Genomic DNA, 57,671 nt, shown 5'->3' on the forward strand with positions numbered 1-57,671 from the left:
GATCACACGCCCAAGGATACAATACCCAAAATTCGAGTAGGCATAGGCGGTACCCGGCCTGTTCTTCAATGGTTGACTGTTGAGTGTGTGCGAGATCAGCTGATCGGCAGTAAGGTCTTTATTATGGAACATGGGATCATCACCGTTGTTCTGCCAGCCGCCACTGATATGAGATAATAACTGACGGATGGTGATGGATGAAATGCCTTCGGGATAAGGCTGCCTTCCATAGGCAGTTCCCAGTACGCCGCCTTCCCCGAACACTTTATCGTCAAGTGTAAATTTTCCCTGTTCAGCCAGTTTCAGAATGGCAACAGCCGTGATGGGCTTGGATAAACTGGCAATGCGGAACTGGCTTTGTGTGTTCACTTTTTTACCGGCAGCGGAATCCGCAATACCGAATCCACGGGCATAAACTATTTTACCATCTTTTCCCACCGCAATGGAAAGTCCTGGTACTTTGTATTTGTCCATGAACTGTTTGATGGCAGTTTCTGCGGCTGCAGCTGAGAATTTATGACTGCTATCTCTGGTAACAGGAGCGGCACTGAGCCGTTGAATATTTGCAATGATTAGAAAAACAGCCGCTAAGTAACTGGCGTAGATCGATTTTTTCATACCCGAATTGATTAAGCAGGGTTTAGCATTAAGTTGATCAAGGGATGGAAAGGAGCCGCGCTTATCCGAAACTGACATCATTGAATTCGAATTGCTGGTCTTCCTCCGTTTTGAATTTGTCCAGATAAGGTGAATAGGTCTGTACAGAAATTTTCTTCTTGCGTGGATTCACTGTTACGATGCGCAGGTAGCCATTTCCGCCATTCACCGTTCCAATCACTCCTTCCTGGTAATTGGCCAGCATCTGGTACACATCGTTCCCATGGATGCCTTTACTCACCAGTTTACCTGTACCATCAAACAATACATGTCCGCTGAATACCATCTTCATATTGGCATGTTTGCTGACCAGTTTTTCCCAGATCTGATCACCATCATTCACCGCTTCATCGCCCTGGTCTTTTCCGATGCCGTATGCCTGTGGCCTCCATTTATCTCCCACCCCGATCCTGGTATCATCGGCATACATGTATGCATGCGTAAGCAGGATCACCTGGTGATTGGGATGCTGCGCCACCACTTCGTTTGCCCAGGCAATGACTTTATTCCGCGGGCCGAACTCCAGCGAAAGGACCATCCAGTTCTTACCTGCTGCACGAAATGTGAACCAGGTATTATCCATCCTCCCCTTTTCATAGGCGCCGCCAAACTCAGGCTGGGCGCTGTATTTATCATAGGGAAAGAAACGGTTGAAGAGATCCGAGTTCCGGACATCACAGGAAAGTTTTGGCTTGCTTCCGATATCATGATTGCCCGGCACGATGCTTACAGGGACTTTTCCATCCAGCATGCTCATGGCATCCACAGCTACTTTCCATTGTTCTTCGCTGTTGTGATCGGTGATATCGCCGGCGTGCAAAACGAATGCGATATCCTTGGCATGCTTAGCGATCCAGGAAGTTTGCGCTTTGAAAATTTCCGGGTAGCGCTTCGAATAGGTTTGTGTATCTGGCAGGATCACCAACCTGAAAGACCTGCTGAAAAATGATGAAGAAATAAAACCAGGACCCGTGATCACGCCACCTGCCAATACACCGATCCGGTACAAAGCATCTCTGCGATTCATGATTATTTCAATTGATTTGATTTAGGTACCAGGGCCGGGAATGGCTATCGACTGACTGCAGGTCAAAGATAGATTCCGCATCTGCTCCGGGTATTTACCACATTACCTCATTTTAGCACTATCTTATCCTTTCTATCCTTTTCCCAGTAAGGTTTTCCACAGTATTCCATGTTAACGGAATATGAAGTAGAGAACTGCCATCAGCAATAACAGGAAGAGTGAAATGATCCTGGCATCACCAATACCCGTGAGCTTACCATACAGAAAACTCAAAGGAGAAGCAAGCGTATAATTCTGCACTTTTTCAGGAGGCGGTGGTGGCGTGAGTTTGCTTACGATCACAAATACCAGGCAACATAAAACGAATAACCACCAGCACTGCATCATATAGGGAATACCCATCACATCCGTGATCAGCTTTTGATTCCCGATGATGGGGAAATCCAGCAGGAATACAAGAACTCCCGCAACTATACCCGCCACCATGGCACTTACCGCTCCCTGGTGATTGCCCCTTTTCCAGCAAACACCTAAAACAAAAACTGCTGCGATCGGGGGCGAGAGTACCGCCAGTATCTGGTTGATAGCATCGAAAATGCTGATGAACCGCTCGATCATCGGGCACCAGGCAATAGACAGTGCCATCACCACCACTGCCGTGATCTTTCCAATCATTACCTGCCGCTGATCACTCATGGTCGGGTTCCGTCGCTTGCAGATATCGATCGAAACCAGTGTTGCAGCACTGTTCAGGGCAGAGGCGATGGTACTCATGAGCGCAGCCAGCAAAGAAGCGCTGAACAATCCTACCAGTCCTACTGGTAATAATCGTGTGATCATAACCGGTAGTGCCTGGTTGGGATCATTGATCTCATTCCTGAAAAGAACATAAGCCATCACGCCAGGAATTACCATCAGGAATACCGGCAGCGTTTTCAGGAAGCCGGCAAAGAGCGGACCCTTGCGTGCATCTTCCAGTGATTTTGCTCCCAGCACCCTTTGCACGATGGTCTGGTCTGCACACCAGTACCAGATCCCGATCACGGGATACCCCAATAGGATAGAATACCAGGGTAGTTTAGGGTTCTGTTCGGCAGTCTGTAACAAACTAAGTTGATTAGGTTTGGTTGCCTGTTGAAAATCAGCCCAGGTATGGATCCCGTTCTCATGCAGGGCATGCAGGCCATAACCAACCAGGAAGGCAGCACCCACCAGGAGGATCACCGTTTGGATCGTTTCCGTGATCACCACACTTTTCAAACCGCCATACACTGTGTAAATAGCTGTAACGATCGATATGATAATGATGGAAGTCCATTTATCGATCCCGAAAAAATTCTGGAACACTACAGCCCCCGCATAGAGGCTGATACCAATATGCATGAAGAGGGCGCCGATGATGCCAAATACGGCAAGCAGCGTACGGGCAGTTCCGTTGTATCTTTTTTCCAGGAACTCCGGTAATGTGGAGATCTTGTTCCTGAAATAGAAAGGCGCAAAAACAAGACCGAGTAAGATTAGTATGAATGATGCCATCCATTCAAAATTTCCCTGCACGATACCATCGGAGAAACCGGCCGAAGCCAGTCCTACCATATGGATCGTTGAAATATTAGAGGCAAAGAGCGCGCAACCGATGAGCACCCAGTTCAGGGAACGCCCTGCCAGGAAATAATTGTTGCTGTTCATCTTGTCTTTCCGGATAGAAAGAATCCCTACTACCAGGATGAGTACGAGATAGGCAAGGATGATCATCAGATCGATCCATGATATTTTCAATTGGTCGAACATAAGCAGTTGAAGGGTTAAGATCATTTACGCATATATAGCACCGTAAGTACTGCATGCACGGTAATCAGCAGATTCGGCATCCATACCGAAAGCGCTCCAGGCGGAAGGACGGAAGATCCTTTCATCTGGTACATTGTGCATGCAGACCGGGATTCTCAGCATCGCAGCCAGCGTGATCAGCTCATCACCAATATGGCCATAACTGATGGAGCCATGATTGGAGCCCCAGTTGGCCATCACGGTATACACATCGCGGAAATTCCCCTGACCGGTGATGTGCGGAACAAACCAGGTGGTGGGCCAGGTTTTGTCTGTCCGGTCATCCAGAACGGAATGTACATGCGCCGGTAAGCTGATGGTTGTTCCTTCCGCGATCTGCAATACAGGGCCAATGCCTCTTACCAGGTTGAGCCGGCACATCGTCACCGGCATACCGCCTTTGGTTACGAACTTGGAAGAATAACCGCCTCCGCGGAAATAGCCACGGTTGGCGGGATGCCAGGAAGTGGCAGCGAGACAATCAGTCGCTTCTTTTTCGCTGATCTCCCAGAAAGGTTTCATGCAGGGTTGTCCATCTTCTTCCTGTTGTCCGCTTCCATCGAGTGTGGCGGAACCGGAATTGATGAGGTGAATGAAACCTGAAGCGGCAGGGCCTTCCGGTTTCCAGCCGGACACACGTTGCACCGCATCAGGGCTCCAGTAAGTGCGCACATCGGCGAAGATCTGTGCACGGTTGGTCAGCAAATAACCGAAGAGCATAGACACTCCATTCAGCGCATCATTTTCTGTGGCAACCATAAAGGGAGCGCGGATGCCATTCCAGTCGAATGATGAATTGAGAATGGCTTCTGAGAAATCACCATTCGGTAAGAAATCGGTCCATTGCCTTTGTCCCTGGAATCCCGATACGATGGCATGATGTCCTTGTGCTTCTTCGGGAAATCCTTTCTCTTTCAATACCGGATTACCTTTCATGAGATCGCGGATGATGATGGTCATCTTCACTACAAAAGCCCATTGCTCATCTTTTTCTTTCCTGGAAAATTGTTTGGTAGTGGCATTGGTATCCTCTCCTTCCAGGCAATGTTCTTTTGTCCAGGCCAGCGCACGTTCAAATTCTTTTTCGTCGTAGATCTTTTGTTCGATACGTCGGAGGATCTCGGATGAATCTACATATTCATTGCGCATGCCGAAGTATTCACGGAAGAGATCCGGCACTACAATAGAACCTGCAATGCCCATCGATACAGATCCGATAGCGAGATAGGAAGTACCACGCATCATCGCCACTGCAAGACCAGCGCGCGCGAAAGAGATCAGTTTTGCCTGCACATCCTCAGGGATCGATGCATCATGCAGGTCCTGTACATCGTGGCCATAGATGCCAAAAGCGGGAAGTCCCATCTGGTTATGGGCAGCCAGTGTAGCAGCCAGGTAAACGGCGCCGGGCCTTTCAGTTCCGTTGAAACCCCAGATGGCTTTGGGCCAGGTGGGATGCATGTCCATGGTCTCACTGCCGTAGCACCAACAAGGGGTAACCGACAACGTTAGTCCAACATTTTGCTGTTCAAATTTCCTGGCAGCAGCAGCAGCTTCAGATACACCACCAATACAGGTATCAGCGATCACGCATCGGACAGCGCTGCCATCGGGATAGTGAAGATTGTTTTCAAAAAGATGCGCTGCTGCGCGGGCCATATCCATTGTGGTTTGTTCGAGGGATTCACGAACGCCTCCGTACCGGCCGTCAATAACAGGCCTGATCCCGATTGCGGGATAATCAAAATGCTTTGTCATGATATGTATGAATGAATGATTTACTTCGGGTGTGGCCAGTCGCTCGCCTCCGGCGAGTGACTTCTAATGGTTCGCCTCCGGCGAACACCGCGTCGCCGGAGGCGACTAAACAAAAGTCACTCGCCGGAGGCGAGCGACTGGGCACACGCTGCCTATTTTTGAAATGATGGAATTTCCTGAACAGAGAGCCCGAACAATTTTTTCACGATCACATCCAGGTATTGTTCGGGGCCTGTTAAATGAAGTACGGTATGCTGATGATTCATCTTTTCACCGGGCTGAAGGAATGCTGCGGGCGAAACACTTTCGATCTCATAGAATGGCCCCATTTGCGAACCATCTGCCAAAGGCCCGTCGTTGTATGCATTCACGGCATCACCACTAAATGGAAGCAGGTTTGTTTTCCACTCCTGGTTAAGGTATTTCCCATTGCGGTCCAGATCGAAGAAAGTAATGGTGAGGATCTTTTTTATTGCATCATAACTTCCCGCCAGCGGTTTTGCCTTGCCGGGTACGATCCCCATCTTTCCCCTCGATTTACCATCTGCCCTGAAACACACTACACCTTTGTGGTATTTGATGCGGGCCGGATCTATTTCGCCAAAATATCCTGTATTGGCAATTTTTTCTCCGGCTTTCACTGCATTGGAATCATAAGGGATCATGATCACCGCCTGCTCTGAAGGATTAAACATATCCAGCATCCAGATACAGGGCATTCCTGTTTTCTCATCCCAGGCCTGTGTACCTGTATTGGTAATGGCATTATCGGTACGATAACCTACAACCTTAACCGAAGTATCGGGTATCAGGTCCAGCAACCGGTTGATAGTATCGGATTCCAGCAGCGTAATGCTGCGGTTGGCGCGGAGGGATAAGCTTGTACCAGCATAATTGACCAGTTGCATTTCTTTTTGCAGTTGCACAGCTTGTTTGCTTTGTTGCGTTAAGGTCCATGCTTCCGAGTCGATAGGCGCCGGTGTATGCCAGTTATCGAAGGTCATGGGTGTTCCCGGAGCGAAATACAGGGAATAAGGACCGCCTTCCGGGCCAAGCCAGAAGCGGTTTTCACCACCATAAGCATTCATGTGCGGGTCAGGCGCTTCCGTAAAGGCTTTGTAATGTATCCATCCGAAGCTCTCTCCTTTTGTGCCGGTAGCAGTGGAAGTGAACACCTTCGCCTGGTATTTGGGGGAGACGATCACCTGCGATTGTTCATCTTCCGTTTTCAGCACTATCACACTGTCGTGCTGAAGAAGGAATTGCAGGTCGTAGCCAAAAGATCCTTTTTCAAAATCACTGGCAGCGGGTTCAGGGCTATCCTGGCAGGAAGTGATGATCATACAGCAAAGTATTGTCAGGTAAGGAAATGAGGTCAATAACAATCGTTTCATATAGCAGCGTTAATTGTTTCAAAGTGATTTCTTCTACAATCAATTGCGTTGGAATCGAGCGGCAGTGGGATCCTGCGAAGGCAGGAACAACGGGACCACCAGCCGCTCTCACCAACGCTTTAGCCAAACAAATTTTATCAGAATCATGCTTACACGTTTAAGCAATATAAGCAAAAAAAATCCAGGGTACTATTTCTTTTTTCCGGCGGGTTTTGAACCGCAGGATTCGCGTTTCACAAGCTTTGCGGGGATCTCCAGTTGCACGGGTCCGGTTTTCTTTCCATCTCCGATCTGGCTGATCAGCAGGCGAACAGTTTCCTGCCCGATAGCCAACAGGTTCTGGCTCACATAGGTAACAGGTGAATAGAAAAAATCGAAAGCATCATGTTCATCGAAACTGATCAGTCCCAGTTCCTGTGGCACCCTGATGCCCATACGATTGATAATTTTCAGCCCCTGCACTGCCAGCGAGTTGGTAGCAAAGAACAGGGAATCCGGCGCCTGCGGTCCGCGCAGGAGCTTGCTCAATAAACTTTCCATATCTGCATTGGCTGTTGCATATGGGATACGCGACAGCCATTCAGGCTTTCTCCTGATATGCGCTTCTTTCAAAGCCTGTTCATACCCCCTGATCCTCTCCTGCATATGTGGAAGAGAATTATCGTAGGCCAGCATGCCAGGTTTTTTGTAACCGTTTTTGATGAGCAGTTTCACTGCGTTGAAAGAAGCTTCAAAATTATTGATCGTAACACGGTTGGTGTTGATCTTTTGATAATAACGGTCTACCAGTACAAAAGAAATTCCTTTACGGCGAAGCTCCTGGATCTGGGCATCTCCATGTTCCACCGGAGCAATGATCATTCCATCTACTTGTCTGTTCAGTAGTGCAGTGATCAGGTCAGCCATTTTCCCGGGCTGCTCGTCGCTGCTTCCAAAGATAACGGTATACCCATGTTGCTTGGCTTCATCTTCGATGATGCGGGCAAGGCTAGAAAAAAATGCATTGGAAATATCAGCAACGATCAGGCCGATGGTCTTTGTCTTTCCATCTTTCAATCCCCTCGCCAGCAGGTTGGGCTGATAGTTCATCTCCCTGGCCACTTTGCTGATCTTCACGGCCATCTCCTTGCTAACCCGCGCCTGCTCTGCCTTTCCGTTGAGCACGTAAGATACCAGTGCCGTAGAAACACCAACCTTTCGGGCAATATCTTTTATGGAAACTTTCTTAATGATGGAGCTAAAATATGCTTAAACGAATAAACTAACAAATTTTTATCGCTATCTTCCATGCTTAAACGTTTAAAACATGCATTCTTCGTATGTGATAGGGGTCGACTTCGGAACAGATTCTGTCCGCTCCTTACTCCTCGATGCCAGCACGGGCGCCCAACTCAGCAGTCATACCTTTTTTTATCCGAGATGGAAAGCCGGACTGTATTGCAACAGGTCCGCCAATCAATACAGGCAACATCCGCTCGACTATATCGAAGGCATTGAACATACCATCAAAGCCTGCCTGGCGGCTGTATCGCCGAAAATAAAAACACAGATCAAAGCTATCGGTATCGATACTACAGGATCTACGCCCTGCCCGGTTTCAGCAGAAGGCATCCCTCTTGCCATGTTACCTGCATTTGCAGAAAACCCCAATGCCATGTTCATTCTCTGGAAAGATCATACAGCACTGCAGGCCGCAGAACAGATCAATGCAGCCAACCTTCGCTTCCCTACCAACTACCTCGCTTATGTTGGCGGCGCTTACTCCACCGAATGGTTCTGGGCAAAAATGTTGCACATCTCACAAACAGACCGGGCAGTACGCGATGCAGCCTTCACCTGGCTGGAGCATTCAGACTGGATGCCCATGCTGCTGACGGGGAAAAAACTACAACATGTTCAACGCAACATCTGCGCCGCAGGCCACAAAGCCCTATGGAGCGATGCTTTCAACGGCTTTCCCCCGCTTTCCTTTTTTGAAGCGATTGATCCGCACCTTCAACAAATGGCGGCACAGATGCCGGGAACATTTGTAACCTCGGAAAAAGCTGCAGGTACACTTTGCCAGGAATGGGCAGCCAGGCTTGGGCTTTCAACGGATATCATCGTCTGCAACGGTATCATCGATGCGCATGCAGGCGCCATTGGAGCAGAACTCACACCATACCACTTAGTGAAGATCATGGGCACTTCCACCTGCGATATCATGGTGGCGCCGCCTCAAGACCTGCAAGGAAAAAACATCAATGGAATTTGCGGACAGGTAATGGGTTCAGTGCTTCCGGAATTTGTTGGGTTGGAAGCAGGACAATCAGCTTTTGGCGATATCTTTCAATGGTATGTTTCCTTACTCAGCTGGTCCATGCAATCAATAAGCGGCAACAATGCAGAGATCTCATCACAACTATTATCCTCACTTTCCCGGGAAGCAGCTCAACTACCTGCTGAAACACATGCTCCAATATCCATCGATTGGTTTAATGGCCGCCGCACCCCCAATGCCAATCAATCGTTGCAGGGCGCTCTGTTAGGATTGACTTTGGGCTCCGATGCACCCGGTATCTTCCGCTCACTGGCAGAAGGCGCCTGCTTCGGAGCAAGAGCTATCAATGATTGTTTCATTTCGCAGGGTATACCTATACATGGCATCACAGCCATTGGGGGCATTGCAAAAAAATCACCTTACATCATGCAGATGCTGGCCAATATCCTGCAGCTGCCGATCCGTGTACATCGCAGTGAAAATACCTGCGCTATTGGTGCTGCCATGAATGCCGCTACAGCAGCTGGCGTCCATGCAACCGTATCCGATGCCATCCGCGCCATGGGACAGGGTTTTGAACAAACCTGGCAACCTGATCCTGCCATGCAACAAACTACTGATCACCGATACAAACAATACCTGCAGGCCGGCAAATACATCGAAACGATCCAATTATGAACCTGCAACTACATTCACGGGTAATTCTGGTAACCGGTGGCGCCAGCGGTATCGGCGAAGCGATCGTTCAAACACTTGCCGCAGAAAAGGCTATTCCCTGTATCCTCGGGAATGATAAAGAGAATGGAAAACGCCTGACAGAACAATTACGTTCCCTCAGATCCGAAGCATATTTTTTCCCGCTGGATTTGTCAGACCCCGAAGCCTGTGAATACACCATTCACCAGGTTGCAGCACAGCTCGGAAGGATCGATGGTATTGTGAACTATGCTGGCATCAATGATGATACCAGACTTGCCAAAGGAGATCATCATCGCTTTCTGCAATCATTGAAGAATAATGTTGGGCATTATTACAGTATCAGTCGCGCTGCATTGCCAGCCCTCAAACGTACTGGCGGCAGCATCGTCAATATCATTTCCAAAACTGCGTTTACTGGTCAGGGTAATACATCCGGCTATGCGGCGGCCAATGGCGCCAGATCAGGACTGGTGGCCGGTTTTGCTGATGAAATGAAACCCTGCCATATTCGTGTGAACGGGATCGTAGTGGCAGAAAGCCTGGCTCCGCTGGGAAAAAGATGTACCACCCCGCATGAAGTGGCCAACATGACTGCATTTCTTTTGTCGCCTGTTTCAACTGCCATCAACCGCCAATCCATTTTTGTGGATGGCGGTTATGTGCATCTCGACAGATCGATCCGCCAATAGTTATCAGTGTGTCTGCGCCTGCAGGAACTGTTTTTTATATTGAAGGGGGGAGATCCCCTTCATCTTTTTGAATTGCCTGTTGAAATAGGAAAGGTTGTTGAAACCCGCCCTGAACGCCACCTGTGTAATATTGAAAGAATCACTGAGCAATAGTTTACAGGCATAGTTCAGTCGAGTTTCCAATAGAAAAGTGGAAAAGGTCTTATTGGTCACGCTTTTGAAATAACGGCAGAAAGCAGTCAGGCTCATATTGGCAACGCCCGCCACATCCTGCAGGTTGATCTCATCCGTAAAATTCTCCATGATATAAGCATATACGCGACTGATCCTTTCTGTATCGCTTCTCGTGTAGGATTGATCGATGCTGGTGCCGGACAGCACCGCATATTCATTGGAAGCCGCAATATTGGAGAGGATCAGTAATAAGCTGGCGATCCTTTCGATAGAGTTCTGGTGCAACATGGCGATCATTCTCTTAGCCACTTTCTGCCTCGTAGCCCCTACGATCTTGAGCCCCCGCTTTGCCAGCGTGAGCATGTTCCGGATATCGGCCAGTTCAGGCAATTCGCCTGCATCACTGCGCAGGAAATTTTCACGGAACTGGATCACAATGGCGCGACTGTACAGATCATTGTCCAGTTCGTAATACACTTTATCATTCTTCCACCGGTGCGGAAGATTAGCCCCCACCAGCACCATATCGCCACTCCCGAAGTATTCGATATTATCTCCCACAAAACGGATCCCCGAGCCCTGCACAATAAAGGTCAGTTCCAGTTCAGGATGAAAATGGAACGGGTTGGAAAAATATGGAACGATCATATCCCTTAGCAAAAAGGAAGATGTTCCGGGTAAATGGGGTACATTTTTCAATTGAGGTTGCATTCCGTGGTAAACTAATAAAACTCTATCGCTCCCCGCCTTGCCGATTAACGGATGAGGCATTTGAATTGACGGATCGGGTTCCCGGCAACATAGTATCACTTTCTGATAATACAGGTAAAAGCAAGGCTTTGCCAACCCTTTACATTTGTTTCCACATCATTCAAATTCATTCAACTTATGGCGCTCTGGAAAGATGACGATGCTTTATTCGGTATTGCAAAACAGGAATTATTCCCGGCACTGGTGGGAGACGTTCTGGACAAACTGGGATTGTTGCAACAATTCCTTCCTCCTTCCATCAAACCACTCGACAGTAAAATGGTGGTGATCGGCCGCGCAATGCCCGTACTTGAAGCCGATGTATATGGAGAGAAGATCGATGAAGGAAGCAATACACTGCTTCGCAAACCATTCGGACTGATGTTCGATGCGCTCGACAGCCTTCAGCGGAACGAGATATATGTTTGCTCCGGCGCCTCACCACGTTATGCGCTCTGGGGCGGACTCATGACCACCAGGGCTTTCCGGCTCGGCGCCGCAGGCGCCGTAGTGAACGGCTACACGCGAGACACCAATGAAGTACTTCGATTCAACTACCCCATCTTCGGAATGGGTACTTACGCGCAGGACCAGGGACCAAGAGGTAAAGTGCTCGACTACCGTATCCCCATCCTCTTTGATCAAACCATTATCAAACCCGGCGATATTATCTATGGTGATCTGGATGGCGTGATCGTTATCCCCCGGGAAGTGGAAACAGAAGCATTCACCAGGGCCATTGAAAAATGCCGGGGAGAACAACGCGTAAAAGAAGCACTTGAAAAGGGAATGAGCTCCAGGGAAGCATTCGAAACATTCGGCATCATGTAATGCAAAGCAACATGAACAAACAACCATTCAGACTCGATAATAAGATTGCCCTCATTACCGGCGGCGGCACCGGCATCGGCTTCGGTATCGCCTCCTGCTTCATTGCAGCGGGCGCAACAGTTGTGATCACAGGAAGAAGAGAAGAAATATTGAAAGAAGCCGTCAGCAAACTGGGCAGCAATGCACATTATGTTACGGGGGATATCGACCAGCTTCAAAATATTCCACAGATCCTTCAGCAGGTGGAAGAAAAAGCAGGCGTAGTGGACATCCTCGTGAACAATGCAGGACGCAATCAGAAAAAGCCATTATTGGATACTACCAACGAAGATCTTGCAGCGATCCTCCAAACCAATGTGCTGGGCACTTTCGCACTTAGCAGGGAAGTGGCCCGCCGCATGATCGAAAACAAAAAAAGCGGCTCCATCCTCCTGATCAGTTCAATGGCAGCGGTAATGGGCATTGATCGTGTGGTATCCTATTCAACCGCCAAATCAGGTCTCACCGGAATGATGCGCACCATGGTGGCCGATCTCGCACCTTTCAATATCAGGATCAACGCCATTGCACCGGGATGGATCGAATCGGAAATGCTGGCCGCTGCACTCGATGGCGATAAAGCAAGAAAGGAAAAAGTGATGAACAGGATCCCCGCAAAAACATTAGGCAAACCGGAAGACATCGGCTATGCCGCACTTTTCCTGGCTTCCGGCTCCGCTGCCTATATCTCCGGCGTATTACTCCCGGTAGATGGCGGCGCAGCTTATAACTTCTAACAGCATCAAACAACCGAAAACACAACACTACAGTAAGCCGAACCACATGCAGCCCACCCGAAAATACAGATGGAAGATAGTAGCGCTCCTGTTCTTCGCTACCACCATCAATTATATCGACCGGCAGATCCTGGGCGTACTGGCTCCGCTATTGCAGGAAAATATGCAATGGTCGGAGTCCGCATACGGCTGGATAGTTGCCGGTTTCCAGGCGGCCTATGCTATCGGGCTGCTGGTTTCAGGTGTGCTGCTTGACAGGTTCGGCGTAAAATGGGGCTACAGCATTGCTGTTGGGGTCTGGAGTATCGCCTGCATGCTCCATGCTGCGGCAGGAACGCTCTTTCTTTTTGTGATCATGCGTTTCCTGCTGGGTCTCGGAGAATCTGCCAATTTTCCCGCAGCAGTAAAAACAGTGGCCACCTGGTTCCCCAAAAAAGAAAGAGCCCTGGCAACCGGGATCTTCAATTCAGGTTCCAATATCGCAGCTGTCATTACACCGCTTGCCATCCCCTGGATAGCATTGCAGGCCGGCTGGCAATGGGCTTTCATCATCAGCGGTATGCTGGGCATCATCTGGCTGATCTGCTGGCGCAAATGGTACCATGCACCGCAGGACCACCCAAAACTTTCCGCAGCAGAAAAGGAATGGATCGAACAGGATGGACAAGAACCGGTCAATAACCTGCCCTGGAAACAGCTGGTACTGCGCAGGCAAACATTGGGCTTTGCCGCATCACTTTTCCTGACCGCACCTGTGTGGTGGTTCTTCCTGTACTGGCTCCCGAAATTCCTGCATTCCGAACATCAGTTGAGCATCACCGGTATGGCATGGCCGCTGGTGATCGTTTATCTTATATCCGATGCGGGCGCACTCGCAGGCGGATGGTTCTCCTCCAGGATGGTCAGCAAAGGCAGCAATCCTGTATCGGCCCGTATCTACACCATTCTGCTGCTTTCACTGATGGTGATACCCGTAATGATCGTTCCCTTCACACAGCATCTCGGCTGGGTGATTGCACTGATAGCACTGGCCACCTTTGCACACCAGGGCTACGCATCCAACATCTTTACACTGGTATCGGATATATTCCCAAAGAACGCAACAGGCGCTGTAACGGGTATTGCCATGTTCTCCGGCGCCATTGGCGGAATGATCTTCTCCTCCATCACAGGACTTGTGCTGGAAAAGACAGGAGACTATACACCCATTTTCATATTCTGCGGTTGTTCTTACCTGTTATCATGGACCATACTGACCTTACTGGTCAGACCGCGCTACCGAAACTATTTGCAAATCGCTGACCAAAACTGATTTCGCTTATGCATTTAGGCATGGGATTATACAAACACATGCTTCACCACAGCAATTACCAATTTGTGCGGCAATGCGGAGCCACCCATGTGGTGGTGCACCTGGTGGACTATTTCTCCGGCAGCCACCAGCAACAGAAAGCCGATCAACCGCTTGGAAACCTGCAGGGATGGGGCTTCACAAAAGGTGATGAATCGATCTGGGAATACGATTCGCTCTGCGCCATTAAAAAACAGATCAACGATGCAGGCCTGATCTGGGAAGCCATCGAGAACTTCGACCCCGCACACTGGTCGGATATCCTTCTGGATGGACCACGCAAAGAACAACAGGTAGAACGCATCAAAAAGATCATCCGCAATGTTGGTAAGGCCGGCATACCCATCATCGGATATAATTTTTCCCTGGCAGGTGTGGCAGGTCGAAGCAAAGGACAATACGCCCGCGGCGAAGCCATATCGGTGGGTATGGATGGAACAATCGACCAGACGCCAATTCCCGCGGGAATGGTCTGGAATATGCAATACGACGCCAACCCGCAGGAAGGGACCATTCCCTGGATCACGCACCAGGAACTCTGGCGCCGCTTTGCCTGGTTCCTCCAGCAGGTGATCCCCGTTGCAGAAGAAGCCGGCGTGAAACTGGCAGCACATCCTGACGACCCACCGGTGCCGTATATGCGCGATACACCCCGCCTTGTATACCAACCCTATATGTACCAGCAATTACTTGATCTGTATAAAAGCAACCATAATGTGCTGGAGTATTGCCTGGGTTCACTCGCGGAAATGACGGAAGGCGATATCTATCGATCCACCGAACAATACGCACAACAACAAAAGATCGGCTATATCCATTTCCGGAACGTAAAAGGCAAAGTGCCCAATTACCGTGAAGTTTTCATCGATGAAGGAGATATCGATATGTTCCGCATCCTGCACATCCTCAAAAAGAACGGATACAACGGCATACTGATACCAGACCATACACCACAGATGAGCTGCGATGCCCCCTGGCATGCAGGCATGGCCTATACTGCAGGATATATGAAAACAGCTATGGCCTTACTATGATCCCTACCAAAACACCAACCTTCTATGCAATTAAGATACTACACTTACGATCTGATCAGGAAAGATCCTTTCACTATATCAGGACATACCACTACTGCCGCCACCGTTGTATTTACAGAGCTGGAACATGAAGGTATGATTGGCCGTGGCGAAGCATCGCCCGGACATTATCTCCCGGAAAATGCAGGCACCATCACTTCCTTTCTTTCTTCGCTTAAACTCGATCAATTCAATCATCCCTTTCAAATTGATGAGATCCTGGATTATGCAGACAGTACAGCTCCCGGTAACACTGCAGCGAAAGCAGCGCTGGATATGGCCCTGCATGACCTGGCCGGCAAACTCTGCCAAAAGCCATGCTATCAGTTCTTCCATGTCAATGCTTCAAAAATGCCACTGACCTCCTATACAATTGGGATCGATCATCCGGATAAGATCCGCGAGAAAGTAAGACAGGCTACGGATTTCAGGATCATCAAAGTAAAACTCGGTTCAGATAATGATCCGGCCATCATCGATGCCGTAAGGGCAGAAACCGATAAACCCATAACTGTAGATGCCAACCAGGGATGGACAGACCGCCAGCTGGCGCTGGATATGATCGGCTGGCTGCATGAACAAAATGTATTGTTCGTTGAACAACCCATGCCTGCTTCCGACCCGGATGGTAATGCCTGGGTTACAGCTCACAGCCCGCTGCCCGTGATCGCAGATGAAGCAGTGCTCCGCCTTCCGGATGTTAAGAATGCACTGCATGTTTATCATGGCATAAATATCAAGCTGGTGAAATGTTCGGGTATGCGGGAGGGTTATGAAATGATCAGGCAGGCACAATCCCTCGGTCTCAAAACAATGATCGGCTGCATGGGCGAATCCTCCAATGCCATCATGGCTGCGGCAGCACTGGCGCCGCTCTGCGACTGGGTGGACCTGGACAGTCCCTGGCTCATCGCCAACAATCCTTATAAAGATCCTGCATTGGAGGAAGGCAGGATACTGCTGAACAACAAGTCCGGATTAGGTCTTGAAAAAAGAAGCATTCATTCAAAAAAGGCCGTATGATATTTTTAAAAGCACAATCTTCCCTGGTCTCGAATGATGTAGCCACTTTCGGTATCCTCATCACTTTGCTGGCCCTCATCTTCACGTCAGCGCAAAGCAAACATCCTGCACTCAGGAAATTGTACACGATCTTTCCGCCGCTCCTGCTTTGCTATTTTATTCCATCACTGCTCACCAGTTTTCATATCATTTCTATAGACAATACTGATCTGTACAAGATCTCCTCCCGCTACCTGCTGCCAGCCAGTCTTGTATTGTTCACCATTGGCGTGGATTTCAAAGAGCTCTGGAAACTCAGGCACCAGGCAGGACTGATGTTCCTTACCGGTGCTGTTGGTGTTATTATTGGCGGGCCGGTTGCCATGCTTATCGTTTCGTCATTTTCTCCTGAAACCGTTGGTGGTGAAGGCGCTAATGCCACCTGGCGCGGACTGGCTACTGTTTCCGGCAGCTGGATCGGAGGCACCGCCAACATGACTGCACTCTATGAAGTGTTCAAACCCGGTCCTGCCCTCTACTCTTCCATGGTGATGCTGGATGTAGTGATCACCAGTTCCTGGATGGCCATACTGCTCTATGGCGCCGGCCTCACCCAAAAGATCGACAGGCTCCTGAAAGCCGATGTGAGCACAGTGGAAAAACTGAAAGTCAAAGTGGAATCCTATCAACAGGGTTTGCTGCGCATCCCCACCTTGAATGATCTTTTGCTGATCCTTGGCATCGCTTTCGGTGTTACCGGCTTTGCGTACCTGGTGGCGGAAAATATCGTTCCCATCATCAGCAGGAAAGCGCCATACCTGGAAAAACTGAGTCTCACTTCTGTTTTTTTCTGGGTAGTGATCATCTCCACGCTTATTGGATCCATCCTATCGTTTACCAACATACGAAAACTTGAAGGCGCCGGCGCTTCACGTATCGGAAATATCTTCCTGTACTTGCTTATTGCCGCCATCGGTATGCAGATGGACCTGCTGGCCATCTTCAAAAGTCCGGGTGTGTTGGTGGTGGGCGCTATCTGGCTGCTGATCCATATCCTGCTGCTTTTACTCGTAGCCAGGCTGATGAAGATCCCATTCTTTTTCCTTGCAGTCAGCAGTGAAGCATGCCTGGGAGGCGCGGCGCAGTCGTCCGCAGTAGCAGCCGCTTTCCACCCTGCACTCGCACCAGTAGGTGTACTGCTGGCCATTTTCGGATACGTGTTCGGGAATTATGGCGGCTATCTCTGCGGGCTTTTGCTGCAATGGGTAGCCTGAGTCCCGACAAAAAAATATACAACTATGAAGATTACGCAAATCGACATTTATCGTTTCAACATTCCCATGGAGCCTTTCACTATTGCCACAGGCACCATGGATTGCTCGCGCAATATGTTGCTGAGAGTACATACGAATAGCGGCGTCACAGGCATTGGAGAATGCTCTCCCTTTCCATTCATTGTTGGCGAAACGCAGGACACCTGTATAGCCATGGCCCGCGATTTCGCCAATGTATGGAAAGAAAAAGATCCGCTCGATATCCCTGCCAGGATGCAGGAGCTGCACCGCTGCGCCGCAGGCAATTACACGGCCAAGAGCGCTTTCGATATGGCCCTCTATGATATTGCATCAAAAGTCGCCAATCAACCCTTGTACAAATTCCTGGGTGGCGAAGAAAGAACGGTTGAAACCGATATCACTATCGGTATCGACACAGCGGATAAAATGGCCGCACAGGCCCGCGAATTCAAAGCTGCCGGCGCCACCATGATCAAAGTGAAGCTCGGCAAACAACCCGCAGAGGACCTGGACAGGATCCGCAGCATCCGGCATGCAGTAGGAGAAAAGATCGCACTGCGTGTGGATGCCAACCAGGGCTGGACCTTCGATGAAGCTTCGCAGATGCTGAACTGGCTGGGCGAAATGAAAGTACAGTTCTGCGAACAACCGATGCGCACCTGGTACAATGATCTGTTACCTGCATTACGTGAGCAATCGCCCATTCCCATCATGGCTGATGAAAGTTGCTACACGCATCACGATGCCCGCCAGCAACTGAATTCAGGTTCCGCAGATTATCTCAATATCAAACTTGCGAAAGCCGGCGGACTGCTGGAAGCCATGAAGATCCACGAGGTAGCGCAAAACGCAGGCGCAGCCTGTATGATAGGCGGCATGCTGGAAAGCAGGATCGGAGTTACCGCCAATCTTCATCTCGCCTATGCATGTCCGGGTATCAGCTTCTTCGATCTCGACTCAGCCATGACTGGCCAGCTGATAGATCCCGTACAGGACGGCGTTATCTACGATGGCTTCTTTTTGTCGGCCCCCGACCTGCCCGGCATCGGTGTAAGTGTTGATCCCGCCTTCCTTCATCAATGCGAATCAATTACAGTCTGATTGCAGCTTCAGCATTATATCATCGCTAATCAAAAAATTAATTGCATATGAAACAAAACGCCATCGTACTGACCAATGGCATGCTTGAAGACGGTAGCGCCAAAACTGCGCATGGGCTTATCCGTGGGTCTGACCGGTTCACCTTATTGGGCGTGATCGATCATGAACATGCCGGTAAAGATGCCGGTGAAGTGCTGGATGGAGAACACAGAAATATACCTGTGTGGCCTGAGCTCAAAGCAGCACTGGCCCAACCGCTGAAGATAGATGTCTGTATTGTTGGCATCGCGCCAGTTGGCGGTAAACTGCCAGCAGAACTCAAACACATTTTGGAAGAATGCATCCGCAATGGCATCTCCATCATCAGCGGACTGCATGATTTCATTTCCGATATGGAAGACATAGCGCTGCTCGCCAATCGCTACCATGTAACCATCACCGATGTACGAAAACCTAAAAACAGGAATGAACTCCATTTCTGGAACGGGAAGATCTTTGAAGTACAATGTCCCATTATTGCTGTATTGGGAATGGAAACCAACCTGGGTAAGCGCACCACCACCAGGCTGTTGACAGAAGCCTGCAGACGGGAAGGCCTGAACGCACAAATGATCTTTACCGGGCAAACCGGATGGATGCAGGATGGCGCTTATGGATTTGTGCTTGACAGCACCATCAATGATTTTGTAGCCGGAGAACTGGAACATGCCGTCCATACCTGTTATTCCGAAACCCATCCTGACCTTATCCTGCTGGAAGGCCAGGCCGGCCTTCGCAATCCTTCCGGTCCCTGCGGCTCCGAATACCTCATTTCCGCCAACGCAAAAAAGACAATACTGGTATTTGCCCCTAAGCGCACTTACTATGTTGATGATCCTTCCTGGGGACCGCTGCCTTCCATTGAAAGCGAGATCGAGCTGGTGCGCATGTACGGAAGCGAAGTGATAGCGCTGGCATTGAACACTACAGGATGCAGCACTGAAGAGGCTTTCGCTTTCCAGCAAGAATTGGAACAGCAATTCGGCATTCCTGTTTTACTGCCTATCCAGGAAGGCGTAGGAAAACTGGTACCTGTACTTCGCCGGCTCACCATCCATCAACCTGATTCCTCTATTTCAAAATAAACATTATGAAACTACGATTGACCGGAAACGTTATGCTATTGCTGTTGGCCCTGTCAACAGCAACAACAGCATTGGCATCACCAACCGTTCCACCCAATTATGAAAGAATGGAAATACTCATCACCATGCGTGATGGCGTTAAGCTGAACACGGTGATCTTCACGGTGCCTAACAGTTCAGAACCGTTGCCCTTTCTATTCCTTCGCACACCCTACGGCGTTAGTGGATACCCCTCCCCCAACGACATGATGAGCACTAAAGAAATGGCAAATGAAGGATACATTTTCGTATTCCAGGATATCCGTGGGCGTTATAAATCCGAAGGTAAATTTGAAATGATGCGCTTCACGCGCGACAAATCCAAACCCGGCGCCATCGATGAGAGTACAGACACCTACGATACCATCGAATGGCTTCTAAAGAACATTAAGAACAATAATGGAAAAGTGGGCATGTTCGGCGTGTCCTACAATGCATGGACCGCCATGCAGGGCGCTGTAGACCCGCATCCCGCCCTCAAGGTCATTTCAGAAGAAGCCACCCCGGCTGATATGTATCTCGGCGATGATTTTCACCACAATGGCGCATTCCGCCTCAGCTATGGATTCGAGTATGCTTTCAGGGAAGAGATCAGCAAAACAGATTCCGCTTTTCCTTTCACCAAACTAGATACTTATGAATGGTATCTGCAACTGGGCGCACTTTCCAATGTGAACAAAAATCATTTCCACAACAAGATCCCTACCTGGAATAATTTTGTGAACCATCCGGACTACGATGATTTCTGGAAAAAACAGGCGCTTGCTTACAGGCTGGATTACCCGCGCGTAGCCGTTCTGCATACCGCTGGCTGGTGGGACCAGGAAGATTTCTATGGGCCGCTGAAAGCTTATGCCCTGCTGGAAAAAAGAGACAGCAACCATCGGAATTATTTTGTTGCCGGTCCCTGGAACCATGGCGGATGGGCAAGGGGCGATGGAAAAACCTTGGGAAAGATCCGCTTCGATCAACCTACTTCAGAACAGTACCGTGCAGAGATCCAGGCGCCCTGGTTTGCCTGGCACCTGAAAGGAAAAGGTGATGGCAAATTCCCGGAGGCACGCACTTTCCAGACGGGTTCCAATACCTGGCAATCCTATAATAGCTGGCCTCCCCAACAGGCAAAAGCTACTAACCTGTACATGCACCCGAATGGTAAACTTTCCTTCACCAAACCAAACGGAGGAGAACAGTCATACGATGCATATGTTTCAGATCCTGCCAACCCTGTTCCCTATCGTCCGCGTCCGATCGTGCCTACCTATTCCGCCACTTCCACCTGGAGATTCTGGCTGGTGGACGATCAGCGCTTTGCACACCACCGCCCCGATGTGCTCACCTGGGAAACGGAAGCTCTCGAAGAAGATATCACCATCACCGGGGAAATATTCGCAAAATTATTTGCTTCAACCACCGGATCAGATGCAGACTGGATCGTGAAACTGATTGATGTATATCCCGATCATTTCCCCGAAGAACCGCTCATGTCGGGCTATCAGCTGATGATCGCAAACGACGTGTTCCGCGGTCGTTACAGGCAAAGCTTCGAAAAACCTACTGCCCTGCAACCGGGAAAAGTGAACAATTTCACCATCGATCTGCATTCGGCCAACCATGTATTCAAAAAAGGACACAGGATCATGGTACAGGTACAAAGCAGCTGGTTCCCGATCATCGACAGGAACCCGCAAACCTTCGTTCCGAATATTTATAAAGCGAAAGACAGTGATTACAAAAAAGCGACACACAAGATTTTCAGGAGCGCTTCCTTCCCATCGCATATTCAATTACCCCTGGTCAAATAATTCACAATCATGAAACGAATAATTTTTCTCTCACTTGCTTTTACCACAACTGCTTCCGCTGTTGTGGCGCAATCGAAGCTCCAGGCTCCTCCCAACCTCGATGCCGTGGTGCAAAATGTACTCAGCAGTTTTGAAGTGCCGGGCATCAGCATCGCCATCGTGAAAAATGGAAAAGTAATATTGGCGAAAGGATACGGAGTAAGACAACTGGGGCAACCCAAACCTGTAGACGAGCACACGCTGTTCCCAATCGCCAGCAATACCAAGGCTTTCACTGCAACAGCGCTGGCCTTGCTGGTACAGGAAGGAAAGATCAAATGGGATGATCCCGTGATAGATCACCTGCCCTGGTTCCGCATGTCTGACCCTTTCGTTACAGCCAACATGACCATCCGCGACCTGCTGGTGCATCGCAGCGGATTGCCCGCTTATGCCGGCGACCTGCTCCAGTTTCCGCCTACGGATTATAGTCGTGAAGCCATCGTTCGCAAACTGAAAGATATTCCGCTGGCAGCTTCATTCCGGAGCACCTATGCATATGACAATATCCTTTACCTGGCAGCAGGCGAAGTGATCAAAGCAGTGAGCGGACAAAACTGGGAGGATTTTGTACAACAGCGTATACTCGACAAAGTGGGTATGCGTGAATCCGTTCTTCGTTTCTCCAAACTAAAGCAGCAACCCAACCTTGCTACCTCACATGCGCCGGTGAATGGAAAAGTTCAGGTACTGGAAAACTTCTTTGAACAGGGCTTTTCCGATGTATCGGCTCCGGCCGGTGGGATCGCTTCCAATGCTGTGGATATGGCGCAATGGATGCTGGTGCAGCTCGATTCTGGTCGCGCTTCCAATGGCAACCAGGTGTTCAAACCCTCGGCTATAAATGAACTCTGGAAGCTGGTTACGCCCATGCCATTCGGGAAAGCGAATGAAGCTGTGAAGCCCGCCAATATGGATTTCCTGGGATATGCTTTAGGATTCAATGTTTTCAATTACCGTGGTGTAAAAGTAGTTGCGCATGGCGGCAAACTGGATGGCTTCGTTTCCCGGATGACATTGTTCCCTGACCTCGATCTTGGCATTGCCGTACTCACCAACCAGGAAGGTGGCGGGCCCTACGCCAGCATCACCAATACCATTGCCGACTATTATTTGAATGCACCCTCTTTCAACTGGGTAGAAGGATATAAAAAGATAGCAGTCGCCAACCGTGAAGCAATCCTGAAAAAAGAAAGTGGACAGGCGCAACTGCGCAATACACAATCCAGTCCATCACTTCCGTTGAGTGCTTATGCAGGGACCTATACAGACAAATGGTATGGAGATGTGATCATATCACAAGTAAACAACAAATTGTCCATCCGTTTCGCTCATTCGCCACAGTTAGCAGGAGAGCTGGAGCACTGGCAATACAATACCTTCATCGCCCGCTGGAAGAACCGTGGTTTGAGGGCAGATGCTTATATCACATTCTCCCTTCGTGCAGATGGCAGCATCGAACATGCCACCATGAAAGCCATCAGTACACTCACAGACCCCAGCCACAACTTTCACGATCTTCTGCTGAAACGGAAATAAACTACCGGCTAACATAGTGCAAAATTCAGGCAGGAATAGCCAATTCCTGCCTGTTGCCATTATTTACATTAGTGTTTAATCGGATATACAGTCCCTGAAAATTTTATTCCATTATGATGAGGTCATTGCTCCTATCCCTGATCAGTTTATTGTTGCTGCCAGGATTTGCTACATTGAAAGCACAGGCTCAGGCGCCTGTGAAGATCGTTTCGAAACCCGTTGCCGGCGCATTTCCCCTCGCAGGCAGCAATCAGGCAGCTCCCATATTTTTCGATGCCGGTGAAAAAAAAGTGATCGGCATCGCATCCAAAGCTTTTGCAGATGATATTCACCGCGTAACCGGGCTCAAACCAGCCATCAGGAATGATCAGCAGCCCGTGGCAAAATATGCCGTGATCGCAGGCACCATCGGTCAATCCAACCTGATCGATAAACTGATCAGCAGTAAAAAGATCTCCGTTGATAATATTCGGGGCAAATGGGAAACCTTCCTGATAGCAGTGGTAGACAAACCATTCGCAGGAATGGATCAGGCATTGGTGGTGGCTGGTAGCGACCGACGGGGCACCGCTTTTGGATTGTTTGAACTATCCGGTATGATGGGCGTATCGCCACTCTACTGGTGGGCAGATGTTCACCCTGAAAAAAAGCAGGCCCTGTACGTAACCCAGGGCAGCAGCCTGATTGGGCCACCATCCGTGAAGTACAGGGGCATCTTCATCAACGATGAAATGTGGGGACTGGCACAATGGTCTGCCAGGCATCTTGATAAAGACGTTCAAAGCATCGGCCCCAAAACTTATGAGAAAGTTTTTGAGTTGTTACTCAGACTGAAAGCGAATTATATCTGGCCTGCGATGTTTTATGAAACAAAACCATTCTATTATTTTCCCGGAAACCCTCAAACAGCAGATGATTACGCCATTGTAGTGGGCTCCAGCCATTGCGAACAAATGCTGCGCAACAATATTTCCGAATGGGATGTATACTTTGAACAGGAGTACAAAGAAAAAAAAGGCCCATGGCGTTATGATCTCAACAAACCGCAGATCCATCGCTACTGGAATGATCGTGTGAAGCAGTCGAAGAACTATGAATCCACCTACATGATTGGAATGCGGGGCGTGGGCGATTCCGATATGCCAGGATCGGCTACGAAAGAAGAAAAGATCGCACTCTGGAATACGATTGTCCGCGATCAGCGAGCCATGCTGGAAGAACATACCGGAAAAGCTGCCAGTGAAGTACCACAATTGTTTTGTCCTTACAATGAGGTGCTCGACTGGTACAGGACCGGAAAAATGGAAATCCCCGATGATATCAGTATGCTATGGGTAGACGATAATCATGGCTATGTTCGTCAACTTCCAAACAGCAATGAACAACAGAGAGCCGGTGGACATGGTATGTACTATCATTTCTCCTATCTCGGCCCCCCTGAAAGTTTCATTTGGTTATCCACTGTTGCTCCTGCGCTCACTTCTTATGAAATGACAAAATCCTACGCCTATGGCGCCGACAAGCTCTGGATCTTCAATGTGGGCGATATAAAACCGGCAGAAATGGAAATTGAGCTGGCAATGGAAATGGCCTGGGATATCGATAAATGGACTCCTGAAAAAGCATATCGCTTCCCACGTTACTGGGCCGCGAAAACATTCGGAGAATCCTTTGCAGAAGAGATCGGGAAGATCAAAAATGAATTCTATCTGCTGGCGAATTCAGGCAAACCCGAATACATGATCAAAACCCCGGTTACAACAGCAGAAGCGGAAAACAAGATCCTCCGCTATGAACAACTGGCCAGGTCTACAATTGCCCTTGGTAAGAAAATTCCTTCACGTCTCAAAGATGCCTGGTACCAGCTGATAGAATATCCGGTACTCGGTTCCTATTACATGAACCAGAAATCCTGGTATGCCAGGAAAAGCGTGATGCTTGCCAAATACGGAGATGCAGCTGCATTGCAGTACGCAAAAAAAGCGAAAAAGGCACATGAAGAGATCGGCAGGATCACCAAAAGGTATAACAAAGAAATCGCCAATGGGAAATGGGATGGCATTATGGTGGAGCAGATCAAAGCTCGCTGGTTCAATATGTCGATGCCCCCGGTTGCTACTGACAGCAGCCTGGCAGCTGCCAAGTCTCAACCATTGGCTGCCGCACCGGCAGAAGCAGTCCCTTTTATGATCAGCGCTGCCAGTTATACCACTAAAAAAGATAAACCAGGTTATACTTTGACTGGATTCAAAGGACTGGGCATTTCCGGAGCAGGGATCAGCATCATGCCTTTCACCGCCCCATCCATCAGCGATAGCGCAGTAGAAAGCGCTCCCTATCTCGAATATACAACCAGATTAGTGCCTGGCTATGCAGACATCAAAGTAAAGTTCCTGCCTACTCATGCCATCAACAGTAAGTACGGATTACGTTACGCCATTTCAGTGAATGGCAGTAAACCACAGGTCATCAATATCGAAGGAGCCGATCAATGGCGCAAAGGCTGGAGCACAAATGTACTGAGAGGTTACAATGCCGGTGAGACCAAACACAGGATCAATCATCCCGGAGAAAGTAAGATCCGCATTTACCTTCTCGATCCCGGCCTGGTGCTGGATGAAATAGCCATTTACTGACAGCAACCGCTTCCCTATTATACTGAATAGACAAACGATGACCTTCTGCAGAAGTTCCTTCGGTTTGTCTATTCGCATTTTATCACTATCCTTCCCGGCAATATGCCGGTAAAACGCTCTACTATGCGCATTCATCATCTTTTTTACCTCTTCTTCGCCCTGGCAGACTTGCCTGTACAGGCACAGACAACGGCTGCTAACAGTCATAAACATGCGAAATCAGCACTACAAGTAACTACCCGGTCATCCGTCAATGCATTTCCTTTGGTGAGGAACGGTGAGGCGGCGTCCATCTGTTATGATGCAAAGGATGCCGCTGTTGTTGGGATTGCTGCCAATGCACTGAAAACAGACATTGAACAGGTAACGGACATAGCGCCTGCAATTCAATCCGGTCCTGCATTAAAGGAATACATGGTGATTGCGGGCACAATTGGTCAATCTGTTTTGATTGATGAATTGATTTCCGCCAACAAACTGAATGTGGCCCGCGTGCGTGGCCAATGGGAAACCTTCACCATTGCAGTGATCGATCAACCTTTCCCGAAAATGAAACAGGCGCTTGTGATTGCCGGTAGCGACAGGCGGGGAACAGCTTTCGGCATCTTTGAATTGTCATCCATGATCGGGGTCTCTCCTTTTTACTGGTGGGCCGATGTCCGCCCGGAAAAGAAAAAGGAATTGTATGTGGAACCCGGTACTGCCATCATTGGGCCACCATCTGTCAAATACCGTGGCATCTTCATCAATGATGAAAAATGGGGGCTTGTTTCCTGGGCAAACAAAAACACGAATGATGGACAGAACAACCTGGGCCCGGCTGTATATGGAAAAGTGTTCGAGCTGCTGCTGCGACTAAAAGCGAATTACTGCTGGCCCGCGATGTATTACGGTACAACAGCTTTCTATAACACGCCTGCCAATCCGAAGCTGGCAAATGATTACGCCATCGTAATCGGATCATCGCATTGCGAGCAAATGTTGCGGAACAATCTTTTCGAATGGTCAGTGAATTTTGAAAAAGAGTACAAGGAAAAACGAGGCCCCTGGCGATACGACCTGAACAAATATCAGATCCATCGTTACTGGGAAGACCGTGTTGTGGAATCCAAAAATTATGAATCTACCTATATGATCGGCATGCGTGGCGTGGGGGATTCGGAAATGCCCGGGCCTGCTTCGCGGGAGGAAAAAATAAAATTATGGAACAGTATCGTGAAAGACCAGCGGGCGATGCTGGAGAAACATCTCCGCCAACCTGCTTCGGAGGTGCCGCAAACATTTTGTCCATATAACGAAGTGCTGGATATGTACCGTACCGGGCAGCTGGAATTGCCGGACGACGTAACGATGGTTTGGGTAGACGATAATCATGGCTATGTAAGGCAATTGCCGGTACCGGCAAAGAAGTCCAGGTCCGGTGGACATGGCATGTACTATCATTTTTCCTATCTCGGTGAACCGGAAGCCTATATCTGGCTGAGTAGCATCTCTCCCATGTTGACGGCTTTCGAAATGAAAAAATCATACGATCTCGGTATATCCCGGTTGTGGGTAGTAAATGTGGGCGATATCAAACCCGCGGAACTGGAAACAGCATTCTTTATGGAGATGGCATGGGATATCGAAAAATGGAATCCTGAAAATGCGCATACTTATTTGCGTAAGTGGGCAGCAGAGATATTTGGTGAGGCATTGGCAGGTGAGATTGCAAAGATCAAATCGCAATATTATGAATTGGCGGCTTCAGGAAAACCGGATCAGTTGCTGAATATTCCTTTTCAAACTGAAGAAGCCGACCAGCGTATCGGACGCTATCGCGCGCTGACTGCAAAAACGATCGCATTGGGGAAGCAACTACCTGCACGCCTGCAGGATGCCTGGTTCCAGCTGGTTCAATACCCGGTGCAGGGCGCATACTGGATGAATCAGCAAACACTGTATGCAAAACGCAGCATTTCATTGGCCAGGCAGGGAGATAAGACCTATTCACATTACGCAAAGCTGGCAAAAGCGGCCCACGACAGTATTTTGAGCATCACTGCGCATTACCACAAAGGCATCGCCGGTGGCAAATGGGATGGAATGATGAATACGGCCGCGAAAGAGATCACAAACAGGTTCTTTAACTATGGCGTACCAGTAGTTGGTACGGATAGTCTGTATCGTTCAGCCATTGCCGGCAGAAATCCTCCTGCGCCAGCAGACATAGCAGCAAGACCGAAACCGCTGCTTAGCATTGCCGCAAAGGATTATTCCATGAAGAAAGAAATGAAAGGATACAAACTGGCCAATATCCGTGGGATAGGTATTACAGGAATGGGGCTCGCCCTTCTCCCTTTTACTGCAGCCTCTGTAAAAGGTAATACGGTGGAAGGCGCATCCTGGGTGGAATACAGAGCAAAAGTGCCAGCAGGAGAGTACACGGTGAGAGTAAAATTCTTACCCACACATGCATTGAATAATGAACATGGACTGCGTTACGCCATCTCTTTGAACGGATCTTTACCTGAATTTGTGAACCTCGAAGGTCAGGGTGAGCATTGGAGTCAGCGCTGGGGTAATAACGTTATACAGGGCTTCATGTCAGGCACTAGCAGGCATCATATTAATTCATTGAGTCAGGCTTCGATCAGGATCTACCTGCCGGACCCGGGAATGGTGCTGAGTGAAATATCAATCGAAGAATGATCAAATAACCAGGGCGCCGCAGTATCCATCTTTACAGAATGGATGCTGCGGCGCTTCCTGGTTTTCCTACCTGATTCGAAACGGCTTAATGCACCCTCAGGTAGTCAAGTCCGAAATAAGCTGTCTTCTTTTCATTGGGCCTTGCCTCAGTGATCTCCACTTCCAGCAGATTTTCTCCTTTGTTGATACTGAAATTGCCCAGGTATAACATCTTCATTTTCGCTTTTTCTTCGTGCCCATCAAAGGAAAGCGAAATGGGTTGTCCGTTCATTTTCATTTTCACTTTTCCATAATCCGGAGCGCTGGTCAGGCGGGCGCTCAGGTGGAATTGTCCTTCTTCCTCCGACACAAATCTCAACACCATTTTATCTCCGGGCTTTCCTTCAGCCCAAAATGCCTGTGTATTATCGCTCCAATCATATCCTTTCAGATTCTGATAGGTGAGTTTGCCACCTGAAATACTCATTAGTTCCATATTTTCCCCTTCCACTTTTCCATGACTGATTATTGGAGAAACGATATCTGAACGTTTGATCGCCACCGGTAGTCTGGCAGTGGCAATTTCAGGTTTGATATTGGTAGTTCCGCCAGGCTGCATGTACCAGTAAGTTACCGGCGCATAATTGATCAGGGCTCTTCCCCAATGCCAGAGCTCCATATCGAAGGTCAGTTGATTGTTGAAGGGAATGGCATCGAGATTGCGGTAACGCATATTCACCGTGAACCCTGGCGTGAAATTGCCACTGCCATCGGGTTGTGCGATGAAAGGATGGTTCGAGAATTTTTCAGGACGGCACCAGGCATAACCATAATAATCCTCTGTGCCGGTTCCGATATGGGAGGGAAATTTTTCTCCATCTACATAAACTTTCTCATCGCCTTCTCCCCACCAGCGATGGATGGTATTGAACAAGGTGAGACCATCACCGGCATATACACCTTTGCCTTTAAGCTGCACATAGTTCACATCGAAGGGCTCGCCGGTTGCTTCCATATTCTTGACCTCACCAGTGAATATATTCGAGTATTGATGCCAGTTAGCACCGAAATGCATGGAGCGGTCATCCCATTTCCAGGGAGCTGTTTCAATCAGTCCTTCCACCTGAACAGGCGCATCCTGCAGGTTATGCAGCGTGAGTGTTGCTGCTTTTTGGAAGGGCATTACCCACCAGGCCGCCATCGTTCCATCATTGTTCACCTGTGAATACCAGGTATTGGAATAACGGACCTGGTAGCCGGTGCCGAAGAAATCACCTGCAGGTACCCATACCGTTTGTTCCCCATCGAATTTGAACGAAACGATGGTGCTGCGCAAAGCCTGTTCCAGGTTGGCAGCCGACAATTTCAGGCGAAAATACCTGACAGCGTTTGAGCCTCCGGGTAAGTTGATGGTGGATGATTGTCTGGCTGCAATGGTAGTATTGATATTTACAGGAGTCAGTGAGAGTGCCTGTAATCCCTTATCGCGGGTTGACAGTCTTTCCTGAACTGATTGCAACAGAGCCCTGTGTTTCTTCAGGTCTTTAAGGGAAAAGCTGGTGACGGAGGCATTTTGATAAGTGCGATAGTTTATATTGTAATAAACAGCTTCTCCTTTTTTGGCGCCGTAGTCCGTGATATTATTGGTTTCGTAGGTGATCCTGCAACTTTTGGCGTAAGGGATGGGCAGGTAGAGATTATGTCCGCGCATGGAATATTTCACGCTGTCGCTCACTGAAGCGGCTAAAGGGCCGTTCACAAGCGCAGTGCCGCTGATCACTTCCTTGGCAGATCCCTGGATTACCGGTTCGGATCTGCCATCTAAATAGAATCGAAGAATGCCATCACCGCTGTTGGCGCCGGAGAAGGTCATCCAGAAACGTACGATGGCGCCCGGTCCGGTGGTATCGAACAAAACATACTCTTTTCTTCCTTTATCAGCATCCAGTCGAATGAACATGGAGCGGTCCCAGTTTGCATACCAGCTCGAGTCCCCGGGCTTTGTGGTTGCGCGGTCGTAACTGCTGAACTGGGCCAGTGTGTAGGCAGGTGATGGGTACCGGGCAATGGCCTCCCTGTCTGCCATCTCGCGGAGCAGTGATTCAAAGTTGACTTGTTGCGCCTGGATAGATAATGAAAAACTGGAAAAGAGGAATAAACAAATGGCGATCGTGCAGGTCTTTTTCATATACATAGTAATTCTATTTTATTGATGTGGGCCAGGTATGGAAATGGCGGAGGGTAGCGTTTTCCCGCTTTTTCTGGAGTAAAAGTAGCCGGGGGTAAACTAAGAATATAATGTAGGATTAGCAGGAATTTGTACCGGATTAGCACTGGTATTTGTTAAGCAATGCTGCCGGCCCCGGACCAGAGACTACCTGCAAACCCGGGAAAGTTTTTTGAATTTCTTTTTTATAAAGAAGATTTTTCACTATTTTTGCCACCCATTTGGAGAAAGCTTGTAAGGATTGATTATCAATTGATCTGCAGCGTAAACTGAATGAAACGCCGGGGTAGCTCAGGCGGTTAGAGCGCAGGATTCATAACCCTGAGGTCACGAGTTCAACTCTCGTCCCCGGTACAAAAGAAAAGGACTTTTCATTCAAATTGAAAAGTCCTTTTCTTTTAAGGTATTTATTTATTTTTTCCTTCTGAAGGAGGAACCGCTACTTGATACTGTATTCCACCAGCTCCGATACTGCATCTACACCCGGAGCCGTATCCGGATCTCCTTCACTAACGATCTTGATGATGCCTACTCCTTTTGCTACATAATAGTCATAGTACATAAAGCTAAATATGCCAATGTCGAAGACATCATACTTCAGATTCAACCGGGTATGGATTACATTTTTGTAAGTTTTACCCTGGACTGTCATTGTAAGATCACGTTCTACTATCTTACCAGGAATCTTTGCGGCAAAACCGTTTCCGTGTCCACCTGCAAAATCCCAGGTAAAGCCAGCTGCTTCTTTATCGTTCAGGTACAATTGCGTCAGGTCAAATGCAGCGCCTGAATTGGGTGAAACGCCTGCAGCCCTCAGGTAATAATTATTTCCTTTTACACCATAATAGGCCGATCCGGTGGTTCCACCGCTATTATTCCCTTCCAATAACACATACTCGATACCATCCATGGTTTTCTTATTGCCTGAAACAATAACGGTATTTTCACCAGCAAACGTGCCGGTTTGCTTGTATTTCCAGTAACTGCCTTTGGTCAATGGCTGATAAGTGTCCTGAGTGGAGCCTCCACCGGAGTTGTCGTCGCTTTTATCTTTTTGACAGCTTGTAAGCAATACAATGATAGCAACAAAGGATAAGACGGATCTTTTCATACTTAGGAGTTTCAAAAAAATGAGTAATTAATAAAGAAGATAGCTGAATCAGCTATGCGAAAGAACAATCAAAACCCATCAGGCTGGAATATGGGTAATTGTCCTTTTCTTGAATTGCGAATAAAACTAATCAAATTCTTCAAAATAAAAAAGCCCGCCTGCATTCTTCTTACAGACGGGCCATACTCTACTCAACAATCCGGCATTTACTGCAGGAATATCTTTCTGATAGCCTTATTGGTAGCATCCAGGATATAGATACTTCCATCAGCTCCAATGCACATATCAGTCATTGAATTGAATTTTGCTTCGGCCAATGTTCCATCCTGATAACCCCAGGCAAATCGCTGGACAGTACTAACAGTCCTGCTAGACATTTCCACTTTTCTCAATGCCTTGTTATTGTTATCCGCCACCAGCATCTCTCCGGGATTAGCCAATACAGCACTGCTGATACCGTTGAACTGCGCCATATAGCTCACACCATCTGCAAAGCCCGCTTCAGAGCTGCCTACAAAATCAAAGCTTTGTCCGGCTGCAGTAGTGGTCCGCACTCCGTTTCCACTATTTGCATTCTGGTCAGGATAATAAATATTGCCGGAAGCATCCACCACAATACGACTCATCACCCAGTAAGGGCCACTGACCTTTGTATAAGTTCCAACAGTGGTTACCCTGTTGATCCCTTGCGCAAAACCTCCTACGTTCGCATATATCACACCGTTACCATCAATGGTGATCTGGGTAGCAGCAAATCCGGAAGTATGCACCGTATTCCCACCGGCAGGCGTTATCTTCCTGATCTGGAGTGCGCCCATATCTGAAACGAATATGTTATCGTTTTTATCGATGGCAATACCGGATGGCTGATTGAAAACGATGTCCGCACCACCTGCCTGCAAATTGGATACAGTTCCATCCGGCGTGATCTTCTTTACCAGCTTTGCCTGCTGGTCCACTACATAAAGGTTACCATCACTATCAATAGCCATTGCAACAGTACCGGCATAGAATACAGAGCTGGACGGTCCTCCCACCAATGTCATAACACCTGCACGTTTGAAAGGCACCGGGGACAATGCCTCCAATCCATTCACAACTACTTTCACCTGTCCGGTGCTCACCGTTGGAGGAGCAGTCAGCACAAGGCTGGTTTCAGTAGCCGTGGTTACTGAAGCAGGAACGCCATTGATAGTAACGGTATTCTCAGCCGCCACTGTACTGAAACCTGTACCGGTAACAGTAATATTCGTTCCTGCCAGACCGTTATCAGGTGTGATACCTGTAATGCCCAGGGTCTGGTCCCTGAACTGGGGACCTTCCGTAGCCTGGTCATTCACCACTACGCGAACAGCTCCTGATCCGGTTCCACCGGGCAGGGTTAGCTGTAGTTGGTTCCTGGAAGCGGAAGTTACAGGCACTTCCACATTATTGATGAATACTTTGTTCTCGTCAAGCTCAGTACTGAAGATATCACCCGTGATGGTCATCACCGAACCCTTCGGACCACTCAGCGGAGACACCACGTTGATCACTGGCTTGCCCACTACCGTGAATGCAGGACCGGTGATCTTTTGCCCATTGATGTTCACACTTACAGGACCGGTGGTCACTTCCTCAGGAACCTGTACCACAATTTCCGTTTCGGTTGCAGACACTACCATCGCAGGCTTACCATTGAAGTCGATGACATTGCCCTCTGTTGATGTTTCAAAACCACTACCGCGGATGGCTACACGCGTATTGGCGCCACCGCTCAAAGGTTTGATAGCACTGATCGCCTGGTATTTGAAATCCTGGCCTTTCGCTTCCATGCCATCCACTTTCACGGTAACCGGACCGGTACCTGCATCAGCAGGGATCTCGGCAACGATCAACGTATCAGTCACACTCACGATCAGCGCAGACATCCCATTCACCAGTACTGCTGCGGGTTCCTTCACACTGCTGAAGCCGGCGCCACTGATCCTGATCTGCGATCCCACGGTGCCGTTATTGGGAAATACACGGCTTACCGTCAAAGCCTGGTAAGTGTATTGACCAACTTCATAAGTCTTCTCCTGGTAAACAAACGACAGGTTTCCTGTTTTACCATTTACCGGCATTCTCAACACCAGGGCTTCAGAAGTGGCGCTGACCATTTCTGCATCAGCGCCGGCGATTGCTGCTTTGTATTGTGAAATATTACGGGAAAATCCTGTACCCTCGATGGTAACCAGCGTTCCTGCCTGACCACTGTTGGGATAATAATTTTTGATGGCCATCTGTACGGGCGGCGCCTTATCATCCTTCTTACATCCTGTAGCAATCAATACTACCGAAAAAGCAAGCAGGACACTGAAGAGGAACAGCCATTTACTGTAGACTTTCATATTCATGTGCATATAATCAGTTTAAAACTTAGAATGTGTACCTGACGCCCAACTGCATCTGTGTTCTTGAACCGAAATAATCGATGCTGTACAACTTACCCGGATCCTTGAATGTGTATACAGGATAATTGCCGGGATTCTGCTGCGGCGGGAACAGCGTTGGCGTCAAACCCACGCTGGCCGTACTGTTGAAAGTATTGGGCGAAAAATACTGAATGCCCCAGTTCCGGTTCAGCAGGTTGGTGACATTCATCACATCCACTACCACCGTAATGAATTGCGACCTGGACTTGTTCAGGAAGATATCTTGCGATACATGAAGGTCAGCCTGTACATTCCAGGGAGTGCGGCCCAAATTCCTTTCCGTGAAATCCCCTCTCCTGGAGCTGAGGTATTTGTTCTTATCGATAAAGGCATTGAATTCATCAGCCTGCTGTTGTGCAGTTTTTCCGGTTGCATCTTTGAAGAACCTCACAGCTTCTTCCCTGTTGGGGATATACACCAGCGACACCTGCTGCGGCAAGCCCTGGACACTGTTGTTCACAATTCCATAAGTGAAAGGCACACCGGATTGTGCGCTGAAGAAAAGACTTATATTCGTCTTACCGGCCTTCTCCCAGTAATGGGTATACGATGCATTGGTCACAATACGATGACGTACATCGAAATTACTGTACGCCAGCCCGGGATTATTCGGCACCAGGCTCTGGTTCAGCTGCCAGTTGCTTTCCATGGAGTTCCTGACACCATTGCTCAGATCTTTGGATTGGCCGTAAGTGTAGGCTACCGTAGCATTCAACTTGCTGCCGATGGTTTTGGTGGCAGAAGCGGTTACACTATAGCGATAGCCCTGATTGGTATTGCTCAGCAAATAAGTATTGGAAAAACGGGGATCAACCGTTCCACTGTAAATGGGCTGCTGATGATTCTGATCATATCCATAATAGCGGGGTTCATCACTCACATTCAATTGTTGGAACATGATGTCCCTGATCACTTTGGTATACAATCCCTCTACGGTAAATTTCCATTTGTTCATTGTTTCATAATCCACACCCAGGCTTCCACGAAAAACCTTGGGCATCACGAAATCATTGTCCACCAGGTCCACCTGGGTTTTTCCGCTGTTGGGATTATTGATCACAGCGCCATTCTGTTGTATGAATTCGCCTATACCATTGGGATTGGGTTTGATGGCATCACTGCCGGGTGCGAAATTCTTATCGTCTGCACGCTGATCGAAAGCGCCATAGCTGCTACCTGTATTGTAATAAGCGTAAGCCAGCCAGGCGAAAGGAATACGGCCGGTGAAGAGGCCGGCGCCACCACGAATGATCAGGTCGCCGTTCCCAATTGCATCATAACGAAAACCTACACGGGGCGACAACTGAACCTTATTCAGGAATTTATTTTCGATTCGGTTCAGCGGCGTATAGGTATAAGTGTTACCAAAGTTGGGATCGGAAAGGATGCTGCGCACCTTATCACTCATCACAGGCATATCGGGCAGGTAAGCCATGTCTGCACGGAGACCGGGCGTGATGCGCAGCTTATCGTTCACCCTGATCTCATCTTGCACATATAAACTGTACATATGTACATTGAAAGTGGCAGCAGGATTGTTCATGATGTACTCACGCGTATTGTTGGTATAGTTGTAGCTTCCGCGTACCCTGTAAGGATTGTTATTTAAGAAGTCTTCAATGTTAAGATAATCAACGCGACCATTCCAGCCGTTCACGAAGCCATAGCGGATATCGTACAGCTCATTATGAGTACCCACCAGGAACTTATGTGCGCCGGAACTGTAATTCAGGTTGGCGGTGAATTCCCAGGTGCGCTGCCTCATGTTGAAGATGCTGGCTTCGCGGTCTGTTCCGAGATAGATGGTAGTGCCTGGTGTGCGGCCCATGATCTGCACCTGCGGAAGACTGGGATCACTGAGCGGGTCCCGCTTATCATTCACCTGCGTGAAACCCACCACCAGGTTACCGGAGAGCTGGTTGCTGAAGCGGCTCTTCAATTCAGCCACGGTACTGGTCTGGTTATTGGTTTGCTCAAATGCCATGCTGCTGAAGCGAAAATCCTGCTGGTCGCGGTCCATATGCGTGGCCTTACTCAGGATAGTATTGTTGCGAATGGCGAGCTGGTGATTGTTGTTGATATTCCAATCAAGGCGGTTGAAGAATTTCCTGGACTCGCTGGTATTGGTGGAAAGCCCTGCTGTACCGGCATCGAAGATATTACCGTAGCGGCTTTTCACTGCGTCGCTGATGGCGTCAGCATCGGCAGTGGAAAGGATATGGCTTGTCTCTTCAGTACCAACTGTAAGCTGTGTTGGATCCTGTCTTTTTGTGATCTCTTCGTTGGTGAAGAAGAAGAGTTTGTTTTTGATGATGGGGAAACCAACGCGGAAGCCGGCCTGGTAATCATAGAAATCATCGTTCATCTTTCCCAGTTTACCTGCTTTGTCCTTTCCTGTGATAGCAGCAAACCTTCCGAAGCCATACACAGATCCGGCAATATGGTTGGTGCCGCTGCGCGTTACTGCATTCACAGAACCGCCTGTGAAGTTACCGATCTTTACATCGAAAGGCGCAAGATACACCTGCATATCTTCGATGGCATCGAGGGAGATGGGATTGGTGCGGGTGCTGCTGCCGGCCATTCCGGATGTGCCGGTCTGGCCACCGAGTGAAGGGCTGAAACCGATGGCGTCGTTATTGATAGCGCCGTCGATGGTGACGTTGTTGTAGCGGAAATTGGAGCCTCCGAAACTATTATCCCGGCTACCCTGCGGCGTAAGCCTGGTGATATCCGTGATACTCCTGTTCACAGTAGGCATATTGCGCACCTGGTCTGCACTGATATTTTTTCCTGCTCCATAGGTATCAGCGCGTGCGCTGAGTTTTCTTCCTCTGGCAGAAACTGTCACAGCATTCAATTGCTGGCTGCCGGGCGTCATTATGATATCAAGCTGCTGTGAACCTCCCAGCCTGATATTCACATTATCCCTGGTTTCTGTTTGCATACCTACCATGGATACCGTAATCGTATATCCATTACCGATACGCATATTATTGAGGAAATAAGATCCTTTTTCATCGGCAGCTACCGAGTACTTTGTGCCGGAGGCCATGTGAAGGGCTGTGATGCTGGCTCCCGCCACTACCCTTCCGGCAGTATCTTTTATTTTTCCGCTGAGTGATCCGGAAGTTTCCTGCGCATTACCGGCAAGGCTCAGCAGCATTACCAGGCAAAAAAAGGACCAACCGGCTTTTCCAATATTCTTCATGAGTTATTTTTTTCGATCTTTTTGATGCTGACTATTGAGTAATGCGAAGCGTATTGTTGATCACATGCAATACGCCGTTACCGGTAAGGACATCCCTTTTTACCAGCGACACATCGGAAGTATTACCGATCCCCCGCAATGAAATGCTGTTGAAACTACCGGGCGCCTGGGGGTCAGCCAGCAGCTTTATATCCACCGTATTGCCATTCAGCATGGCTTGTTTTGTAGTGTTTAAAGAACCGGTGCTGAGGATATAATCATAAATGAAACGCCTGTCGCGCACCACGTGATAGTCAACCAGCGCTTTCAATTGCAGAGGATCGGTTTCGAGGATCTGTTGTACAGTTTGATACCCTCTCGCCTTCATGGCAGTATTATTGGGAGCGAATATGGTGAAAGGACCTGTTCCATTGATGGTTTCCAGCACACCTGAACTTTTCAGCGCCTGTGAGAACAATGTGATATCATTCTCTGCGGCAATGGCGTCACCAAGACGATCGTGCGTGTAAGGAACCAGCACCTGGTTGATCACCTGGATCAGTCCGTTGGAAGCAGGGATATTGGAAGCCAGTACCCGCGAGCCATTGATGGTAAGTACGGTATCGCCGCTTTTGATCCAGTGTGTGGCAAACATTTTTCCACCGCGGGAGCGCAGTTCCTGGTTGAAGAGATAAGGCAGTTTGTTGAGCTCATACTTTCCATCAATGGTATGATAATTGGCGATGCGTGTGATCACATCTCCGTTGGCGCCAAGGATAGCTAACGAACTACCATAACCGGCATTGTTGAAAGCAAGATCGGAAGGAGCCAGTAAGGTATATGGGCCTTCACCCGCCTGGAGCGATCTGTCGATTCCGCTGCGGCGCAGGGTTGCACTCATGGCAGAGAGATTGAAGTTATCGGCCACTACCAGGTTGATCTTGTTGTTATCGTAATCGCTCAGTTGTCCGTCGTTGTCTTTCACGCAGGAGCTCATTCCCAATATGGATAGCAAGGAAAAGAAATGTATTGTTTTCTTCAGCTTCATGTTAGTTCATTTTAAGGTCTTTGGGAATCAGTAAGCGATCAACTACATGGAGTGGGCCGCTCAGGGTGGAGATGGTTTCCAGTACAGTGGCTGGTTCAGCAGCGGAGCCTTTTACCTGTACCGTAGGTTTACCATTCTTCTCTCCGAAGTTGAAAGGCATCTTATACTCGAAGTACCCCACAAAATTGCTGAGCAAAAAATCTCCCAGGTAATCATTGCGGAGATCGTTCACGTAGAACAGGTTCGCCACCGGCCTTCGTTTACCATAAATACCTGAATAAGCTGTGTTATCCAATCCATAATCCCAGTGGTAGGCAAAAATGGAATCGGTCACATACCCGAACCCGGAAATCTCATAAGTGTTAAAGTCAAATACAGGTTCCTGGAAGAGCTTTTCATTCATGGCCAGCACATCATCGATGGTCTGGAAGCCGGCTGCATGGAAAGCATCATTGGTAGGCGCAAACATGGTGCTGAATCCCGTATAGCCAGTACCCCCCGGGTCATAGGGGTCAACCTGGATCTCATAGTACAATGTATATTGCGTTCTCCTGCCATCAACCCAACCCCAGCCGCCGGGATCCCAACCTGCATTCTCTTCATATATTTTCCTGTATTTGAGATCGAACAACTCGTCAACTTTCTTTTGCAACTGAATGAACATGCTGAACCTGGGATCAGTTTCCAGGTATGACCAGAAAGATTTGTCCACAGGTCTTGCCTGTACTTTATCCAGCATATATACATAACCATATTCAGCGGGTACTGCTTTATTGAGGTCACCGGAAGGCATACCATTCACCCACAACCTATCACCCTGGCCTTTCAGCATCTGCCTGTACCAGTATGCATCGCGGGAAATATTGTTCGGCTCATCACTACCGTAATAGTATGCCCGGACATAGAGCCCTTTCTTTTTGAGAAGGCTGACAGTTTCCATATTGCCGGCAACACGCAGCAACTGATCCTTTGTGATGGTATTCCTTACTACATGAAGGGCTACGATGGTATCAGCATCCAAAGGCGCCATACCTGCTATCGTTGTTTCCGTATAGCCTGCCGCCTGCATGGCAGCATCGGAGGGAGCCAGAATAGTGAGGGGTATTTTTGTGGTGAGCAGGGAATCCATATTGCTTTGCTCAATCAGTTTTCGGAACAAAGGAGTGTTCTTTAAAATTTCGGCAACAGGCTGGTGTACGGGGTCCGCGTAAGGGATCTTTTCTCCCTCGGGCGGCGGGATATATTCATCCTTTTTGCATCCTGTGATCAATGCCAGGAGCATCAATGCAGTAAACCCGTATTGTATATAAGTTTTCATGTGTAATCTTTTTAGATCAAAACAATTATTTACCGGCATCTGCGGGAAGCGAAAGCAATCCATGCAGGCGGTGAACGATCCCATTTTCACAGAGATGGTCGTACCATACAAGGGGCTTCGGCATGTAAGAGGTTTGTGTAACCATTCCTATCACTTCCGGCAGACCGCCGGGAGTTGGTTTGAAGAATGTGAGCTCGGGATAGGGCGTAAAGTAAATGTCGGAAGGATTGGTCCGCTGCAGACTGGTCCCGAAGTTTACGTACCAGGTATCATTCCTGAGTGTGTAAGGATAGGAATATTCTGCTCCAAGCGATTTGAATACGTACTGATCAGATACAAAGAAATGACTCTGATAGATGATATAAGCACCGAACAGACGCTGGGCATGGAACAAATCCACATTGAGATTATTGATGGTTTCAGCTGTGATGCCTTTGGCTGCGAACGCATCGTTATCCGGTGCGAAAATGGTAAAAGGACCTTTATCTGCCAGCTCATCCCACAGTCCGAACTTCTTCAAGCCGGTTACGAACAGGCTGAACTCAGGTGTTGCAGCCAGGTAATCCTGCACAGTTTTTCCTTTATGATATTGCATGAACTTGTTCATCACCTGCATTACTCCATTTGCCAGGGTAATATCTTTGCGGGCAATCCTGGCGCCCCCGAAGAAATAATCGTTGTTCTTGTTTACAGCGGATACATACACGTTTTCCCCGGCCAATGTTTCGAGACGAACATCTACACCATTGGTAGCAAATTCGGTAGTGATCCATCTCCTGTTCTTCAGCACATGGTATTGCAGAGCTTGACGAAGACTGTCTTTATTCAAATTGCGGACCTGCTGTTCCGTATTCACGCCAAGGGCATTCCATCCATTATCAGGTACAGCCAGCACCGTAACGGGGCCCGGGGCATTGAGCTCATTCACCAGGCCGGTATATTCGAGGGCCGCATAGAATAAGCGAAAATCATAGTTGTTCCTGATGAAGTCAGCCGCCGGACGGATATTCTCATTTGGCTTCGGTACCTCCAGGTTATCGTGCTCACAGGAACTCAGCAACACCAGCGCAGCGACAGCTATTTTGAGTGACTTGAAAAATTTATTCATACAAAGAGTTGATATTCATATTCGGTTATACATTACCGGTATTAATAGACCGGGGCCGGATATTTCCGTTGTATTGTGGTGAGGTACACGCCGCCATTTACTACTTCTATCGTATTCACTGTTGCGAATGATCTGGGATTATGAACACCGGAATGGATATTCACCAGCATATTGGGCAATACGGCGCCATTGTGAGGGTTGGGCTTATCAAGCCCAAGATTAAGGCAGGCCAGGGAAGCCCAGTTACCATCCGTTTTACTATCCATCACATGGTAAGGTTTATTGGCAGGGTTCAGGCCAGGGGTTAAGAAGTCCCACATCTGCCAGCTCTGTGTAACGATGCCATTCTCTGCGGGATTCGCAAAAACAGGGTAACTATAATAAGGAGACACAGCATCCGAACTGTTATTACGTTCTACGGATGCAAAGTATTTACCTTTATACCCAGGCACAGCATTGTACCGGTATTTGCCGCCATCCGTAAGGGCAGACACCTGGTCGTAATAAATAGTAAGGAAAATATCCATCCTGTCTTTGATGCCATACTGGAACTGGCCCATTTTGAACACATCCGGCTTGGTGTCATCTGATGATTCCTGAAAACCCCTGGCGCTGTAATTATAGAAATTCACGTAAGCAAGGGAATCGCTCAGGGCCTGTTTGAGAAAGGTTTCCTGTCTCAACAGAACGCCATTCTCTTTAGTGATATAATCTTTCTGTAACAGGTGCATCGTATATACTTCATGGTGAGCAAGGGTTATAGTGGTATCCATCATTACATCTCCGATCAGGTTGCGGTCGAGTTTAAAATAGGGAACACTGTTCTTCGGTCTGTAGAAGAATATGAAACGATGTGTTCCTGAAGGGATCTGTGCCCAGCTGCTGAGGTCATAACCGTTCACGATGGGTCCTACCAGCACATTTTCCTTACCTGGATATTCGGGGTTGTTCACGGAAGTACTGCTACCCACATGCGATGGATAAGGAGGCGCATAATAATCCCGCACATCCAGGAAATCACCTATGATCTGTCCGCCGTTTGGTTTTCCTTCGTCATCGAAAGTAGGATTGATGATCATGCAGAGAAAAGGCACCTTCTTATCCTTGTCTCCCAGGCTGAAACCATAGTTGAAATTGTTGAACACACGCAGGTAAGCGGGTTCATCGATCTTTGTATAGTCCACCTTGGTGCATCCGGTAATACAACTTACCACCAGTACCAGGAGGCATAAATTCTTTATCAGTTGCATCTTCATCATTTGTTATGTTTTACGATCATCATTTTCGCTTTGGGCGCAATGTTGCCGGTAGCTCCGATCAACGCTACCGTGAATATGCCTGTTTCATGTACCGGCAAAGCTTTACCGGCGCTGGTATACAATGATTTTCTCCCGATGAAATCCTCTGAACGCAATACCGGGATATCATTGGCCCAGGTGCCAGGCACTACAGAGGGTGCAGACCGGTAAGCCATGATCTGGTAAGATGGGATTTGAATGGTTGTGCCCAGGTAGGGTTGTATCATAACGGGAATGCCTGGCTGCAGATTCACGCTTGCATTGGTGCTGATGGGTTGTCCATTGTCCAATGTGTAAGTGATATATTGATTATCGGGAGAAAGATTCAGGAAGCGCTTGAGGAGAAAGAAATTTTGTTTCGTTCTGTCGTAAGTTCCGTCTTCCGATCCTCCGATGTATTGAACGCCACTGAGGTCATTGGCAACGATCAACATCTTTGCAGTTCCATCTGCAGCAGGATACAACCAGGCTGTGTAATTCATATTGGCCCTCAGTTCCTGCTCTGCCGTGGCGATCACCTGCCCGGCTGCATTCTTCGCTTCCACTTTGAAACTGCCATTGATCAGGTTCACATAAGCGCCAACCCCGCCAAATTTCAAAGCGCTGCCTACAGCCTGATTGTTTGCCTCGAAATAGGTATCCTCATCGTTTAGTGCATTCACGGCCTGCATCCTGAAATAAGTAGCATTGGCAGCAGGGCTGATATCGGTAACAACCTGCATAGCATTCTGATAAAGAAATGATTCCTCCGTCATTTCATTGATATGATAGTTGAATCGCTGAGGCGTTATGATCACCGTATACACACCACCAGGCTGATACACTGAAACTGGATTGAACACAAGATTGGAGCTGGATCCGTAATCATCAGTATAGGTGGAAGTGACGGGGTCGATGATCCTGTAGCTGGACCCGGTAAATGGTGAAGGGAACTGTTTTCCATTTTCTGTCAGCACCCTGAACTGGTAAGTACCGTAAGGGATCTCAACGTATTCGGATACCCTGGTTGTTGTACTGATATGACTTGTTTTTTCACTCACCGGTGTTCCGTCTGCATACGCGAGTGTTACAGCGCCGCCCAATGTTTCCTGCGTACCAAATTCCGTGAACACAGGGTTATTGATACTGCCGGTCAGGTTGATGATCCTAATCTTGATATGATCGGGTTTTGATGGACCTGTTACGCCTCTTGGTACAGGCACTATCTTCGGCTGCCCCGTGAAATATTCGAAGGGAAGCAGGATATAATCTGTAGGATTGCTGTAACTGTTTTCAACTGTAAAATCAACGCTGCTGTTGAATCCGCTGTAACTCTTATCTGAAATGGTCAGCTCCGCTTTTTCTCCCGTTCCGAAAAGATCCATGGGGATCTCCCAGATCTTGCCAAGCCTGCCATCGGAAGGAAAATATTTTGTGCCGGGATACCGGCCGGTCATGGGATCGCTGGGGCCGCGCACCACAAAATTGGTGAGACTATCGCCATCAGCTACCACCTGGTTGTAAGCGCTGAGGTTCAGGATGCGCACATTCGATTTCTTCTGGTTGTCGATCACCGGGCGGTTATCGAATCCGAAATCAGACTTATCTTTTTTACAGGCGGCCAGCAGCATTAGTATTGCCATCAGACCAGCACTCTGTTTGGATCGTATAAACATTCGTAGTTCTTTTGAATTCGACTATTCTCAGAATGGGTTGTAAGTAAATCCGAACATGATCTCTGTTCCGCGTTTGAAACTGCGGTTGATATATTCGTTGCCATACCATTTACCCCCGGTCTGCGGGTTGGCATACACAGTTTTGATGGCAGGGTTCAGGATATTCTTTGCATATCCTTTGAACAATACCCTTTTGCTGATCCGCTGGCTGAATACCAGGTCCAGGAAGGGAGCAGGTTGTGTGTAGAGATCAGGCTCCCCGGTGAGATTGATCTGCACCAGTCGCTCTCCCACCATGTTGAAGGTGAGTGTGATGTCCGTTCCTGTTTTATTGTTTTCATAGTTGAGCCAGGCATTGATGCTGTAAGGAGCCTGCTCGAATAATGGACTGTTCTGCGGGGTATGTCTGTCCAGCGATTTGTTGGCGGCATAACGTTCTGCTGTTTTTTTGATCTCGCTCTGCGCCACCAGGAGGTTGGACCCGAAGAAGAATTTTTTCAGCGGCTTCCAAACCCTGCCGAGATTCTGCACTATTTCGAATTCCATTCCCCATACTTTACCGGTATTGGGATCGTTCTGGAACTGGATCACTGGAAACTCAGGATATTTGGCGGCAAGGCCATCTGTTTTCAACGTGAATACTTTCACCAGCTGGTTATCGATCTGCTTTCCGAATGCAGAGACAGCAATCACTTCGCCTTTACCAGTGAACCATTCCCAACGGAAATCGAGATTCTTTGTTTGCTGGTTGATGAGGTTTGGATTACCTACCACCAGTCCCATCTGGAAGGCATCGAATTCGAAGATATTGGTGATCTCCCTCAATTCAGGTCTTGCCAGCGTGGTGTTGAATGCCGCGCGGAAATTCATATTGCTGTTCAGTGTATAAGTGGCATTCACTGAATAATAAGGTTTGTAGTCGGCTTTGTAAACGGTATTGGGGTTGACAGGATTGATGGGAACGGAAGAGCCATCGGGTCCTTTCACGGTTAGTGATGGGTCCAGGAAAACGCCGGCTGTATCAACGGAAGAACCGATATCGGTCATCTCAAAGCGAACGCCGCCGGTCATTCTGAACTTTTCATTGAAGCGAAGGTCCAGCATGCCATAGAAGGCATTGGTCTCATAGTAACCGGTATAGTTGTTGGGTGATTTCTGGCTATTGTATATAAAGCCATTCAAAGGCATCTGACCTTCTCCATTGCTGCCCGAAGGGAGGGAGAGACCGATCACTTTATTGCTCACCAATGTGTTCAGATTTCCATAAACATCATACAGTGTTACAGATTTGTTGGGTGAGAAATTGGAACCGGGCAGGAAAAGCTGGTTCTCCGTAAAGCTGCGATCGCGATAGAGATAGTTCACACCGGTTTTGAATTCCTGGCGATGGCCGAAAAATTTAAAAGGCAGGATAAGGTCTGCTTTGTAGTTGTAGTTCTGTTCATCCAGGTTGCGCCAGCGGCGGCCATTGGGCTCGGCCTGCATCAGACCGATAGAGCCCACGCCATTCACGTAACCGGAAGTGAGCGCATACAGGTGATCGGTATACACATAGCTTCCGGAAGAGCTTCCGGGTTCTCCGACTGCCGGCTTCCAGTAATAAGCTCCATTGCGGGGCCTGTAATCGGTAAGGCTCACGAAACGGAAATCGGGATCATTCTGTTTGGAGGAAGATGACGCCAGGTTATAGCTCAGGCGTGGAGAATAATCCTTATTGAAAAATTTATGTTCCCCCTGCAGGTTGAAAGTATTGAGGTTCCTGAAAGTTTGTTTCAGGGAATACGTTGTGGTATATACATCACCGGGAAGTCCGGTATACTCATATTTACCATAAAGATTGGTGGCTGTATTCTCGCCGCCCCAACTACCCAGGTACTGCATGCTGATCTCATGCAGGGCGCTGAAACGGTATGTGAGGCCCGCGAGCGTTCCGTAGTTCAGGGTTTCCACACCAGTATTCTCCTTGTAGGTCTGGTATTTTCCCATGAACAGGCTGTTAGGGGTTATATAGTTCGGAATGTTCCGCGGGCTGTACACATCCGGATTTCCTGTTACCACGCCCTGGTAAATGCTGTACTGGGTAAGGTCTCCGCCGTTGATATCAGTATAACGGCGGTAGTAGTTCCCTCCCAGTATCAACCCCAGTTTGTGTTTTTTGAATATGTCGAAACTATTTCCATAGGTTACGGAATATAATTGATTCAATGGCGCTTTTTTATATTCGGTAGTCATCACGGGATCGAATCCACGCATGATATTATTGATGCGGTTCACTTCCCTGTATGCATCAGGACTGTAATTGCTGTTGGCGATCATTTTCTGGATGGCTCCCAGACCGCCGGGATATTGAGTAGCGAGGTTCTTGAAATCGGAGGAAAGATTTTTGTTTTTGATCTGGTTACCGAATGCTCCCATTTCACTATTCCAAAAGCTATTGTATTTACCGCCAACGCCGGTATTGGAATTGAAACCTGTTTGAGCAATAAACTCCAGTGTTTGTTGTTCCGGAACTGATTTCGTTTTCAGTTCCACGATACCTGCTGCCGCATCAGCAGGTTTGTCAGGCGTAACCGTTTTGTAGATGGTGATATTATCCAGCAGGGATGCCGGCACCAGATCCAAAGGGATGGAGCTTCTGTCGGGGTCCGAAGAGGCCAGCCTCACACCGTTGAGCTGTCCGATCACAGACCTGTCGCCCAATCCGCGAACGGCTATATACTTGTCATCCGTGATGGTAACGCCAGACACTTTTGAAAGCGCCTGCGTAGTGGTGATGGAACCGGTTTTCAGGATCTGCTCTGCAGAGATGGCGTCCTGCACGATGGCGGCCCGGCGTCTTTCGTTCAATACTGAAGCCGAAGTATTGGTTCTTCGTCTGGCCTGCACCGTTACAGATTCGAGAGAAGCAGTATTGGACTGCAATACTACACGGAGGTTTTGCGATTCATTCGTCACTTTCATTTCCCTTTCCTTGAAACCCACCATACTGAACACCAATGTGGCGCCTTTTTCAGGTACAGGAAGAGAGAATGCGCCATTTTCATCGGTGATATCGCCGTTCTTTGTTCCCTTGATGTGAACAGACACACCGCTGAGCGCGCGGCCTTCTGCATCAAATACCCTGCCGGCAGCATTGCCGCGCACCGGCGCTGTTTCAACCACCACATACCCTTCCACTACACGATAGCGAAGACCGGTGCCAGACAATACCAAAGTCAGCGCTTCGCCTGTTGTGAGCGTTTGCGAAGCAACTGAGACGCGTTTGATACTGCCTGACAACAGCTTCTCCCTGATAGACAGGCGGAGATCAGCTTTTTTGGCGATCTCATGAATACTTTGTTCGAGGCTTGCACTGTCCAGACTCAGCGTGATCTTCTTATTCAGGTCCTGCGCAGCTACGCTGCCGGCAGACAATAGCAATAAGAAGAAACAGCAGAACCCTGGTCGTTTTACAAACCGGTTAAAAAAAGATGATCTTGTACAGATTCGCATACCGTTTATTGTTGATTGTTGTGCATAGCACTGCCTGCTGCCTGGCAGGCAGGATTTTTTTTCCGTCTTGACTTAATAATTTTTGCCCTTTATTGAATGATAACAGTCCTGGATAAGGAATCGAATGAATGATCAAAGCCAGCTGTTACAGACAGTACATTCATTGCTTTTTCAAGTGGCATATTCTCGTCGAGTGTGAGCGAGATCTTCTCGTGTAAAAAACCTTTATTGATCACCGTTATTTTTACGCCGTAATGCTTCCGGAATACGTTGAGGATATCATCCAGCGATTGTTTCCTGAATACCATCATCTCATGCTTCCAGGCAAGTACATCTTTCGGGTCCATTTTCAGTTTGGTAAGATGACTGTTCTTCCAGCTTATCTTATCTCCCGGCAACATCGTGGCAAGATCGTTTTCTATTTTTCCACTATAATAGCTTACCCTCACTTTCCCTGTGACCACTGCAACTTCCACCGCCGATTTCGGTAAGGCAGATACTTTGAATGAAGTACCCAATACCTGCGTACGAACATCTCCCGAGAAAACCGTGAATGGTTTGTTCACATCTTTGGCAACTTCAAAGAATGCTTCACCTTCCAGGTAAACATTCCTGGTATTTCCTTCAAAACCTGCCGGATACCTGATTCTTCCCTTCCTTCCGATAGTAACAAGGGAACCATCAGCCAGCTTCACTTTCAGACGGCGTTTCCCCTGGTTGAAATGCTCGGTATATTGAACGGTATTTTCTACCGGTACCGGATATTCGTTTTTTTTATTGATCTCCTGCGCTACAGGAGTATTGTGCTCTTTTGCTGAATTCGACCACCAGAACAAGAGGCCGCTGACTGCCGCAATCAGAGCGGCTGCATAAGGCAGCATCTTTTTCCATAACGGCTTGCGCATGCTGAATACAGGCGTTGCAGTTTCTTCCGGTGATAATTGCTGATGGAAAAAGTCCAGTTTTTCATTGGTGAATGATTGCGTCTCTTCATCCTGTTCCATCACCAGCTCACCCCCCTGTTCATCCAGCACTGTATTGAACAGCGAGCTGAAAGCAGGGTCCTTCATCATGCTCCTTAGCTGAAGTTCTTCCTCCTGGCTGATATTGCCGGACAACATTCTTTTGATCAATTCCTTTTGCTGATGCAGATCTTTCAAGTTGATAGCTGTTGTTTTTTTGACGCAACCGGTGGTAATAACCGGTCTCATTATCATAAACACAGAATTGAAAAGCTACCACCCTAAAAAATACGGAGTTTACATTTTGGTAACATTGAAGAGGGAATAAGAACTATTTCATCTTTTCTTTCACATGGGAAAGGGAGGCAGACATGTAATTCTCTACAGTGTTCACGGAGATATTGAGCTGGTACGCAATCTCTTTGTAGGTAAGACTTTCCTCGCGGCTAAGAATGAATACTTTCCGTTTTTTTTCAGATAAGGAAGAAAGGGCTTCAAGATAACGTTCACGTGTTTCATCGTGAAGCAGTTTGTGATCAGGAGAAACGGCTGAGGGAATTTCTTCACCAGCAGGCACATCATCCAGGGAAACAATAGCAGGAAGAGAGGAGCGAAAATGATTGAGAATGGCATTCTTCAGTGCACGTAATATATATGGTCTGAAACCGGCAGGACAATGGATCTGTGCATTTGTTTTCCAGATCCTCATCATCACATCCATAACCAGTTCTTCCGCCAGCATTGATTGCTGCAGGTTGTTGAAGGCATATTGACGGAGTGGTTGAAAATATCGCCTGAACAGTTCATCAAAGGCTTTGGCATCTCCGTTCTGCCAAAGCAACAGCAGATCCTCATCCGTTGAATTATGATTTTTTGCCTTTTGCATGCGGGGTACCTGCTCTCCTTAGGGCTTTAGCAGCATGACCGCAAAAGTATAGCAAATCGTTGTTTGGGTAAGATTACCTAATTATTACCTCCTCCTGCAACGCTGAAATGCCGGCAATTTTCTTCGCCAGTTCATCAACAAGTAAATACCTCCCGGCTGACAGACCAATTTACCCTGTTCCCTATTCAGTAAGTTTACGGAAACATAATCGACATGCGATCTAATTCCTTTTTTCTGGCAGTTTTCATTATGCTGGTTTTCTGTTGCACTGCCCTGGCAAGGCAGGAAGGAAAAATGCCCACGAAAGAAGAAATAAAGCAATTGCTGGAGAAGATGCTGCTCCAATACCCACCGTCAGAAAGAGAGAAAATGCGAAAGCAACTGGAGGCAAACCTGTACAAATCGATGGAAGCGGGTGCAAAGCAGCAGCAGGCAGCAGCAAAACTACCTGCCTTCTTTCCTGCAAAAAATTCAGAGGAATTGAACAAGCTGCCTATGCAGCCCTTGTCCGGCGCCTCCCTCCAGGCATTTGTGAAAAAGATCCACTCAGAAGTTAACGCCAGGCTCACTGCTGCACAATTAAAAGAGATCAATCAGAAAGCTGCCGGCAAGAAACCACTGGTGCTGAACCAACTTGCGGTGATGGCTTATTTCTTCCAGAACAATCCGCTGGCGGGTTATGCGCTGGCAGCGCGAGCCTGTGATGCAGCCAATCCGGGAATGCTGGAACTCAACAACCTGGCAGCGATGCTGCAATTAGGAGGGTTCCCCCAAAAAGCAATTCCCATACTTCAGTTCATAGACGCAAAATTTCCCGGAAATCCGGTTGTATCCAATAATCTCGGTCAGGCATATGCGTTACTGGGCGACAAGGAAAAAACAAAATTTTACCTGATGGCCTGCATACGTACAGCGCCCCTGCATCCAGAAGCCAACAATACTATGGCGCACCTGGAAGCTTCCAATAACAATATGACGCAGGCAGGCAGTTTTGTCTCCAACTCACTTAAAGGCGGGCATACCAGTGCAGCACAATTACTGGAAGGGAAATTACCGGAAAAGAACCGGGCCATCCCTTATCCTGCAATCGATCTCCCGGATGCCTTCAATGAATTCAAACTGAAATTCCCTCCTTCTCTCCTAACCATCGAAGACCTGAATATTTACAGAGAGACTAAAGATGAATGGCAAAAAAAATGGTGGGCTGAAATTACCAAAGTGATGGAGCTACGAAATAAATATGGCGATGAAGGCAAAAAACTGTTGGAACAGGAAATTGCCAAAGCCCAAAAAGCCGCTATGGAGGGCAAACTGTATACATTCGGACGCACATTCAGTATTATGGCCGCAGCTCAGATGAACCGCCGCGACCGGAATTTCAAATCACAGGTCCCGGATTACATGAAATCCTGGAAATCCGCGCGGGACGAGGTGGCCGCCTATTATGAAAAAAAGAAAAAATCTTTGTCGGCCTCCTATGCAGAACAAATGAAAGGCCTGGATTGCGGACAGGGCCCTCAATACAAGGGCTGCGAAAAATTGATGAAACTAAAAAAAGAACTCTGCGCAAAATTGCTGGAAGCTACCAATGAGTATTTCAAAAATGATGCAGGCGTAATGGACGACTATCGCCGGAAAGTACAGAATGCCGCATTGCAGGAATTTTACTTCAGGTCTTATATGGGCTACCTGGCCGGCCTCAACGAGCCCATGGCGCGCTATGCATTCTATGAAGCAGCTTATGAATATTTGAACAGGATCGAAAAACTGAAAGACCATTCCATGCACGGAGGATCGGAGACCGACTGGACTGCCTGTCCGCCACAATACAGAAAAGGGAAAAAAGATATTGACCTCAAGCCCAAATGGGAATTCGAATGTCCGGTAGACGTGGAATTACCCTTCTTTGTGGGAAAGATAAAATTCAATTGCAAGGAAGCCAGTTTCAGTATGGGCGCCGGAGCGGGTTTCAGCTTTTCTCAAAATTTCGAAACACATCAATATACCTTCTCAATGGGCATCGGAGGCAGTATCGATAAAACATTCAAGATACCAGGCGTTGAAGGTAAAATTGAAGCCAGCATCAATCAGAGTATTTATATTACCTATGATGGAAAGAAAAAATTGACAGACCTCGGGTTGAAATTCGGGACCGGTGTATCTGCAGGTTATGGTTTCGGTGGTTCATTGCCGGGAGGCGCCGGACTTGATGAAGATGGCATCCTTACTCCAATTGGAGGCCCCGGTTGGAGCAAAGATGGAAATAAGATTGAAGACAATATCGGTTATACTATTTCCATTAATTCCGGATTCGAGCCCAATATCAGTTTCCAGGAAAGTAAGCTGATGAATTTGTTCCCGGGGGTAAAACAGATCCATCCCAACGTAAAGCTATATACGAAGTAGATCAAATGATTTCCACGCGCCGCTTTGTTTCCATGGCCTTGTAGATCGCCTGCAGGATCTTCACATCCTGCCGGCCCATTTCACCGGGCACAGGCGTAGCCCTTCCTTCCAGGATAGCCAGCGCAAAATCATCCATCTGCCTGGCCTGCTGGTTCACGGAAGGGAAATTCATCTTTCCTTCTGAAGTTTCGCCCTGCTGTCCACGATAGGGATAGGCAGGTGCTAATTTGAACCAACCATTTTCTGCATTGGCCTGCAGAAGGTTCATATTTTTCGTGTAGCTCGTTTTGCAATGTGCTTCGATACCACCGGGGAATTCCATTGTCCAGTCCAGCGACTCTTCAACGTCTTTGAATTTTTCCGGTTTCGTTTTCGGGCTTTCCACAGCAGTAACCGCAATGGGCTCAAGTCCTGTTGTATAGCGGCATCCCTGCACGCAGTAAATGCCAACATCCATCAGGGGGCCGCCGCCAGCCAGTTTTTTATCGAGCCTCCATCCATTGGTATCACCCATACCATCATGCGCTTCCAGGGTTTTGATCACACCGAACATTTTCTTCGTTCCCAGTCTCATCATTTCCTGGTTATAGGGCTCAAAATGCAAGCGGTAACCGATGGACAGCATCTTACCGGCATCCTTACATGCAGTGATCATCCTGTCGCATTCCTCCACGGTGATGGCCATCGGTTTTTCACAGATCACATGCTTGCCTGCTTTGGCGGCGCGGATCACGTATTCACAGTGCATCGCATTCGGCAGCACTACGTACACGATATCGATATCTTTATTATCGATGATCTTATCGAAGTTTTCGTAATTGTAGATGTTCTTATCGGGAATATTGTATTTCGCTTTCCAGTCGATTGCTTTTTGCGGCGTACCTGTTACGATGCCTGCCAGGTAACAATGTTTCGTTTCCTGTAAGGCTGGCGCCAACTGGCCACCTGCATAAGCGCCCAGGCCAACCAGGGCAATGCCCAATTTTTTTGCAGCAGTGAACTGCTCTTTTGCCATCGGTTGCTCCGCTAAAATACCTTCCGGCGGAAGCAGCTCTTCCAGAGGTTCTGGCTCCAGCTCTTCAGCCAGCGCAGGAATTGCCTGACTGCCTAATGCCAGCATTGAGATCTTCTGTGTGGCGCTTCGGATAAAGGCCCTGCGGGTATTGCGGAATTGTACCATAACGGCTGATTTTATAAGCCAATTGTGGCAATTGTCGTGCCCGAAACAACCTTGAATAATATGCCAAAGGATGTGGATTTAGATGCCCATAATTAAGGAGCAGCCTGCGCTGGTGCGCGGAACGCAGGTAAGAAAAAAAGGGTAGTAAATTTCAGTCTGGCCAATAAAAAGAACTTGTTCGACCCGAAAATATCCTTTGCAGAAATTGACGAAATCTGATATAATCATGTTACAAATCATTAATCAGGTTTAACCGTTAAACAAACTACTGCATCCGTTAAGTGCGCCTTTCATGCCTGCCTGCATTGAAGCAATTTTGTTCCATCAAAAACTTACCAATGAAACAAGTAACTATCATGACAATAAAAACAATTGTAATGAAAAAAACATTTCTTGCCCTCCTGCTGGCTTTCGGCTGTTACGCATCAAACGCTCAGGAGGCAACTACCACAGAACCACGTGCCCGGTTCGGTATCAAAGCGGGCATCAACTCATCAGGACTTAACACCCATAATGAGGAGGCGCAGCTTTCCAGTATTGAATCTTTCTATGCCGGAGGTATAGCCGTGTTCCCAGTTTCAAAACATTTCAACATTCAATCGGAACTGATTTTCTCGGGTGAAGGCTCCAAAACTTCCGGGGTAAAATTAGATTTGGGCTATGTACGACTTCCAATACTTTTCCAGTATGAACACAATAGCGGATTCCATGCAGAAGCCGGGCCGCAAATTGGAATACTGGTACATAAAAAAGCAATACAGGAAGTAACCAAAGAAGAATTTGAAATCGGGGATCAGCTTACGCAGGTGAGCACCACCATCGCCATCGGGTTTGGATACCGGATGAAAAATGGACTTGGTATAGACTTCAGGTATGCCAAAGGAATCGATAATCCTATCGGTGCAAATAATGCAAAACTGGTAGTGGCAAGTGGCGGTTTATCATTCATTTTCTAACGGGGTCCTTCACACTATAATAAGGGCTGACTAAAAAGGTGCAACATCTCATTTCGCTGGGCCCACTCGCTCGACTCCCGGCGACTGCCAGCTCTCCGCCGTTTTTAGTCAGCCCCTCTGTTTCAACCACATATACCGCCGGATTATTGTTTCATGATCTTTTTGATCTTCTTTCTCAACTGATCTACCACGTAGATCGTTTTGTTTCCCTGTCCATCTTCTTTCACCACAATTCCTTCAGGCCGCTTGAACTGGATAACAGTGGCAGGACCATCTTCCTGGTCAGGTCCCATCCAGGCGCCGGCAAAGAAGCTGGAGCTTCCGGCAGTATTGTATTTTTTTATTTCCCTGCCGCCGCTGAATACGACATAGATATTTTTCTCACTATCGAAAGAGAGATGGGTAGGTTGTATGTTCACATCCTGACGCGGATCGAATCCGCCGATGGTAGTTACTCTACCATCCGGCGCCATCTTCCTGATCATCCCTCCTCCTTTTTCCGTGATGATAAGGTTGCCATCTGCATCAAATGCGAGATTACCGGGAGAAGGAATGCCGGCGAGAATTCCAATATCATCTTTACGCGTACTGGTTCCATTTCCTGCAACAGTCGTTACAACATTGGTAGCAAGATCAACCTTCCGGATAGCATCGTTCCCTTCATCACCTACATATAAATGAGTACCGGCCGGGTTTACAGCGATACCATAAGGCAAGCTGAACTTCGCGATATTTCCAGCGCCGTCCACATTTCCGAGCTCGCCGGTGCCGGCGATAGTAGTCACTTCCTGTGCAGGCGTGATCTTCCTGATCATATGGTTGAAACGATCTGCCACATAAAGATTCCCTGCATTGTCGATAGCGATGCTTGCGGGAAGACTGAACCTGGCATTCGCTCCTGTACCATCGGAGTGGCCTGATACGCTGCCTGCAAAAGTGCTCACCACTCCCTGTGGCGTGATCTTCCTGATCCTGTTGAGATCGGATAAATAGAAATTGCCTGCCGCATCGGTTGTGAGTCCAACCATTTGCTGGAAACTTGCATCGTTGCCAGTACCATCCGCATTTCCGGAAGCCCCTGAACCCACAAAATTGCTCACGATCCAGCCGACGAGATGAAAGCCTTTTACTTTGGTTACCTGTTTTCCTCTTGTAGTGACCATAACATCATGATCACCTGCCGCGAGATTATCCGGCAATGTGATCTCCAGCGAAGTGGCGGTGGCTTTCGTAACGGTGGCAGGAAGGCCACTGATATGTACCAGGTTTTGATTGGCTGTAGTATGAAATCCAGTTCCGTTGATTGTAACTGGAACTCTTTCCGCACTGTTCGGCGTGATGGTGGTGATGGTCAATTCAACATTGTTGCCACCGCCGGGACCGGGATTAGGATCGGGATTACCACCGGGATCGGTATCATCACCGGATTTACTGCAACTCAATATTCCCAACAGACTGACTACTACAAATAACTTTTTCATACTAAGGATTGAATGGTTGCCATCATTGACAATCAAAAGTAGCCTTCCGTCACAGGCCTTTTGCCTGATTAAGGATGCAGGGCATTCAAGTGGTTTCCAACTGTACAAAAAGCAAGCTGAACTGTTGAAAGTCTTAGCGCAAAAAAGTGCGAATGGCCAGTCTTTTTTCAAATATGATGAAAATGAAAAAGTCCCTTTCTAAAACGAAGGGGACAGCAGGCCTTATCCTCTCAATGGAAGGCCTGGTAATTAGATCTGTATTATTGTTGGGGGAACAGGTTTGCCAGTTTCTCCAACAATGCCTTTCCACGCAGGTTAGTGGCAATGACCTTCCCCGAAGGATCGATCAAAAAGTTTTGGGGGATCGCCTGTACACCATAGAGCTTCGCTACTTCATTGTCAGAATAGCGGAGATCGGATACATGCGTCCAGTGGAGCTGATCATCTTTGATCGCTTTCAGCCATTTTTCTTTTCCATCGGGTTTATCGAGAGACACCCCCAGTACCGTAAAGCCCTGATCCCTGTATCGATGGAATGCTTTTACCAGCGTGGGATTCTCTGCACGACAGGGCCCGCACCAGCTCGCCCAGAAATCGAGCAATACATATTTGCCGCGAAAAGAGGAAAGACGCACAGGCATACCTGCAGTATCCGCCTGCACAAAATCGATGGCCATCCGGCCAGGCATCAACGCAGAAGCCTTGTCCAGCTTTTCAGCAAATGCTTTTCCCATGCTGCTTTCCTTCACACCAGGAGAAAGAGTTTCAAAAAGTGGAGCAACTTCATTGTAAGCGATCACAGGCCCCGCAATCTCGGCAATAGCGTCGATACTGATCAAGGATGCGGGATTATTCTTCACAAATTCTTTCAACACAAGCAGCTTTTCCTTCCGGATCCTCTCCAGTGCAGTATTGCGTTCTTCTTTTTTCAATACGTTGGCCTGTTCTTCTTTCGGCAATGCCCGGAATGCCCTGCTGATAGCGGCTGAAGCCATTGTATATTTTTTGGTGGCTGCCAGCAATCGCAGCAGGTCTTTATTCAACTCACCGCCTTCCACTATTGCGGAACCAAGCGAATCATTGGCCGTTACCATTACTTTCACAGGCTCCAGGTAAATGGTGATGTATTCAGAAGCGCCACTGGCTTTATAGTTGATCTGCAAATAAGCTTTCACCGGCACTTCGATCGAACCAGTAAAAGAGAATTTCCCTTTTTGCAGGAATGCGGAATCCCTTACGGGTTTATTATCTGCAACGTAAGCGAGCCACAACTTTGCTCCATCAAACCGTTCAGGCATTTTTCCTTCCACGCTGAACGGGAATGGTTGAGCGAAGACAGCAACAGGAAATAGAAAAATGAACAGCAGGTATCTTTTGATAAATCTTTGCATGGATCAGGGGTTATTGGTGAATCCGGGTGTTTGTGCTACCAGCGCCTGTCCGAAACGCATCACCAGTCTTTCCGGCTTCAACTGGTAAGTGGCTTTCACGGTACCATCGGCATTGTAAACGGTATGGGTGAACTGTTGCTGACCGGCAAACAGCGGATCAACGGAGAGACGCCGCATATCGAACCAACGGAAGCCCAAACCTGCAAACTCCCTTCTGCGTTCCTCGATGATGAATTTCACCAGTTCATCTTTGTCTGTTGGAATATCCGCTTCCGCATCGGCTTGCGGCATCCGGTTAGTCCTTACCGTTAGCAAACTCTCTGTAGCCTTGCCTGCTTCTCCGGTTCTGGCCAGGGCCTCCGCCCTCAGGAGATAAATATCGGGGAGCGAAATACCGATGGAATTACCGAGGAATCCTGCACGTATGCGGTAAAGACCGGTGGGCAATAATGGGCCGGGGCCCGGAATGGTGATACCGTAGGCATTACTGTACAACAGCAGTCTTTTATCGTTGGGACCATAGAGGTCTCTTGTAGCAGGATCGATGATGAGGCCTGCATGTCCTCCCAACCAGGTGACAGCCGCACATTGTGCATTCAATACTTCAGGATGTCCATGACCTTGTGCGGCGGTGGCGATCATGCCGGGCACAGTGAAAATAAAACCTACCACGGGGTTGTTCACTGTTGCAGTATTGTAGTTCATCATTCCGATATTTCCGGAGATGGCGAATTTTGAAGGCAGGTGGGAAACGGCATCATCGAGATAAGGAACAGCATCGGCAGGCTTGCCCATGAAAAGAAATATTTTCCCCAGCAAGGTTTCTCCTGCTGATTTGGAAAAACGGTTGGCGCTGTTCTGAATCAGGGGTAAATCCGGGATGGCGCTTTTCAGGTCTTCCACCATCATATCATATACTGCTTTTACTGAAGCGCGCGTAAAAGGCTCTGCCCCAAATGTGCTTTTGGTGATGATGGGCACAGCAGG

39 protein-coding genes and 1 tRNA gene (2 of these 40 running past the window's edge) are annotated in these 57,671 nt (G+C 48.2%); 17 read left to right on the plus strand and 23 right to left on the minus strand.

The genetic code is table 11. From position 1 onward, the window contains the following. The 6 genes from D9Y29_RS16930 to D9Y29_RS16955 form a co-directional block, all read right to left on the minus strand. A protein-coding gene (locus D9Y29_RS16930) for a serine hydrolase domain-containing protein (protein WP_164735442.1) crosses the window boundary here: on the minus strand, positions 1–618 show its 5' portion. 498 nt of this gene lie to the left of the window's left edge; the window shows 618 of its 1,116 coding nt (coding positions 1–618); it begins with the start codon at positions 616–618; its stop codon lies off the left edge, out of view. A 61-nt stretch (positions 619–679) separates the two neighbouring features. After that, on the minus strand, positions 680–1,684 hold the full coding sequence (locus tag D9Y29_RS16935; RefSeq protein ID WP_206513812.1) for a metallophosphoesterase: 1,005 nt from the start codon (positions 1,682–1,684) through the stop codon (positions 680–682). A gap of 171 nt (positions 1,685–1,855) precedes the next feature. Next, positions 1,856–3,499, minus strand: coding sequence for a sodium:solute symporter (locus D9Y29_RS16940; RefSeq protein ID WP_206513813.1), 1,644 nt, complete (start codon positions 3,497–3,499; stop codon positions 1,856–1,858). Further along, a complete protein-coding gene (locus tag D9Y29_RS16945) occupies positions 3,500–5,272 on the minus strand; it encodes an L-fucose isomerase (protein WP_127130332.1) in 1,773 nt (590 codons plus the stop codon). A 152-nt stretch (positions 5,273–5,424) separates the two neighbouring features. Next, positions 5,425–6,666 (minus strand): DUF6786 family protein, encoded by a 1,242-nt coding sequence (locus D9Y29_RS16950; protein ID WP_127130334.1) that lies wholly within the window; start codon positions 6,664–6,666, stop codon positions 5,425–5,427. A gap of 189 nt (positions 6,667–6,855) precedes the next feature. After that, complete coding sequence (locus D9Y29_RS16955; RefSeq protein WP_127130336.1) at positions 6,856–7,899, minus strand: LacI family DNA-binding transcriptional regulator; 1,044 nt, start codon at positions 7,897–7,899, stop codon at positions 6,856–6,858. 73 nt (positions 7,900–7,972) lie between these two features. On the opposite strand from D9Y29_RS16955, the gene D9Y29_RS16960 reads away from it, so the two are divergent. Further along, a complete protein-coding gene (locus D9Y29_RS16960; RefSeq protein WP_127130338.1) occupies positions 7,973–9,604 on the plus strand; it encodes a ribulokinase in 1,632 nt (543 codons plus the stop codon). Beyond that, a complete protein-coding gene (locus tag D9Y29_RS16965; protein WP_127130340.1) occupies positions 9,601–10,314 on the plus strand; it encodes an SDR family NAD(P)-dependent oxidoreductase in 714 nt (237 codons plus the stop codon). Before D9Y29_RS16960 ends, D9Y29_RS16965 begins: the two co-directional genes overlap by 4 nt. Before the next feature lie 3 nt (positions 10,315–10,317). On the opposite strand, the gene D9Y29_RS16970 is transcribed toward D9Y29_RS16965, so the two are convergent. Continuing rightward, entirely contained in the window at positions 10,318–11,187 is an 870-nt protein-coding gene (locus tag D9Y29_RS16970; RefSeq protein ID WP_164735443.1) for an AraC family transcriptional regulator, read from the minus strand. Between the two features lie 189 nt (positions 11,188–11,376). On the opposite strand from D9Y29_RS16970, the gene D9Y29_RS16975 reads away from it, so the two are divergent. The 12 genes from D9Y29_RS16975 (at position 11,377) to D9Y29_RS17030 (ending at position 28,540) form a co-directional block, all read left to right on the plus strand. Continuing rightward, a complete protein-coding gene (locus D9Y29_RS16975; protein WP_127130344.1) occupies positions 11,377–12,069 on the plus strand; it encodes an RraA family protein in 693 nt (230 codons plus the stop codon). Between the two features lie 11 nt (positions 12,070–12,080). Continuing rightward, entirely contained in the window at positions 12,081–12,845 is a 765-nt protein-coding gene (locus D9Y29_RS16980) for an SDR family NAD(P)-dependent oxidoreductase (protein ID WP_127130346.1), read from the plus strand. A 46-nt stretch (positions 12,846–12,891) separates the two neighbouring features. Beyond that, entirely contained in the window at positions 12,892–14,157 is a 1,266-nt protein-coding gene (locus tag D9Y29_RS16985; protein WP_127130348.1) for an MFS transporter, read from the plus strand. An 8-nt stretch (positions 14,158–14,165) separates the two neighbouring features. Next, positions 14,166–15,230: a mannonate dehydratase gene (locus D9Y29_RS16990; protein ID WP_127130351.1), complete on the plus strand. Its 1,065-nt coding sequence runs from the start codon at positions 14,166–14,168 to the stop codon at positions 15,228–15,230. A gap of 24 nt (positions 15,231–15,254) precedes the next feature. Continuing rightward, the gene (locus tag D9Y29_RS16995; protein ID WP_127130353.1) at positions 15,255–16,292 is read left to right on the plus strand and encodes a dipeptide epimerase; all 1,038 of its coding nucleotides are present in this window, start codon (positions 15,255–15,257) and stop codon (positions 16,290–16,292) included. Further along, positions 16,289–17,545, plus strand: a complete 1,257-nt coding sequence (locus D9Y29_RS17000; RefSeq protein ID WP_127130355.1) for a DUF819 family protein — start codon at positions 16,289–16,291, stop codon at positions 17,543–17,545. Before D9Y29_RS16995 ends, D9Y29_RS17000 begins: the two co-directional genes overlap by 4 nt. 24 nt (positions 17,546–17,569) lie before the next feature. Beyond that, a complete protein-coding gene (locus tag D9Y29_RS17005; protein WP_127130357.1) occupies positions 17,570–18,667 on the plus strand; it encodes a mandelate racemase/muconate lactonizing enzyme family protein in 1,098 nt (365 codons plus the stop codon). 47 nt (positions 18,668–18,714) lie between these two features. Continuing rightward, positions 18,715–19,791 (plus strand): N-acetyltransferase DgcN family protein, encoded by a 1,077-nt coding sequence (locus D9Y29_RS17010; RefSeq protein ID WP_127130359.1) that lies wholly within the window; start codon positions 18,715–18,717, stop codon positions 19,789–19,791. Between the two features lie 5 nt (positions 19,792–19,796). Next, entirely contained in the window at positions 19,797–21,635 is a 1,839-nt protein-coding gene (locus tag D9Y29_RS17015) for a CocE/NonD family hydrolase (RefSeq protein ID WP_206513814.1), read from the plus strand. Positions 21,636–21,644: 9 nt separating this feature from the next. After that, a complete protein-coding gene (locus tag D9Y29_RS17020) occupies positions 21,645–23,213 on the plus strand; it encodes a serine hydrolase (RefSeq protein ID WP_127130361.1) in 1,569 nt (522 codons plus the stop codon). 113 nt (positions 23,214–23,326) lie between these two features. Then, entirely contained in the window at positions 23,327–25,849 is a 2,523-nt protein-coding gene (locus D9Y29_RS17025) for a glycosyl hydrolase 115 family protein (RefSeq protein WP_127130363.1), read from the plus strand. A 123-nt stretch (positions 25,850–25,972) separates the two neighbouring features. Continuing rightward, positions 25,973–28,540 (plus strand): glycosyl hydrolase 115 family protein, encoded by a 2,568-nt coding sequence (locus D9Y29_RS17030; RefSeq protein WP_164735444.1) that lies wholly within the window; start codon positions 25,973–25,975, stop codon positions 28,538–28,540. Positions 28,541–28,625: 85 nt separating this feature from the next. Here the strand turns inward: D9Y29_RS17030 and D9Y29_RS17035 are convergent, their stop codons facing one another. Continuing rightward, positions 28,626–30,707 carry a glycoside hydrolase family 172 protein gene (locus D9Y29_RS17035; RefSeq protein ID WP_164735445.1) on the minus strand — a complete coding sequence of 694 codons (2,082 nt, stop codon included), beginning with the start codon at positions 30,705–30,707 and terminating at the stop codon, positions 28,626–28,628. Between the two features lie 319 nt (positions 30,708–31,026). Here D9Y29_RS17035 and D9Y29_RS17040 point away from each other — a divergent pair. Further along, positions 31,027–31,100: transfer RNA gene (locus D9Y29_RS17040), tRNA-Met, on the plus strand. A gap of 85 nt (positions 31,101–31,185) precedes the next feature. Here D9Y29_RS17040 and D9Y29_RS17045 read toward each other — a convergent pair. The 11 genes from D9Y29_RS17045 to D9Y29_RS17095 all read right to left on the minus strand — a co-directional run bounded on the left by D9Y29_RS17045 (position 31,186) and on the right by D9Y29_RS17095 (position 49,270). Beyond that, positions 31,186–31,857, minus strand: coding sequence for a hypothetical protein (locus D9Y29_RS17045; protein ID WP_127130369.1), 672 nt, complete (start codon positions 31,855–31,857; stop codon positions 31,186–31,188). Between the two features lie 206 nt (positions 31,858–32,063). Continuing rightward, complete coding sequence (locus D9Y29_RS17050; protein WP_164735446.1) at positions 32,064–34,235, minus strand: IPT/TIG domain-containing protein; 2,172 nt, start codon at positions 34,233–34,235, stop codon at positions 32,064–32,066. Positions 34,236–34,257: 22 nt separating this feature from the next. Further along, positions 34,258–37,524 carry a TonB-dependent receptor gene (locus D9Y29_RS17055; RefSeq protein WP_127130373.1) on the minus strand — a complete coding sequence of 1,089 codons (3,267 nt, stop codon included), beginning with the start codon at positions 37,522–37,524 and terminating at the stop codon, positions 34,258–34,260. A gap of 31 nt (positions 37,525–37,555) precedes the next feature. Then, entirely contained in the window at positions 37,556–38,551 is a 996-nt protein-coding gene (locus D9Y29_RS17060; RefSeq protein ID WP_127130375.1) for a fasciclin domain-containing protein, read from the minus strand. Between the two features lies 1 nt (position 38,552). Beyond that, positions 38,553–39,869: a fasciclin domain-containing protein gene (locus D9Y29_RS17065; RefSeq protein WP_164735447.1), complete on the minus strand. Its 1,317-nt coding sequence runs from the start codon at positions 39,867–39,869 to the stop codon at positions 38,553–38,555. 25 nt (positions 39,870–39,894) lie between these two features. Further along, on the minus strand, positions 39,895–40,977 hold the full coding sequence (locus D9Y29_RS17070; protein WP_127130379.1) for a fasciclin domain-containing protein: 1,083 nt from the start codon (positions 40,975–40,977) through the stop codon (positions 39,895–39,897). Between the two features lie 41 nt (positions 40,978–41,018). Next, the gene (locus D9Y29_RS17075; protein ID WP_127130381.1) at positions 41,019–42,236 is read right to left on the minus strand and encodes a hypothetical protein; all 1,218 of its coding nucleotides are present in this window, start codon (positions 42,234–42,236) and stop codon (positions 41,019–41,021) included. Continuing rightward, on the minus strand, positions 42,233–43,930 hold the full coding sequence (locus tag D9Y29_RS17080) for a DUF4397 domain-containing protein (protein ID WP_127130383.1): 1,698 nt from the start codon (positions 43,928–43,930) through the stop codon (positions 42,233–42,235). Before D9Y29_RS17080 ends, D9Y29_RS17075 begins: the two co-directional genes overlap by 4 nt. A gap of 27 nt (positions 43,931–43,957) precedes the next feature. Further along, positions 43,958–47,422, minus strand: a complete 3,465-nt coding sequence (locus D9Y29_RS17085; protein ID WP_127130385.1) for a TonB-dependent receptor — start codon at positions 47,420–47,422, stop codon at positions 43,958–43,960. A gap of 89 nt (positions 47,423–47,511) precedes the next feature. Beyond that, the gene (locus tag D9Y29_RS17090) at positions 47,512–48,639 is read right to left on the minus strand and encodes a FecR family protein (protein ID WP_127130387.1); all 1,128 of its coding nucleotides are present in this window, start codon (positions 48,637–48,639) and stop codon (positions 47,512–47,514) included. 76 nt (positions 48,640–48,715) lie between these two features. Further along, a complete protein-coding gene (locus tag D9Y29_RS17095) occupies positions 48,716–49,270 on the minus strand; it encodes an RNA polymerase sigma factor (RefSeq protein ID WP_127130389.1) in 555 nt (184 codons plus the stop codon). 213 nt (positions 49,271–49,483) lie between these two features. On the opposite strand from D9Y29_RS17095, the gene D9Y29_RS17100 reads away from it, so the two are divergent. Next, on the plus strand, positions 49,484–51,676 hold the full coding sequence (locus D9Y29_RS17100; protein ID WP_127130391.1) for a tetratricopeptide repeat protein: 2,193 nt from the start codon (positions 49,484–49,486) through the stop codon (positions 51,674–51,676). Between the two features lies 1 nt (position 51,677). Here D9Y29_RS17100 and D9Y29_RS17105 read toward each other — a convergent pair whose 3' ends face one another. Next, positions 51,678–52,856 carry a Gfo/Idh/MocA family protein gene (locus D9Y29_RS17105; protein WP_206513815.1) on the minus strand — a complete coding sequence of 393 codons (1,179 nt, stop codon included), beginning with the start codon at positions 52,854–52,856 and terminating at the stop codon, positions 51,678–51,680. A gap of 377 nt (positions 52,857–53,233) precedes the next feature. On the opposite strand from D9Y29_RS17105, the gene D9Y29_RS17110 reads away from it, so the two are divergent. Then, positions 53,234–53,812: a porin family protein gene (locus D9Y29_RS17110; protein ID WP_164735448.1), complete on the plus strand. Its 579-nt coding sequence runs from the start codon at positions 53,234–53,236 to the stop codon at positions 53,810–53,812. A gap of 143 nt (positions 53,813–53,955) precedes the next feature. Here D9Y29_RS17110 and D9Y29_RS17115 read toward each other — a convergent pair whose 3' ends face one another. The 3 genes from D9Y29_RS17115 to D9Y29_RS17125 form a co-directional block, all read right to left on the minus strand. Continuing rightward, positions 53,956–55,293 (minus strand): IPT/TIG domain-containing protein, encoded by a 1,338-nt coding sequence (locus D9Y29_RS17115; RefSeq protein ID WP_127130395.1) that lies wholly within the window; start codon positions 55,291–55,293, stop codon positions 53,956–53,958. Between the two features lie 260 nt (positions 55,294–55,553). Next, entirely contained in the window at positions 55,554–56,684 is a 1,131-nt protein-coding gene (locus tag D9Y29_RS17120) for a TlpA disulfide reductase family protein (protein ID WP_127130397.1), read from the minus strand. A 3-nt stretch (positions 56,685–56,687) separates the two neighbouring features. Continuing rightward, positions 56,688–57,671, minus strand: partial view of a RagB/SusD family nutrient uptake outer membrane protein gene (locus tag D9Y29_RS17125; RefSeq protein ID WP_127130399.1) — the 3' portion only. Its footprint extends 525 nt past the window's final position; only the last 984 of its 1,509 coding nucleotides appear in the window; the start codon falls outside the window, past its right edge — the gene reads right to left on this strand; the stop codon is at positions 56,688–56,690.

The sequence above is a fragment of the Pseudoflavitalea rhizosphaerae genome (assembly GCF_003991355.1).
In the GTDB taxonomy this organism is placed as follows: Bacteria; Bacteroidota; Bacteroidia; order Chitinophagales; family Chitinophagaceae; genus Pseudobacter; species Pseudobacter rhizosphaerae.

What these genes read in the sequence shown, in the direction of transcription:
- D9Y29_RS16935 (WP_206513812.1), bottom strand. Translation starts at nt 1,684, where the DNA reads ATGAATCGCAGAGATGCTTTGTACCGGATCGGTGTATTGGCAGGTGGC.
- D9Y29_RS16940 (WP_206513813.1), bottom strand. Translation starts at nt 3,499, where the DNA reads ATGATCTTAACCCTTCAACTGCTTATGTTCGACCAATTGAAAATATCA.
- D9Y29_RS16945 (WP_127130332.1), bottom strand. Translation starts at nt 5,272, where the DNA reads ATGACAAAGCATTTTGATTATCCCGCAATCGGGATCAGGCCTGTTATT.
- D9Y29_RS16950 (WP_127130334.1), bottom strand. Translation starts at nt 6,666, where the DNA reads ATGAAACGATTGTTATTGACCTCATTTCCTTACCTGACAATACTTTGC.
- D9Y29_RS16960 (WP_127130338.1), top strand. Translation starts at nt 7,973, where the DNA reads ATGCATTCTTCGTATGTGATAGGGGTCGACTTCGGAACAGATTCTGTC.
- D9Y29_RS16965 (WP_127130340.1), top strand. Translation starts at nt 9,601, where the DNA reads ATGAACCTGCAACTACATTCACGGGTAATTCTGGTAACCGGTGGCGCC.
- D9Y29_RS16975 (WP_127130344.1), top strand. Translation starts at nt 11,377, where the DNA reads ATGGCGCTCTGGAAAGATGACGATGCTTTATTCGGTATTGCAAAACAG.
- D9Y29_RS16980 (WP_127130346.1), top strand. Translation starts at nt 12,081, where the DNA reads ATGAACAAACAACCATTCAGACTCGATAATAAGATTGCCCTCATTACC.
- D9Y29_RS16985 (WP_127130348.1), top strand. Translation starts at nt 12,892, where the DNA reads ATGCAGCCCACCCGAAAATACAGATGGAAGATAGTAGCGCTCCTGTTC.
- D9Y29_RS16990 (WP_127130351.1), top strand. Translation starts at nt 14,166, where the DNA reads ATGCATTTAGGCATGGGATTATACAAACACATGCTTCACCACAGCAAT.
- D9Y29_RS16995 (WP_127130353.1), top strand. Translation starts at nt 15,255, where the DNA reads ATGCAATTAAGATACTACACTTACGATCTGATCAGGAAAGATCCTTTC.
- D9Y29_RS17000 (WP_127130355.1), top strand. Translation starts at nt 16,289, where the DNA reads ATGATATTTTTAAAAGCACAATCTTCCCTGGTCTCGAATGATGTAGCC.
- D9Y29_RS17005 (WP_127130357.1), top strand. Translation starts at nt 17,570, where the DNA reads ATGAAGATTACGCAAATCGACATTTATCGTTTCAACATTCCCATGGAG.
- D9Y29_RS17010 (WP_127130359.1), top strand. Translation starts at nt 18,715, where the DNA reads ATGAAACAAAACGCCATCGTACTGACCAATGGCATGCTTGAAGACGGT.
- D9Y29_RS17015 (WP_206513814.1), top strand. Translation starts at nt 19,797, where the DNA reads ATGAAACTACGATTGACCGGAAACGTTATGCTATTGCTGTTGGCCCTG.
- D9Y29_RS17020 (WP_127130361.1), top strand. Translation starts at nt 21,645, where the DNA reads ATGAAACGAATAATTTTTCTCTCACTTGCTTTTACCACAACTGCTTCC.
- D9Y29_RS17025 (WP_127130363.1), top strand. Translation starts at nt 23,327, where the DNA reads ATGATGAGGTCATTGCTCCTATCCCTGATCAGTTTATTGTTGCTGCCA.
- D9Y29_RS17030 (WP_164735444.1), top strand. Translation starts at nt 25,973, where the DNA reads ATGCGCATTCATCATCTTTTTTACCTCTTCTTCGCCCTGGCAGACTTG.
- D9Y29_RS17035 (WP_164735445.1), bottom strand. Translation starts at nt 30,707, where the DNA reads ATGAAAAAGACCTGCACGATCGCCATTTGTTTATTCCTCTTTTCCAGT.
- D9Y29_RS17045 (WP_127130369.1), bottom strand. Translation starts at nt 31,857, where the DNA reads ATGAAAAGATCCGTCTTATCCTTTGTTGCTATCATTGTATTGCTTACA.
- D9Y29_RS17050 (WP_164735446.1), bottom strand. Translation starts at nt 34,235, where the DNA reads ATGAATATGAAAGTCTACAGTAAATGGCTGTTCCTCTTCAGTGTCCTG.
- D9Y29_RS17055 (WP_127130373.1), bottom strand. Translation starts at nt 37,524, where the DNA reads ATGAAGAATATTGGAAAAGCCGGTTGGTCCTTTTTTTGCCTGGTAATG.
- D9Y29_RS17060 (WP_127130375.1), bottom strand. Translation starts at nt 38,551, where the DNA reads ATGAAGCTGAAGAAAACAATACATTTCTTTTCCTTGCTATCCATATTG.
- D9Y29_RS17065 (WP_164735447.1), bottom strand. Translation starts at nt 39,869, where the DNA reads ATGAAAACTTATATACAATACGGGTTTACTGCATTGATGCTCCTGGCA.
- D9Y29_RS17070 (WP_127130379.1), bottom strand. Translation starts at nt 40,977, where the DNA reads ATGAATAAATTTTTCAAGTCACTCAAAATAGCTGTCGCTGCGCTGGTG.
- D9Y29_RS17075 (WP_127130381.1), bottom strand. Translation starts at nt 42,236, where the DNA reads ATGATGAAGATGCAACTGATAAAGAATTTATGCCTCCTGGTACTGGTG.
- D9Y29_RS17080 (WP_127130383.1), bottom strand. Translation starts at nt 43,930, where the DNA reads ATGTTTATACGATCCAAACAGAGTGCTGGTCTGATGGCAATACTAATG.
- D9Y29_RS17085 (WP_127130385.1), bottom strand. Translation starts at nt 47,422, where the DNA reads ATGCGAATCTGTACAAGATCATCTTTTTTTAACCGGTTTGTAAAACGA.
- D9Y29_RS17090 (WP_127130387.1), bottom strand. Translation starts at nt 48,639, where the DNA reads ATGATAATGAGACCGGTTATTACCACCGGTTGCGTCAAAAAAACAACA.
- D9Y29_RS17095 (WP_127130389.1), bottom strand. Translation starts at nt 49,270, where the DNA reads ATGCAAAAGGCAAAAAATCATAATTCAACGGATGAGGATCTGCTGTTG.
- D9Y29_RS17100 (WP_127130391.1), top strand. Translation starts at nt 49,484, where the DNA reads ATGCGATCTAATTCCTTTTTTCTGGCAGTTTTCATTATGCTGGTTTTC.
- D9Y29_RS17105 (WP_206513815.1), bottom strand. Translation starts at nt 52,856, where the DNA reads ATGGTACAATTCCGCAATACCCGCAGGGCCTTTATCCGAAGCGCCACA.
- D9Y29_RS17110 (WP_164735448.1), top strand. Translation starts at nt 53,234, where the DNA reads ATGAAAAAAACATTTCTTGCCCTCCTGCTGGCTTTCGGCTGTTACGCA.
- D9Y29_RS17115 (WP_127130395.1), bottom strand. Translation starts at nt 55,293, where the DNA reads ATGAAAAAGTTATTTGTAGTAGTCAGTCTGTTGGGAATATTGAGTTGC.
- D9Y29_RS17120 (WP_127130397.1), bottom strand. Translation starts at nt 56,684, where the DNA reads ATGCAAAGATTTATCAAAAGATACCTGCTGTTCATTTTTCTATTTCCT.